A 48169-nucleotide genomic window follows, 5' to 3' on the forward strand; every position below is an offset into this window, starting at 1 on the left:
GTCCCGGGCCGCCGCCGCAGCCGCGGCCCGGCGCTCGCAGGCGGCCACCGCCCCGCTCCCCCGGCCCGAGGCCACACCGGTGACCCGCCCGCTGCGGGAGCGGCCGCACACCCCGCCCCCCGGCCGGCCCGGCACCCGCGACCGCGGGCACCCCCGGGACCGCCAGCACACCCCCGCCCCCGGCGGGCGGCCCGGCAACGCGCGGCAGCGGCTGTTGCGGCAACGGCTCGTGGTCTTCGTCACCGTGACGCTCGGCGTCGCACTGGCCATCGCGGCCGCCCAGGGGTGCGAGAACCGCAGCAAGCAGGGCCAGCGGCCGTCCGGCGGGTCCAGCGCCAGTGCGCCCGCCGCGGGCGGCGCGCAGGCCGTGCCGGGGACCTCGGTGGACGGGGCCGCCGCCGCAGCCCCCGGCACCCAACCCCCCGCCGCCCAGCCTCCGGCCACCCCGCCCGCCGCGGCTGCGGCCGCACACGGCGGCACGGGCGACAGCCCGTTGGCGCCCCCGTACGGATCGGGGCCGGTGGTGGACTGGCCCAACCGCAGCTACCCCGACGGGACCGGCGGGCCCGGCATCGCGCTCCGGGACGGCCGGTCGGTCGGGGCCGGCCCGCAGGTCGTGCTCAGCTCCGTGCTGCCCGCCCGGTACAAGGGCGCCCCGGCTGCGGTCGTCGTCCTTCGGCGGGCCGAGGGCTCGGTGCCGGTCGACCTCGTCCAGCTCTTCTCCTTCATCGGGGACACCCCGGTCGCCGCCACCTCCCGCACCTCGGCGGCCGACCCGCAGGCGACGGCCACCTGGCGGCTCGACGGCGGGACGGTCGTCCGCGAGGAGCGGGTCGCCGCGACCGGCGCGACCACCTCCACCCGCTACACCGTCCGTACCGACGGCACCCTGGACGAGTCCTGGCCCGGCGCCTCCGGCCCCGCCACCCAGCCCCCGGCCGCCGCCCCGGCTCCGCCCACCGCTGCGGCGGGCTGAGCACGGGAGGGCGCGGCACAGGAAGTCGGCCTGGCCGACTTCCTGCTTCCCGCTTTCTACGTGGGGGCTCCTCCGGCGTGAGAGGGGAGGCCGACGTCCCCGTCAGGCGGTGGGGGCGGTGACGGCGTAGAAGGAGACGGCGGCGGCGGCGCCGACGTTGAGGGAGTCGATGCCGTGGGCCATCGGGATGCGGACGGCGTGGTCGGCGGCGGCGAGGGCGGGTCCGGTCAGGCCGTCGCCTTCGGCCCCGAGCATCAGGGCCGCCTTGGGGAGGCGGTGCGGGGCGAGGCCGGCGAGGTCGACGGCGCCGTCGGCGGGGGTCAGGGCCAGCAGGGTGAACCCTGCGGTGCGGACGGTCTCCAGGGCGGCCGGCCAGGGGTCGAGCCGGGCGTAGGGCACCGCGAAGACGGCGCCCATGGAGACCTTCACGGCGCGCCGGTACAGCGGGTCGGCGCAGTCGGGCGAGAGCAGGACGGCGTCCATGCCGAGGGCGGCGGCGCTGCGGAAGATCGCGCCGAGGTTGGTGTGGTCGACCAGGCCTTCCAGGACGGCGACCCGGCGGGCCCCGGCGAGCAGCTCCGCGGCCTGCGGCAGCGGCTTGCGTTCCATCGAGGCGAGCGCGCCGCGGTGGACGTGGTAGCCGGTGACGGCTTCGGCGAGCCCCGGCTCGACGACGTGGACGGGGGCGTCCGCCTCGGCGATGACGTCGGCCATCACCTCCAGCCACTTGGAGGTCAGCAGCATCGACCGCATCCGGTAGCCGGCGGCGAGGGCGCGGCGGATGACCTTCTCCCCCTCCGCGATGAACAGGCCTTCGGCGGGTTCGCGCCGACGGCGCAGTTCGACGTCGGTGAGGCCGGTGTAGTCGCCGAGGCGGGGGTCGGCGGGGTCGGTGATGGTGCTGGGTTCGGACACCCTGCGATCTTGCCAAGGCGGGGCGGGGAAGGCCAAACGGCCCAAGCCGCGGGGCGGGCTGGCCTTGGCCCTGTGCCAGCCATGGTGCAAACATGGCCGTATGGCCCGTTTTCCGGGCCGATCCTGGGCTCCGTCGGCCTCTGGTGCTACTGGTTCCGCCGGCTCCTCCGGTGGGCGCCCAAACGGTCGGCTACAGCTGCCACGCGCGAAGCGGCCGTGGCCCGTACGGCACCGGTCGGTGGCCGGGCAGGTGTTCGCGCTGCAGGTCCTCGTCGTCCTGCTGCTGGTGGCGGCGGCCGCGGTGGCGCTGGTGGTGCAGTCGCGCACCGACGCCGACCACGAGGCCCGCAACCGGTCGGTGGCGGTCGCGCAGACCTTCGCCAACTCGCCGGGCATCGTCGACGCGCTGCGCTCCCCCGACCCGACCGCGGTCCTGCAGCCCAAGGCGGAGGCCGCGCGGATGTCGTCGGGCGTCGGCTTCATCGTCGTGCTGAACGACGACGGCGTCCGCTACACCCACCCCGACCCGGCCCTGATCGGCCACAAGTTCGTCGGCACCTACCTGCCCGCGGTGCACGGGCAGGTGGTGACCGAGCGCGTCACCGACTCGCTCGGCCCGCTGGTCCAGGCGGTGGTCCCGGTGTACGCGCCGGACGGCTCGGTGGCCGGGCTGGTCTCGGCGGGCGTCACGGTGCGCAGCGTCAGCAGCGCGAGCGAGCGGCAGCTGCCGGTGGTGCTGGGCGCCGCCGCGGGCGCGGTCGGGCTGGCCACCCTCGGCACGGCGCTGATCAGCCGGCGGCTGCGGCGCCAGACCCACGGGCTGGGCCCGGCGGAGATGACCCGGATGTACGAGCACCACGCGGCCGTGCTGCACGCGGTGCGCGAGGGCGTCATGATCGTCGGCGCGGACGGTCGGCTGCTGCTCTGCAACGACGAGGCGCGGCGGCTGCTGGACCTGCCGCCGGACGCCGAGGGCCGGCCGGTGACCGAGCTGGGCCTGGAACCCGCGCCCGAGGAGCTGCTGACCGCCCAGCGCCCGGTGACGGACGAGGTGGTGCTGGCCGGGGAGCGGCTGCTGGCGGTGAACGTCCGGCTCACCGACCAGGTGGGCGGCCCGCCGGGCTGCGTCGCCACGCTGCGTGACTCCACCGAGCTGCTGGCGCTGTCCGGCCGGGCCGAGGGCGCGCAGCGGCGGCTGCGGCTGCTGTACGACGCCGGGGTGACGGTGGGCAGCTCGCTGGACGTGACGCGGACGGCGGAGGAGCTGGCGCAGGTCGCGGTGCCCCGGTTCGCGGACTTCGTCACGGTGGACCTGGCGGACCAGGTGCTGACGGGCGAGGAGCCGCCGCCGGGCACCTCGCTGGGGCGGATGCGCCGCGTGGCGCTCGCCGGGATCCGGGACGACGCCCCGTTCTACCCGGTGGACACGGTGCTGGACGTGGTGCCGGCCACCCCGCTGGCCGGGGCGCTGCACAGCGGGGAGTCGGGGCTGGAGCCCTGGCTGGCCCAGGCCCCGAGGTGGCGGGAGCAGGATCCGGAGCGGTCGGCCCGGGTGCTGGCGTACGGGGTGCACTCGATGGTGCGGGTGCCGCTGCGGGCGCGCGGGGTGCTGCTGGGGGTGGCCCGGTTCTGGCGGGCGGACCGCTCGGAGGCGTTCGAGGCGGACGACCTGGTGCTGGCCGAGGAGCTGGTGGCGCACGCGGCGGTGTGCATCGACAACGCGCGCCGCTACACCCGGGAGCACGCGATGGCGGTGACGCTCCAGCACAGCCTGCTGCCGCGCAACCTGCCGCCGCAGAGCGCGCTGGACGTCGCGCACCGCTACCTGCCGGCCCAGGCCGGGGTGGGCGGCGACTGGTTCGACGTGATCCCACTGCCGGGCGCGCGGGTGGCCCTGGTCGTCGGGGACGTGGTGGGGCACGGCCTGCACGCGGCGGCGACGATGGGCCGGCTGCGGACGGCGATCCATAACTTCTCGACACTGGACCTGCCGCCGGACGAGCTGCTGGGGCACCTGGACGACCTGGTGAACCGGATCGACCAGGACGAGGCCGGGAGCGGCGAGGGCGCGGCCCTGACCGGGGCGACCTGCCTGTACGCGATCTACGACCCGGTGGCACGGCGGTGCACGCTGGCCAGCGCCGGGCATCCGCCGCCCGCCGTGGTGGGCCCGGACGGGCGGGTGGTGTTCCCGGAGCTGGCGACCGGGCCGCCGCTGGGGCTGGCGGTGCTGCCGTTCGAGAACGTCGAGCTGGACCTCGCGGAGGGCAGCCGTCTGGTGCTGTACACCGACGGGCTGGTGGAGGACCGCGAGCGCGACATCGGTGAGGGGCTCGAACTGCTGCGGGCGGCGCTGACCGGGCCGCCGCGCACACCGGAGCAGACCTGCGCGGACGTGCTCGGGGCGATGCTGCCGGAGCGTCCGCTGGACGACATCGCGCTGCTGGTGGCACGGACCAGGGTGCTGGCGCCGGACCAGGTCGCGGAATGGGAGGTGCCGCCCGAACCGGCGGCGGTGGGCGCCGTCCGGGCCGAGGTCGCGGAGCGGCTGGCGGCCTGGGGGCTGGACGAGGCGGCGTTCGTCACCGAGCTGATCCTGAGCGAGCTGGTGACCAACGCCATCCGGTACGGCACCGGGCCGATCCGGGTGCGGCTGCTGCGGGACCGGGCGCTGATCTGCGAGGTGTCGGACGGCAGCAGCACCTCGCCGCACCTGCGGTACGCGGCGACCACCGACGAGGGCGGGCGCGGGCTGTTCCTGGTCGCGCAGTTCGCGGACCGCTGGGGGACGCGCTACACGGCGACGGGGAAGGTGATCTGGACGGAGCAGCCGCTGGAGTAGCCGGTCGGAGTGGCCGAGTGGCCGACCAGAGGGGGAAGTCGGAGTGGGAAGTCGACGGGCCCGACTTCCCACTCCGGGCGCTCAGCGCTCGAAGGCGGCCGCCAGGACGTTGACCACGTCGCCGACGACGATCACGGCCGGCGGCTTGATCCGCTCGGCCTCGACGGTCGCGGCGACGGTGGCCAGGGTGGCGTCCACCCGGCGCTGGGCGGCGGTGGTGCCCTCCTGGACGATCGCGACCGGGGTGTCGCCCGGGCGGCCGTGCTCGACGAGCTTCGCGGCGATCGCGCCGATCTTGTCCACGGCCATCAGCAGCACCAGGGTGCCGCGCATCTTCGCGGCGGCCTCCCAGTTGGTGAGCGAGCGCTCGTCGTCCGGGCCGACGTGACCGGAGATCACGGTGAACTCGTGCGTCATGCCCCGGTGGGTGACCGGGACGCCGGCCGCCGCCGGGACGCTGATCGAGCTGGAGATGCCCGGGACGACAGTGACCGGCAGTCCGGCCTCGGCGCAGGCGAGCAGCTCCTCGCCGCCGCGCCCGAAGACGTACGGGTCGCCGCCCTTGAGCCGGACCACGAACTTGCCGGCCCTGGCGTGCTCGATCAGCGTCCGGTTGATCGCCTCCTGGGCCATGAACCGGCCGTAGGGGATCTTGGAAGCGTCGATCACCTCGACGTGCTCGGGCAGTTCGGCGAGCAGCTCGCGCGGGGCGAGGCGGTCGGCGACCACCACGTCGGCGTCGGCCAGCAGGCGGCGGCCGCGCACGGTGATCAGATCCGGGTCGCCCGGGCCGCCGCCGACCAGGGCGACACTCCCCTGGCCCGGCTGGCCCGAGGCGCCGCCGACGCCGTGCGCGCGGAACTGGCGGACGGCCAGCGAGCCGTCCCGCAGGCCGTCCACGATGGCGTCGCGCAGAGCGGCGGAGTGGCGCGGGTCACCGGTGAGGACCGCGACGGTGGCACCCGCGTCGCGGCCGCTGGCCGGGGTCCAGGCAGTGGCGGCGGCGGCGTCGTCGCTGCGGGCGCAGAACACCCGCTCGCGCTCGGCCTCGGCGCTGACGGCACCGTTGACCGCCGGGTCGTCGGTGGCGACCAGGGCGTACCAGGCGCCGGCCAGGTCGCCGTCCCGGTACGGGCGGGCGTGCCAGGTGAGCTCGCCCGCGTCGGCCATCGCCTGCACGGCCGGGGTGGTGGCCGGCGATATCAGGTGCAGCTCCGCACCGGTGGCGATCAGCGCGGGGAGCCGGCGCTGCGCGACCTGGCCGCCGCCGACCACGACCACGCGGCGGCCGGCGAGCAGCAGGCCGACCGGGTACGGGGTACGGCCTTCGGTGCTGGGGTGCGGGGTGGGCGCGGTCATCGGCGGTGCTCCTGATCGGGGGTGAGGGTCCGGGGTGCGGGTGCGGCGTGACGCCGCTCCGCGGACCGGCGCGCCCTCGGGCCGGTCCGCGGAGTGGTGACGGAGGACGTCAGCCCTTCTCGGTGACCCCGGCGGAGTCGAAGGTGGCTACATCGTGCATCGCCCGGGCCGCGCTCTGCACCAGCGGCAGGGCCAGCAGGGCACCGGTGCCCTCGCCGAGCCGCAGGTCCAGGTCGATCAGCGGACGCAGGCCCAGCTTCGCCAGCGCGGCCTGGTGGCCGGGCTCGGCGGAGCGGTGGCCGGCGATGCAGGCCGCCAGCACCTCGGGGGCGATCGCCTTGGCCGCCAGCGCGGCCGAACCCGCGATGACGCCGTCCAGGACCACCGGGGTGCGCAGCGAGGCCGCGCCCAGCAGGAAGCCGGCCAGGGCCGCGTGCTCCAGGCCGCCGACGGCGGCGAGGACGCCGATCGGGTCGGCCGGGTCGGGCCGGTGCAGGGCCAGTGCGGCCCGGATGACCTCGATCTTGCGGGCGTGCGTCTCGTCGTCGATGCCGGTGCCGCGGCCGGTGACCTCGGCCGGGTCGAGGCCGGTGAACACCGAGATCAGGGCGGCCGAGGCGGTGGTGTTGGCGATCCCCATGTCGCCGGTGACCAGCGCCTTGTTGCCCGCCGCGACGAGGTCGCGGGCGGTCTCGATGCCGACCTCGATGGCCTTGAGGGCCTCCTCGCGGGTCATCGCCGGGCCCTGGGTCATGTCGGCGGTGCCGGGCTTGACCTTGCGCGGCAGCAGGCCGGTGGTGCGGCCCTGCTGGATGGCCTCCGGCAGTTCGGCGGCGACACCGACGTCGACCACGCAGACCTCGGTGCCGATCTGCTTGGCGAAGGAGTTGATCACCGCTCCCCCGGCCAGGAAGTTGCCGACCATCTGGGCGGTCACCTCCTGCGGCCACGGGCTGACGCCCTGCGCGTGCACGCCGTGGTCACCCGCGAAGATCGCCACGCAGGCGGGCTCCGGGATCGGCGGCGGGCACTTGCGGGACAGGCCGCACAGCTGGGCGGAGATGATCTCCAGCATGCCGAGCGAGCCGGCCGGCTTCGTCATCCGCTTCTGCCGGTCCCAGGCCTCGCCGAGCGCCTTGGCGTCCAGCGGGCGGATGCCGCGCAGGGTCTCGGCGAGCAGGCTCTGCGGCTCCTCGCCGGGCAGCGCGCGGTTGCCGTACTGCTCCTCGTGGACCACCCAGGACAGCGGGCGCTTCTTGGCCCAGCCCTGCTGCTCCAGCTCGGGCTCGTCCGGGAAGGAGTCGACGAAGCCGACGCACAGGTAGGCGACGACCTCCAGGTGCTCGGGCAGGCCGAGCTCGCGGACCAGCTCCTCGTCGTCGAAGAAGCTCACCCAGCCGACGCCCAGGCCCTCGGCGCGGGCGGCCAGCCAGAGGTTCTCGACCGCCAGGGCGGCCGAGTACGGGGCCATCTGGGGCTGGGTGTGCCGGCCCAGCGTGTGCCGGCCGCCGCGGGTGCGGTCGGCGGTCACCACGATGTTGACCGGCGTCTCGAGGATGGCCTCGATCTTGATTTCCTTGAACTGCTTGGCCCGGCCCTTGGGCAGCGAGTCCGCGTACACCTCGCGCTGGCGCTCGGCCAGGGCGTGCATCCGCCGGCGGGTCTTGGCCGAGCGGATCACCACGAAGTCCCAGGGCTGGGAGTAGCCGACGCTGGGCGCGGTGTGGGCAGCCTCCAGAACGCGGATCAGCACCTCGTGCGGGATCGGGTCCGGGCGGAAGCCGTTGCGGATGTCGCGGCGCTCGCGGATCACCTGGTGGACGGCCTCGCGTTCGGCCTCGCCGAAGCCGGGCGCGGCCGGGCCGCGGGGCTCGGCCGGCTCCTCGGCCTGCTCCTCGGCGGGCTGCTCCGCCAGGTCCTCCGTCGGCGGCTCCGCCGGTTCCTCCGTCGATGCCTCCGTCTGCGGCTCGACGGCCTGCTCGGCAGGCTCGGCCGGCTGCGGCTCGGCGGCGGGGGCCTCGGCTGCCACGGACGCGTCAGCGGCCTGGTCGGCGGCGGGGGCCTCCGGTGCGGCGGCCTCCTCGGCGACGGACTCGGCGGCCACGGGCTCGACGGTGGGGGCCTCGGCGGTAAGGGCCTGTTCGGCGGACTCTGCGGCCGGCTCGGTGACGGGCTGGGCCTGGTCCTCCGGGGTGGCCGGGGCGGTCTCGGCGACCGGCTCGGCGGCGGTCTCGATGGTCTCCGCGGTTGCGGCAACGGGCTCGGTGGCGTCGGCAGCCTCGGTGACCGGGGTGGCGTCCGCGACCTGCTGCGGCGCGGTCTCCGCTGCGGCGGCCTCGGTCTCAGGCTCGACGACGGGCTCGACGACCGGCTCGACCGGGGCCTCGACGGCCTGGTCCACGACCGGCGCGGCCTCCTGCGGCTGCTCGCCCTCGGCGGGCTCGGAAGCCGCCTCGGCGGCGGACTCGGCAGCGACCTCGACGGGCTCGACGACGGCCTGGCCGGAGGGCATCTCGCCCGTACCGGCGGCGGTCTCGGCGACCGCCTCGACGACCGTTTCGACGACGGGCTCGACGACCGCCTCCGGCGCGGGCGCCACGGCCTCGGCGGTCTCGACCGCTCCAGCGGCCTCGACGGGCGGGGCGGCCTGGACCGGCTCCTCGGCCGGCTCCTCGGCCGCTATGGGAGCGGGCTGCTGCGGGGCGACCTCCTCGGCCACCGGGGCCTGCGCGGCCGCCGCGACCGGAGGCAGACCGGTGGGCGCGGCGAGGAATGCGGAGATGCGCCGCGGCGGGCCGGCCGGGGCGGGGGCCTCGGTCTGCTCCGCGGGCGCGGCCTGCGCGGCGGCCTCGACGCCAACCTCGGCGACGGGCTCGGCGACGATCTCGACCGGAGCCTCGGCGGGCGCCGTCACCACGGCCCCGGCGACCGGCGTGCCGCTCGGGTCGACGACCGGCTGGCCGGACTCCGCCGGGACCGGCTCGGCCACGGCGGCCGGCGCCGCGTCCACCACGGCCTCGGCCACGGCGGCCGGCGCCGCGTCCACCACGGCCTCGGCGACGACGACGGCCTCCGGCAGTTCGACGACCTCGATCACCTCGATCGCCCCGACCGTCTCGACGGCCAGCTGAGCCTCGACCGGGTACGAGGCCAGCGGCACCTGCTGGAACTCCTGGGTCTCCGCCGCGGGAACCGCCGGCGCCACCGAAGGCGCGGGCGCTGCCGGAACGGCCTGCGGCGCGGCGGCCGGCGCCGGGGCGACGGCCTCCGCCATCGGCGGCCGGCCGACCACCGGGATGCCGTGCGCGGGCGTGCCGCCCTGCGACGGGCCGCGGTCGGCGAGCGAGCGCACCGGGACCTGGCCGGTCATCAGCGACGGGTCCGGGATCGGCGGGCCTGCGTGCAGCGGGCGGCGCGGCGGCTGAGCGGCCGTCATCGCCTCCGTGGCCTGCGGGTGCGCCGGGGCGGCGTGGAACGGCTGCTGCGCCTGCTCGGCGCCGAGCGCCGGCGGCTCCAGCGGCGGCCACGAAGGCTCGACCGGCGTGCCGTCCTGCTGCGGGGCGAGCGGCGTCTGCTCGGTCGGGAGGGGCGCCAGCGGCTCGCCCCAGGAGCCCTGCGGACCGGGCATCAGCAGGACGTCGTCCTCGTCGTCCTGGTCGAGGAAGTGGAAGGCCGGACGCGGGGCGCCCGGGTCGATTCCCCAGCCCTCACCGGGCACACCGGGAGCCGGTGCGCCGGAAGCCGACAGGCCGGGGGCCGGTACGGCGAAGCCGGACGCGCCCAGCGGCTGGCCCTGCGGCGGGATGACACCCGCGCCGGGGGGCATCGCACCACCGGCCGGGCCGTGGCCCGGCGCCGTCGGGTTCGGGATCACACCGCCGTCCGTCGCGACGCCCTGGAGGGGTGCAACGCCCGCGACGCCCTCCGGTCCACCGAGCGTGTCCGGCCCGGCGTTCAGGTGCTCCGGCAGTCCCTCGCCCGGGACGTGGCCGCCATCGGTCATTGTCAAACGCTCCTTCCAGGCCGCTGCCGCGCCCTTGGCGACACGATCACCGACCGCAGCGCCCATCCGCACGGGCCGGGCCTGCACCGGCCCGTCCCTCAACCACACGCGGCCGCCGCGCCGAGGCGCTGCGGCCCAAGTCTTTCCGGCGCACTGCGGCACCCCGGCCTGCGCACCGCCCACACCGGGCGGCGCACCATCTGAAACAACGACAACCCGGAGCAACCGGCACGACCGCACCGGACCCTACGGCATTCTCCAGGTCCGGCACGCGGCCCGTCGAATTGCCCACACTCCGAGCAAAACCGGATTGCACCACGTCAAAAAGGCGACAAACCGACTGAATCGGGTGGGTCGCCGACCGCCGCAGCCGCCCAGGACGCCACACTACCGGCCCAGCACGGTCACCTCTCGAATCGGTGTCCGGATGCGACCTGGATCACCGCCCGGCCCCACCACGACCCCTCAGCAGCACAGCGCGGGAGCAGAATGCGCCCGGCGGATCAGGCCGAATCCACAGGACGCACCCCGGTCCTTCACGCGATCTGCTCACCCCAGAGCAGCAGCACGCCGGTTCCACCCGCCCCCAGAACCAGCCCGCCACCGGCGCCACCGGCGGCCGACAGCGGAGTGGACTGCAGCAGCACACCGTCCGCCCGGTAGCCGGCCTCGGTGATCGCCCGGTGGATCTGCTCCCCCTCCGCGAGGGTCCGGGGCACCGCGACGAACCGCTCAGGACGGCGGGCCAGCACCGCGCGCACCACGTCGAGGCCGCCGGACTCCACCACCGCCACGTCCGGCTCGGGCAGGCCGCCCAGCACCTCGGGGCCCTGCCCGTGCACGGTCTCCACCTCGACGCCGTACCGGCGCGCGTTCACCGCCAACCCGGCGCAGGCCGAGCGGGACGCCTCGACCGCGACCACGGCGGCGCCGAAGCGGGCCGCCTCCACCGCGAGGGCGCCGCTGCCCGCGCCGACCGACCAGACCAGGTCCCCCGGACGAGCACCCAGACGGGCCAGCACCAGGGCGCGCACGTGCGCGGGGAGCGCCTCCGATGCGCCGGGCTCGTCCCCCGCGCGCCCGGCGCCCGCGTAGGCGTCACCGGGGAGCGCCCAGCCGCGGTCCGCGCCGGGGAAGCCGACCGGGCGCCCTGCCAGCCAGCCGGCCTCCGTGTCGACCCCGCCGGCCTGGGGACCGCCGTGGCCGCCGATCACCAGCACCACGTTGGGGTCGCGCCACACGTGGTCGGCGATCCGGTCGGACGTGAGGACGGTGACGTCCTCGTCCGGGGTGCCGAGGGCCTCGCAGACCACGAAGGTCCGGTGCACCCCGCGCAGCATGAGGGCCAGTTCGCTCGGCCCCGCGCCGGGCGCGGTCAGCACCGCGACCTTGGGGTGGGCCCGGCAGATGTTGGCCGCGCGGCGCAGCCGTCCGCCGTGGGCGCTGACCACCTGGGCGTCCTCCCAGGGCATGCCGGCCCGGGCGAAGGCGGCGGCGACCGAGGAGACGGCGGGCAGGACCTCCAGTTCGAGGCCGTACTCGGGGCGGCGCAGCGCGCGCACGACGCCGAAGAAGCCCGGGTCGCCCTCGGCGACCACGACGGCGGCGCCGCGGTGCTCGGCGATCCGCCGGGCGGCCTGCCGGACGTTGCCGAGGGTGATCCGCTCGGCGGCGTCCGGCACCGGGAGGGCGTTCAGTTGGTAGGGGGCGCCGGCCACCAGGGTCGCTGCGGCGAGGGCCGCGCCGGCGGCCTCGGTCAGCGGCGTGCCGTCCCACCCGATGACCGTGATCCGGTCAGCCATCTGCGGCCGTTCTCCCTCGACTCGGTGCGCGGACCGGCCTGCGACCCGGGGTGTCCCTGTGGTGTCACCCGGTGTGCGACTCGGTGCGCCGACAAACCGCGCCGGTGTGCGGCGCCGGTGCAGAGGCTACCGGGTGTGATCCCCTCGGCGCCGACATCTCGCACACATGTCCGTGACGAGCCGCCGGCGGGTGAGCGGCACGAACGGCTCGGACGGTACAGGCGACTCGCGCGATCGGGGCGGCTCAGTCGCGCAGCACGTAGCGCTGGTCGCCGTGCCAGCCGCCCCGCTGCGGCTCGGGCTCGGGCGCGTCCAGGTCCTCCGGGAGCAGGCTCCACAGGATGAGGTCGCTGCGGCTCTCCACGACGACCTCGCCGGACCCGCCGGACTCGCCCCGGACTATCCAGGCGCTGCGCAGCACGCCCTCGCTGATGCCGCCGATCTTCTGGGCGACCTGCTGGGCCGCGGTGTTCCCGGCGGCGGTGCGCAGCTCCAGGCGCAGGAAGTCGCGGTCCTCGAACAGCCACTGGCTGACGCCGAGGACGGCCTCGGGCGCGTAGCCCTCGCCGCGGGCCCAGGAGGCGGTGACGTAGGAGATCTCGGTGCTGCGCAGGCGCCAGTCGGTGTTGCGCAGTTCGATCAGGCCGACCAGGCGCTGGGTGAGGTGCTCGGTGACGGCGAAGACGATGCCGCGGCCGGCGGCCCGGTGGGCGGGGGCGAGGGTGCGGGCGAGTTCGGTCGCGTACGCCTCGGTGAAGGGGTGCGGCAGATCGGTCCAGGCCAGGACGAGTTCGTCCGCCATCATCGCGGCCAGGCCGGGCGCGTCGTCCTCCGCAAGGGGCCGCAGCAGAAGCCGTTCGGTGCTGATGGCGGTCTCGGGGAAGCTCGCTGCCATGCCGTCTCTCCTCGCCGGGTCGTGAACACAACACCGTACGCCCCCGCCGTGCCCCGGGTGTCACGCGGTGCGCCGCCCGCACGACGGTACGTCAGAACGCCGCCGACCAGGGCGCCCCGGGTGCATCCTGCCCGACCGGGCCCCCGCCGAGGTGCGGCGGGGGCCCGGTCGGGGTCAGGGCGTGAATCGGACCGCGGCTCAGAAGGCCGGGATGACCGAGCCCTGGAAGGTGTCGTCGATGTACTTCTTGACCTCGTCGGAGTGCAGCAGCTCGGCCAGCTTCTTCACGCGCGGGTCGTTCTCCTTGCCCTTCTTCACGGCGAGGATGTTGGCGTACGGGTTGCCCTCGGCCTTCTCCAGCACCAGCGCGTCGGTGGCGGGCTTCAGGCCGGAGTCGAGCGCGTAGTTGCCGTTGATGACGGCGGCGTCGAGGTCGGCGATGGAGCGGGGCAGCTGGGCGGCCTCCAGCTCCTTCCACTTGAGGTTCTTCGGGTTGCCCGTCACGTCGGCCGGGGTGGCGGCGGTGGTGACGCCGTCCTTCAGCGTGATGAGCTTGTTGTCGGCGAGCAGCTTGAGCGCGCGGCCCTCGTTGGTGGCGTCGTTGGGCAGGCCGACGGTGGCGCCGTCCGGCAGGTCGGCGATCGACTTGACCTTCTTGGAGTAGACGCCGAGCGGCTCCAGGTGCACGGGCTCGACCGAGACGATGTCGGTGCCGTGCTTCTTGTTGAAGTCCTCCAGGTACGGGACGTGCTGGAAGTAGTTCGCGTCGGCCGAACCGTCCTGCACCGCCGTGTTGGGGGTCACGTAGTCGGTGACCTCCTTGATGTCGAGCTTGAGGCCCGCCTTGGCCGCGAGGTTGTCCTTGACGTACTTGAGGATCTGCCCGTGCGGGGTGGGGCTGGCGATGACCTTGAGCGGCGCGTTCGGGTCCGAGGAGGAGGACCCGGAGCTGCCGCACGCGGCCAGCGAGAGGGCGATGCCGGCGGTGGCGAGGATGCTGGTGAACTTCAGGGCGTTGCGCACGAAAAGTGCCTTTCTGCGTGATACGGGGAGCCGTGGTCCGGTGTCGGACCCGGGAGGTCTAGGGGGCGACGAGGTCCTCGTCGGGGGCGGCCGGCGCGCGGCCCAGCAGGCGGGTCCGGCCGCCGGTGCCGCCGCGGTTGGCGAGGCGCCGGACGGCGAAGTCGCCGATCAGCTGGACGGCGGTGACGAGGATCACCAGCTCGGCCACGATGACCCACATGAAGGCGGTCTCGAAGCGCTGGTAGCCGTAGTTGACGGCGAGCGTGCCGAGGCCGCCGCCGCCGACCGTGCCGGCCATCGCGGAGTAGCTGATCAGCGTGATGATCGTGGTGGTCACCGAGGCGGCGATGCCGGGCAGCGCCTCCGGGAGCAGCGTCTTGCGGACGATCGTCCAGGTGCTGCCGCCCATCGCCTGGACGGCCTCGACCAGGCCGCGGTCGACCTCGCGGACGGAGGTCTCGACCAGGCGGGCGAAGAACGGGATGGCGCCGATGGTGAGCGGCACGGTCGCCGCCTGCCAGCCGATGGAGGTGCCGACCAGCCAGCGGGTGAAGGAGATCAGCGCGATCATCAGGATGATGAACGGCACCGAGCGGGCGATGTTCACCACGAAGGCGATCGACTTGTTGACGGCCCGGTTCGCCAGCAGCCCGCCCTTGTCGGTCAGCACCAGCAGGATGCCCAGCGGCAGGCCGAGCAGCACGGTGACGGCCGTGGAGACGCCGACCATCTGGAAGGTCTCCTGCGTGGCGGGCCCCATCAGGGCCCACATCTGGTCCCAGGTCATGCCACCGCTCCGTCCGCCGCGCCCAGTACGTCCACCTGCAGGCCCTGCTCTCGCAGGTAGCCGATCGGCACCACGTTGTCCTGGTGGCCGCCGGAGAGCTCGACCCGCATCCGGCCGACCATCCGGCCGGCGATGGTCTCCACCGCGGCGCCGAGGATGTTGATGTCGATCTGGTAGGTGCGGGCCAACTGGGAGACGAAGGGCTGGGCCGAGGAGTCGCCCTGGAAGGTGATCTCCAGCACGGTCGAGCCGGGGTGGCCGGTGCCGAACTCGCTGAGCGGGAACAGCTCGCGGGCCAGCTCGGAGCCGGGCTCGGCCAGCAGGTCGGTCAGCCTGCCGGACTCGACCACCCGGCCGCCGCGCATCAGGGCCGCGGAGTCGCAGACGGACTTGATGACGTCCATCTCGTGGGTGATCAGCAGGACGGTGAGGCCGAGCTGCTGGTTGAGGTCGCGCAGCAGCTTGAGGATCGAACGGGTGGTCTCCGGGTCGAGCGCCGAGGTGGCCTCGTCGGAGAGCAGCACCTTGGGGTCGCCGGCCAGGGCCCGGGCGATGCCGACGCGCTGCTTCTGGCCGCCGGAGAGCTGGTTGGGGTAGCTGCGGGCCTTGTCGCCGAGGCCGACCAGGTCGAGCAGTTCGGCGGCCTTGCGGCGGCGCTGGGTGCGGTCCAGTCCGATGATCTCCAGCGGGAGCTCGACGTTCTGCTGGACGGTCCGCGAGGAGAGCAGGTTGAAGTGCTGGAAGACCATGCCGATCCGGCGCCGCGCCTCCCGCAGTTCCCGGCCGGCCCGGTTCTCGCCGCCGGACAGCGCGGTCAGCTCGACCCCGTCGACCGTGACGGTGCCGGAGGTCGGACGCTCCAGCATGTTCACGCAGCGGATGAGGGTGGACTTGCCGGCGCCGCTGGTGCCGACGACTCCGTAGACCTCGCCAGGGCGGACGTGCAGGTCGACGCCGGCGAGGGCGCTCACCTCGCGGCCTCGGGAGCGGTAGACCTTCGTGAGGTCCGTGGTGGTGATCACAGCTGCTTCCGTGGGTCGGGGGCGGGCGGCGGGCGGCCGCCCGACCGGGGTGCGGTCGGCGACGTGCACGGCGCTTCGCCAGGGGGATCCGGACCTGCCACCTCTTGATCGTGGCCGCTGCGCGGCCGGGCCGCGCGACGGCGTGGCCCTTACGAGTCATCGGGCGCGAGTCACGGGCACGAGTCGTCGTGGACGACCACCCGCCCATGGGTGGGCAGGCGGGGAGAAGGGGTGTGGCAGGCTGGGCGCGCTCGCACGGACGGGAACGACGCCGGGTCTCGCTTCGGGGCGCGAGGTGGGGGCACCCTCAACCGGGTGCCGGGGGCGGTGGCCCTCAGCGGTGACACATTCGACGGCACATGGCGCGCTCACCTGCCGGCAGGGTGCCGGTGGGGGTCCATTTCGTCGTCGCAGTCATGTGAGCCAGTAAATCAGATGGGTCGATTTGGACCCAATTACTTGGATGTGATGTCCGCAATGCGGACACCCGACGCCGCCACCAGCGACGATACGGCTCGGCGCCGCCACCGGAGTGTCCGGATGGTGGCGGCGCCGTGCGGGCCGGAACGGGCGGAGGGCTCAGGCGGTCGCGGCGAGCGACACCACGGCGGGCTTCTCCAGGTGCACCAGGCTGAGCCGGTCGGTGACCGGCTCGACCGCGGACTGCCGGTAGCCCAGGCGGGTGTACAGCCGCAGGTTGCCGAGGCTGCGGTGGCCGGTGAACAGGCGGTAGGAGGTCACCGGACGGCCGTCCTCGGCGAGGCGGCGCTCCAGCGCGTCCAGCAGCCGGCCGCCCAGGCCGTGCCGCTGCATCCTCGGGTGGACGACCAGGCGCCCTATCCGGCCGACGCCCTCGGCGTCGACGTGACCACGGACGGTGCCGACCACCTCGTCGCCCAGCCGGGCGACCAGGACGTACTGCCCGGACAGTTCGGCGCGCAGGCTCTCCAGGCTCTGCGTCAGGGGCTCGATCGCCCAGTCGCCGTACAGCTCCGCCTCGGGCTGGTAGCCGAGGTACTGGAGCTTGAGGATCTGCTCCGCGTCCTCGGCGTCCGCCGCCGAGATGATCACGCTCATGCCCATGTGCTGGGGCCTCCCCATCGTCGTGCCCGGCGCGCAAACGTGAGGGTGACGCACCGGATGCCCTGCCGGAGATGTCCCGGCCGGGGATCTGCCCTGACCGGGGGTGGCGCACGAACGTACCAGCCGCGCGGCCCGGAAGTGCCCGGGTCGACGGCGACGCGCTCACGCTCAGTATCCGAGCGATCGCGGCACCGTCAAGAGCTACGTTCGCCAGCGCTCTACCCGCGTGTCAGCTGCTCTCAACCTTCCGGGCGTTCGACGTGGCGAGGGTCACGCGGGGGCGGGGCGGGTGGTGGGGCGGCTGGTGGGCGCCGCGCGCGGGGCGTGGCCGGGGGCGGCGACGGTTCGACGTGGCGAGGGTCACCCGGGGGGCGGAGGTCGGTGGCGGCGGCCGGTGGCGGCGGCCGGGCGTGCGGAACGTCACCCGGGCGGAGTCGCCTCCGGGGTGATCCGCATGCGGAGCGTCACCAGCGGCTCACGGGTACCGCTCGGCATGGAGGAGGATCCGCAGGCAGGCGAGGCAGCGGGAGCGGGTCGGCCCGATCGAGCCGCGCGGCATGCCGAGGCGTTCGGAGAGCTCCCGGTAGGTCGGCGGCGGATCCTCGGCGAGGGCGGCGACCAGCTCGGGGCAGCGGCCCGGCAGGCCGGCCACGGTCTCGCGGACCACGCGGCGGCGGCGTTCGGCGAGGAAGACGTCCTCGGCGGAGGGGACGGGCGGGAGGGTAGTGCACACACCGTGCATGACGGGCCGGGGCGGGCCGGGTTACGCCCGACCGGGGGTGCGGACGCCGGAGGGGGGGGGGGGGGGGGGGGGGGGGCCCCCCCCCCCCCCCCCCCCTCCCCCGCAGACCGGCGGTCAGCCCTGGATCCACTCCTGCTGCCGCGCCAGGTCCGCCTTCACCTCGGCGAGCTGGACCGCCACCGCCGACGGCGCGGTGCCGCCGCGCCCGTTGCGCGAGGCGATGGCGCCGTGCACGCTGAGCACCGACCGGACCTCGGGCGTCAGGTGCACCGAGATCGCCGCGAACTGCTCGTCCGTCAGGTCGGACAGCTCGATGCCCTCGGCCTCGCAGACCTTGACGCAGGCGCCGGCCACCTCGTGCGCGACCCGGAACGGCACGCCCTGCCTGACCAGCCACTCGGCGATGTCGGTGGCGAGCGAGAAGCCGGCCGGGGCCAGCTCCTCCAGCCGCTCCCGGTGCACGGTGAGGGTGGCCATCATCCCGGTGAACGCGGGCAGCAGCACCTCCAGCGTGTCGCAGGAGTCGAACACCGGCTCCTTGTCCTCCTGGAGGTCCCGGTTGTAGGCGAGCGGCAGGGCCTTGAGGGTGGCCAGCAGGCCGGTCAGGTTGCCGATCAGCCGGCCGGACTTGCCCCGGGCGAGCTCGGCGATGTCCGGGTTCTTCTTCTGCGGCATGATCGAGGAACCGGTGGAGAAGGCGTCGTGCAGCGTGATGAAGCCGAACTCCTTGGTGTTCCAGATGATCACCTCCTCCGCGATCCGGGAGAGGTTGATGCCGATCATCGCGGTCACGAACGCGAACTCGGCGACGAAGTCGCGCGAGGCCGTGCCGTCGATGGAGTTGCCGACCGAGCCGCCCTCGAAGCCGAGGTCGGCGGCGACGGCCTGCGGGTCGAGGCCGAGCGAGGAGCCGGCCAGCGCCCCGGAGCCGTACGGGGAGACGGCGGTGCGGACGTCCCACTGGCGCAGCCGCTCGGCGTCCCGGCCGAGGGCCTGCACGTGCGCGAGGACGTGGTGGGCGAAGAGGACGGGCTGGGCGTGCTGGAGGTGGGTGCGGCCCGGCATCGCGGTGTCCGGGTGCGCCTCGGCGAGGCCGACCAGGGCGTGCTGGAGGTCGAGCACCAGGGCGCCGATGGTCTTCGCGTGGTCCCGCAGGTACATCCGGAACAGGGTGGCGATCTGGTCGTTGCGCGAGCGCCCGGCCCGCAGCTTGCCGCCGAGGTCGGCGCCGAGGCGCTCCAGCAGGCCTCGCTCCAGGGCGGTGTGCACGTCCTCGTCGGCGACGGTCCCGGTGAAGGTGCCCGCCTGGACGTCGGCGAGCAGCTGGTCGAGGCCGGCCAGCATCGCGGCGAGCTCGTCGTCGGAGAGCAGGCCGGCCTTGTGCAGGACCCGGGCGTGGGCCTTGGAGCCGGCGATGTCGTACGGCGCGAGGCGCCAGTCGAAGTGGACCGAGGCGGAGAGCCTGGCCAGCGCCTCGGACGGGCCGTCGGCGAAGCGCGCGCCCCAGAGGCGGACGTCGGCGGTCTGGTCGGCGTGCTGGTCGGCGGACATCGCGTGGGCTCCTGACGGGGAAGGGGGGTGGGGACGGGAGGGGATCAGGCGAGGTCGCGGCGGGCGGCGAGCTTCGAGGACATCCCGAAGATCTCGATGAAGCCCTTGGACATCGACTGGTCGAAGGTGTCACCGGTGTCGTAGGTGGCGAGGTTGAAGTCGTACAGCGACTGGTCGGACTTGCGGCCGTTGACCACGGCCCGGCCGCCGTGCAGGACCATCCGGATCTCGCCGGTGACGTGCTGGTTGGCCTCGTTCACGAAGCCGTCCAGCGCGCGCTTGAGCGGGGAGAACCAGAGGCCGTCGTAGACGAGTTCGGCCCAGCGCTGCTCCACCTGCCGCTTGTAGCGGGCGAGTTCGCGCTCGACGGTGACGTTCTCCAGGGCCTGGTGGGCGGTGATCAGGGCGATCGCGCCGGGGGCCTCGTAGATCTCCCGGGACTTGATGCCGACCAGCCGGTCCTCGACCATGTCCAGCCGGCCGATGCCCTGGGCGCCGGCCCGCTCGTTCAGCTCCTCGATGGCCTGGAGGACGGTCACCTTGCGGCCGTCGATCGCCACCGGGACGCCGGCGTCGAAGGTGATGACCACCTCGTCGGCCTCGCGCGGGGCGGCCGGGTCCTGGGTGTAGTCGTAGACGTCCTCGATCGGGGCGTTCCAGATGTCCTCCAGGAAGCCGGTCTCGACGGCCCGGCCGAAGACGTTCTGGTCGATCGAGTACGGGGACTTCTTGGTGGTGGCGATCGGCAGGCCCTTGGCCTCGGCGAAGGCGATCGCCTTGTCCCGGGTCATCGCGTAGTCGCGCACCGGGGCGATGCACTTCAGGCCGGGGGCCAGGGAGTTGATGCCGACCTCGAACCGGACCTGGTCGTTGCCCTTGCCGGTGCAGCCGTGCGCGACGGTGGTGGCGCCGTGCTTGCGGGCAGCGGCGGCCAGGTGCTTGACGATGACCGGCCGGGACAGCGCGGAGACCAGCGGGTACTGGCCCTGGTAGAGCGCGTTGGCCTTGATCGCCGGGAGGCAGTACTCGTCGGCGAACTCGTCGCGGGCGTCCGCGACCTCGGCCTCGACGGCGCCGCAGTCCAGCGCGCGCCGGCGGATCGCCTCCAGGTCCTCGCCGCCCTGGCCGACGTCGACGGCGACGGCGATGACCTCGGCGCCCGTCTCCTCGGCGATCCAGCCGATGCAGACGGAGGTGTCCAGTCCGCCCGAGTAGGCGAGTACGACGCGCTCGGCCACGGCTTTCTCCTTACAGCTCTACGTACAGGGTTTCCGTACAGGTTTACGGCGACAGGCATAAGTATGCACTACTCCGTATGAAACACAAAACCCCGGCCGGGGAAGTTCTCCACCGGTCGGGGTTTCGTGTCGTGGCGCGTCGTTGTGCGTCGTGACGCGTCGGGGTCTCGCGTCGTGGCGCGCTACTGCGCCTTCGCCTGGGCGAGTTGCATGAGGTGGTCGGCGAGCGCCTGGCCGCCCGCCGGGTCCCGGCTGATCAGCAGGACGGTGTCGTCACCGGCGATGGTGCCGATGATCTCGAACACCTCCGCCTGGTCGATCGCCGAGGCGAGGAACTGCGCGGCCCCCGGAGGGGTGCGCAGCACCACCAGGTTGCCGGAGGCCGTCGCGGAGACCATCAGCTCGCCGGCCAGCCGGGCCATCCGGCCCTCGCTGGCCGACTCGCCCATGGGCGCGCGCGGCGTGCGGTCGCCGCCCTCCGCCGGGACGGCGTAGATCAGCGCGCCGTCCCGGTTGCGGATCTTGACCGCGCCCAGCTCGTCCAGGTCCCGGGAGAGGGTCGCCTGGGTGACCACGAGTCCGTCGTCGGCGAGCAGCTTGGCGAGCTGGCTCTGCGAGCGCACGGGCTGGCGGGTGAGCAGGTCCACGATCCGCCGGTGCCGCGCGGTGCGGGTCTGCGGCACCTGCGGCGACGGGCCTGCGGCGGACGGGCCGGAGTGGGAAACGGTCATGTGGTTATTCTCCCGGACAACGGTCAGCTCGCATCGGCCGGGGCGCCCTCGCGCACCGCCCGCAGGACGCCCGGCAGAGCGGCGAGGAAGGCGTCCGCCTCCTGCTCGGTCAGCACCAGCGGCGGGGCCAGCCGGACGGCGTCCGGGACGGCCGCGTTGACCAGGAAGCCCGCCTCCTGCGCGGCGGCCTGCACCCGCACCGACACCGGCTCGGTGAGCACGATGCCGAGCAGCAGTCCGGCGCCGCGCACGTGCGAGACCAGCGGGTCGCCGATCGCCTCGACGCCCTGGCGCAGCCGCTCGCCGAGCTTGCGGACGTGCTCCAGCAGGCCCTCGGACTCGATGGTGTCCAGGACCGCGAGCCCGGCCGCCGCGGCCACCGGGTTCCCGCCGAAGGTGGTGCCGTGCTGGCCCGGGGTGAGCAGTTCGGCGGCCTCGCCGAAGGCCAGCACCGCGCCCATCGGCAGCCCGCCGCCGAGCGCCTTGGCGAGGGTGACGACGTCCGGCTCGACGCCCTCGACGGCCTGGTGGGCGTACCAGTACCCGGTGCGGCCGACGCCGGTCTGGATCTCGTCCAGGATCAGCAGGGTGCCCGTCGCCCGGGTGATCTCGCGGGCCGCCCTCAGGTAGCCCTCGGGCAGCGGGATGGCGCCGTTCTCGCCCTGGATCGGCTCCAGGAAGACCGCCGCGGTCTCGGTGGTGACGGCCGCGCGCAGCGCCTCGACGTCGCCGAACGGGACGTGCGTGACGTCGCCGGGCAGCGGGCGGAACGGCTCCTGCTTGGCCGGCTGGCCGGTGAGCGCGAGGGCGCCCATCGTCCGACCGTGGAAGGCGCCCTGGAGGGCGACCAGGTGGGTGCGGCCGGTCCGGCGGCTGATCTTGAACGCGGCCTCGTTGGCCTCGGCGCCGGAGTTGCAGAAGAACACCCGGCCGCCGTCCCGGCCGTCCAGCCGCAGCAGCCGCTCGGCGAGGGCGATGGTCGGCTCGGCCATGAAGAGGTTGGAGACGTGGCCCAGGGTGGCGATCTGCCGACTGACCGCCTCGACGACCGCCGGGTGGGCGGTGCCGAGGGCGTTGACGGCGATGCCGCCGAGCAGGTCGGTGTACTCCTTGCCGTCGGCGTCCCAGAGCTTGGCGCCCGCACCGCGCACCAGCGCGATCCGCGGGGTGCCGTAGTTGTCGGTGAAGGCATGCTGCCACCGGCCGGTCAGTTGCTCGTTCGCGGTCATGCCAGTCCCCCGGTCACGGTCTGTTCGTCGTCCGGCACGACCATCGTGCCGATGCCCTCGTCGGTGAAGATCTCCAGCAGCAGGCTGTGCTGCACCCGGCCGTCCAGGACGCGGGCGGTGCCCACCCCGGAGCGGACGGCGCGCAGGCAGCCCTCCATCTTGGGGAGCATGCCGCTGGCCAGGCTCGGCAGCAGCTCCTCCAGCTCGCTCGCGGCGAGTTGGCTGATCACGTCGTCGGAGTTCGGCCAGTCCGCGTAGAGGCCCTCGACGTCGGTCAGGACCACCAGCATCTCGGCGCCCAGCGAGACCGCCAGGGCGGCCGCGGCGGTGTCGGCGTTGATGTTGTAGACGTGGCCGTCGGCGCCGCGCGCGATCGAGGAGATGACCGGGATCCGGCCGTCGGCGATCAGCGCCTTCACCGCGCCGGCCTCGATGTTGACGATGTCGCCGACCAGGCCGATGTCGACCTGCTCGCCGTCCACCACCGCGTACCGCTTGACCGCCGTCATGGTGTGCGCGTCCTCGCCGGTCATGCCGACGGCGAACGGGCCGTGCTCGTTGAGCAGGCCGACCAGTTCGCGCTGCACCTGGCCGGCCAGCACCATCCGGACCACGTCCATGGTCTCGGGGGTGGTGACCCGCAGGCCGTTGGTGAAGCTGGACTCCAGGCCGAGCCGCTCCAGCTGGGCGCTGATCTGCGGGCCGCCGCCGTGCACCACGACGGGGTGCAGGCCGGCGTAGCGCAGGAAGACGACGTCCTGGGCGAAGGCCGACTTGAGGCTCTCGTCCACCATGGCGTTGCCGCCGAACTTGATCACGACGGTCTTGCCGTGGAAGCGCTCCAGCCACGGCAGCGCCTCGATCAGCGTCATCGCCTTGGGCAACGCGGTGTTGTTGCGGGCCTGTTCGCCCTTGGGTGCGATCTTCACGGGTGTCCCTCGTCCGAACGGGTGTCGCGCATCGGGTGTCGCGGATCAGGTGTCGCGCATCGGTGGCGCGCGTCACCTGTCGGGCATCAGGTCGAGTAGGCGCTGTTCTCGTGGACGTAGTCGGCGGTGAGGTCGTTGGTCCACAACGAGGCGCTCGCCGTACCGGCGTTGAGGTTCGCGGTGATGACGACCTCGCGGCCGGCCATGTCCACCAGGGTGCGGTCCTCGCCGACGCTGCCGTCCTTGCAGACCCAGACGCCGTTGATGGCCACGTCCAGCCGGTCCGGCTCGAAGGCGGCGTCGGTGGTGCCGATCGCGGCCAGCACCCGGCCCCAGTTGGGGTCCTCGCCGTGGATGGCGCACTTGAGCAGGTTGTTGCGGCTGATCGTCCGGGCGACGTCGACGGCCTCCTCCTCGGTGGCGGCGCCGGTGACGTCGATCCGGATGTCCTTGCTGGCGCCCTCGGCGTCGGCGATCAGCTGGCGGGCCAGGTCGGCGCTGACGGTGCGGACCGCCTCGGCGAACTCGGCCTCGTCCGGGACGACGCCGGAGGCGGCCGAGGCCAGCAGCAGCACGGTGTCGTTGGTGGACATGCAGCCGTCGGAGTCGATCCGGTCGAAGGTGGTGCGGGTGGCGCCGCGCAGCGCGGTGTCCAGGGCGGCGGAGTCCAGGTCGGCGTCGGTGGTGATCACGACCAGCATGGTGGCCAGGCTCGGGGCGAGCATGCCCGCGCCCTTGGCCATGCCGCCGACCGTCCAGCCCGCCGGGCTGGTGACCTGGGCGGTCTTGTGCACGGTGTCGGTGGTCTTGATGGCGATCGCGGCGGCCTCGCCGCCGGTCGCGCTCAGCTCCCGGGCGGCCAGCGCGACGCCGGGCAGCAGGACGTCCATCGGGAGGCGCTCGCCGATCAGGCCGGTGGAGGCGACGGCGACCTCGCCGGCGTTGAGCTCCAGCTCCTCGGCGACCTTCTCCGCGGTGGTGTGGGTGTCCTGGAAGCCGAGCGGGCCGGTGCAGGCGTTGGCGCCGCCGGAGTTGAGGACCACGGCGGACACCTGGCCGCCCTTGAGGACCTGCTCGGACCAGACGACCGGCGCGGCCTTGACCCGGTTGGCGGTGAAGACGCCGGCGGCGGCGAGCGCGGGGCCGTCGTTGACCACCAGGGCGAGGTCCGGGGTGCCGGAGGCCTTGATGCCGGCGGTCACGCCGGCGGCCCGGAAGCCCTTGGCGGCCGTCACGCCCACGTTCGTACTGTTGCTCACGGTGCGACTCCGTTCACGGGAAGGCCCAGCTCCTCGGGCAGGCCCAGGGCGATGTTCATGCTCTGCACCGCGCCGCCCGCGGTGCCCTTCACGAGGTTGTCGATCGCGCTGATCGCGATGATCCGCCCGGCGGTGGCGTCCAGCGCGACCTGGACGAGGGCGGTGTTGGCGCCGTAGACGCTGCTGGTCTGCGGCCACTGCCCCTCGGGCAGCAGGTGGACGAACGGCTCGTCCGCGAACGCCTCGGTGTAGGCGGCGCGCAGGCTCTCGGCGGTCACGCCGGGCCGCGCCTTGGCGGAGCAGGTGGCGAGGATGCCGCGCGGCATCGGGACGAGGGTCGGCGTGAAGGAGACGGTGACGGGCTCGCCCGCGACCGGGGTGAGGTTCTGCACCATCTCCGGGGTGTGCCGGTGCACGCCGCCGACGCCGTACGGGCTGACGTTGCCCATGACCTCGCTGCCCAGCAGGTGGGTCTTGGCGGCCTTGCCCGCACCGGAGGTGCCGGAGGCGGCGACCACGACGGCCTCCGGCTCGGCGAGGCCGGCCGCGTATGCCGGGAACAGCGCCAGGGACACGGCCGTCGGGTAGCAGCCGGGCACGGCGATCCGGTTGCTGCCCTTCAACGCGGCCCGGTGGCCGGGGAGTTCGGGCAGGCCGTAGGGCCAGGTGCCGGCGTGCGCGGAGCCGTAGAACTGCTCCCAGTCGGTGGCGGCGCGGAGCCGGAAGTCGGCGCCGCAGTCGACCACCAGGACGTTGTCGCCGAGCGCCTCGGCGACGGCGGCGGACTGGCCGTGCGGCAGCGCCAGGAAGACCGCGTCGTGGCCGGCCAGCACCTCGGGGGTGGTGGGTTCGAGGACGCGGTCGGCGAGCGGGATCAGGTGCGGCTGGAGCGCGCCCAGCCGGGTGCCCGCGTTCGAGCCGCCGGTCAGCGCCCCGATCTCCACCTCCGGGTGGCCGAGCAGCAGGCGCAGCACCTCGCCGCCCGCGTATCCGCTCGCGCCGGCGACGGCGACTCGCAATGCCATGGCGTTCCTCCTTTGTTGTGGCATGAATATACGCAGCACGGAACATTCATGCAAGGAGCTGCGGTCAGGACCCCGAAGAACGCCCGAAAACCGCCCTGCGTCCGCCCGGCCGGGCCGCCACCGGCCCACGACCGACCCTCCCCCGACCGGGCGGACGCCGGACTACCGCTTGACCGCGCGCAGCACCACGAACTTGGGGTTGCCCGCCACCAGCTGGCAGTTCCCGAAGAGACGCCGCAGCTTGACGTGGTAACCGAGATGGCGGTTGCCGACCACCCACAGCTCCCCGCCCGGCCGCAGCGCCCGCCGGGAACCGGTGAACATCCGCCAGGCGGTGGCGTCCGTGGTGGCCTGGTGCGAGTGGAACGGCGGATTGTTCAGGACGAGGTCCACCGAGCCCGCGGGCGCCACCTCCGGCGCCAGCGCGTCGGCCGTCAGGAACTCCGCCCGGGCGTCCGGGCCCAGATTGGCGCGGAAGGTCTCCTCCGCCGAGGCCACCGCCTGATGGGACTCGTCGACGAACACCAGCTCCGCACCCGGCCCGGCCAGCGCGGCGGCCGTGCCGACCACGCCGTTGCCGCAGCCCAGGTCGACCACCCGGGCCCCGGGCGCCGGGGTCGGCAGGTGTCCGAGGAAGAAGCGGGTGCCGATGTCGAGGCGCTCGGCGCAGAACGTGCCGGCGTGGTTGACCACCGTGCGCCCGGACACCGCTCCGACGTCCGGCGGCAGCGCGTAGCGGTGCGGCCACGGGCTGGGGCCGGGATCCAGCGCCGGATCCGGGGTGCAGAAGATCAACCGGGCCTTGCGGGCGGCGAGCGAGGTGCGGGTCGGGCCGAGGATCCGCTCGAAGAGCTGGAGCGTGGAGGTGTGGATCTCGGCGACCATGCCGGCGCCGACCACCACCGTGCCCGGGTGGACGGCGGGGGCCAGCCGGTACAGCTGGTCCTCCAGCAGGGCCAGGCTCTTGGGCACGCGCACCAGCAGGACGTCGATCCGCTCCGGCGGGGCGTCCCGGGTGGTCAGCAGCCGGGCCGGGTCGACGGTGGCGCCGGCCCGCGCCAGGTTGGCCAGGGTGGCCTGCCGGCCGAGGTGGGAGTCGACGATCTGCACCGGCTCGTGGGCGGCCAGCGCGGTGGTCAACGCGCCCCAGCGGTCGCCCAGGACGACGATCCGGCGGCCGGCCAGGTCGGTCACGGTGCCGGCGGCGCTGTCCGCCTCGCCCGCGAGGTGGCGCAGCAGGTAGTCGTCGGCCGCGTCCCAGGCCCGCAGCCGCTCACGCGGGTCCTCGGGGAAGCGGGTGAGGTCGAAGGCGCCCCACGGCGTGCTGAACAGGGTCGCCGCGGCGGGCGTGATCTCGGGATTCATCGTGTTCTCAGGCTATCCGACGGCCCGACGGGGAACCGTTTCGACGGATACTGGAAGAGCCCGGCCGAGAGGGGTGAGGGCGATGGACTGGAAGCTCGAAGTCGTGGTGGTCCCGGTGTCGGACGTGGACCGCGCGAAGCTGTTCTACGAGGAGCTGGTCGGCTTCACGGTCGACCACGACACCCGGTTGCGCGACGGGGTCCGGGTCGTCCAGCTGACTCCCCCGGGCTCCACGTGCTCCATCGTGGTGGGCACCGGGGTCATCGGGGCGCCGCCCGGATCCGTGAAGGGACTGCAGCTGGTGGTACCGAACATCGACAAGGCGCACGCCGAACTCGCGGCCCGCGGCGTCGAGGTCAGCCCGGTCCAGCACTTCGAGGCGGGCAGCCGGGTGGACGGGCACGGCGAGGCGTGGAACTCCTTCGTGTTCTTCAACGACCCGGACGGCAACGGCTGGGCGGTCCAGGAGGCTCCGCAGGCGGCCCGGATGGTGCCGGAGGCGGCGTAGCAGGCGCCGCGGGCGCGGGCTCAGGGCTCGGGCTCGGGCTCGGGCTCGGGCTCGGGCTCGGGCTCAGGCTCGGGCTCAGGCTCAGGCTCGGGCTCAGGCGGCTTGGGTAGGCTCCAGGGATGGCTGAACACGAGGGAAGCGTGCGGGTGGACAGCTGGATCTGGTCGGTCCGGCTCACCAAGACGCGGGCGCTGGCCGCCGCCGCCTGCCGGGCCGGACACGTGCGGGTGAACGGCGAGCGGGTCAAGCCGGCCCAGGCGCTGCGCCCCGGGGACGAGGTGCGGGTCCGCGAGGAGGGCTACGAGCGGGTCGTCGTGGTGCAGAAGCTCATCCGCAAGCGGGTCGGCGCGACGGTGGCGGCGGACTGCCTGATCGACAACAGCCCGCCGCGGCCGCCGCGCGAACTCGTCGCGACGGCCGGCGAGCGGGACCGGGGCGCCGGTCGCCCGACCAAGCGGGAGCGGCGCGACCTCGACCAGCTGCGCGGGCACTGATCCCCTCATCGCGCGGTGTCGGCGCGTCCCGTCAGCGCGCGGTGTCGGCGAGCACCTTGGCGAGGAACGCGTCCAGGTTGCCCACCGTCCGGTCGATCTGCCGCTCCAGCGGCAGCGACTCGTCGGGCCTGGTCACCAGGGCGGACTTCTTCAGCCCGCGCACGTACAGCGAGCAGGCGAGGTCGGCGCAGATGTACGTGCCGACGGTGTTGCCCTCCCGCCCGGCCGCCCCGGCCCGGCGGGCGGCGAGCAGCGCGACGCCGGAGCCGGCGTGCGCGGTGATGCACAGCGAGCAGACGTTGGTCTTGGTGAGGCTGCGGCGGATCGTCGGCACCCGCAGCGTCACGCCGACCGGCTCGCCGCCGTACGACGCCACCAGGTAGGCCCGGTCGGGCGCGCCCTGGTCCCGCCAGCCGAGGAAGTCCAGGTTCTCCCAGGGCAGTTCCGCCAGGCCCCGGGGGAGGTTGAGCCGACTGGCCTCGCCCTTGGAGCAGTTGACGAAGGACGCGCGGATCTCGTTCTCGTTCAGGGGTTCCATGCCGCGGAAGCTAACACCGGCCCGCCCGCGCTGTCGTGCCAATTTCTCCCGGTACGCACCGGGGAGGGTGACGGGCTGTCAGTGGCCGAGCCTAGGGTGTTCGCGAGGCCGGTCCCGGCGTAGGAGGGAGGCGCCGGGGCCGCCTCGTGAACCGGGGCTACTGCTTGAACGCGACGCCCGCGTAGGCGGAGACGTCCTGCCAGCCTTCGGGGAGTTCGGTGGTGGGGACGTGGCCGGGGGTGGGGCGCCAGAGCGGGAGTTGGACCAGGCCGGGGCCGGCGAACTCGAAGTCGCCGAAGAAGGGTTCGACGCCGGCGCGCGGGCGCAGCACCAGGGGGGCGCTGGCGCTGCGGTAGATGCGGGTGCCTTCGGCGGCGCTCTCCCGGGAGGCGAAGTCGGGGCTGCCGTGGGAGAGGATCAGCGCGCTGCCGGGGGCGAGCGCGTCGCGCAGGGTGCGGACGATCTGCTGGGCGCCGTCCTCGTCGCGGATGAAGTGCAGCACGGCGACGAGCATCAGCGCGACCGGCCGGGACAGGTCGACGGCGGCGAGCAGGCCCGGGTGGTCGAGGATGGCGGCCGGGTCGCGCAGGTCGGCCTCGATGACCGAGGTGTGTCCGGCGGGGTGGCCGGCCAGCAGGGCGCGGGCGTGGGTGGCGACGATCGGGTCGTTGTCGACGTACACCACCCGGGCGTCCGGGGCGACCCGCTGGGCGACCTCGCTGGTGGAGCCGACGGCCGGGATGCCGGTGCCGATGTCGACGAACTGGCGGATGCCCCGGCCGGCGGCGAACTCCACCGCGTCGCCGAGGAACTGCCGGTTGGTGCGGGCCAGCAGCGGCAGCGCGGGGTAGGCGGCTATGGCGGCCTGGGCGGCCTTGCGGTCGGCCTCGAAGTTGTCCTTGCCGCCCAGGTAGTAGTCGTACATCCGGGCGGTGTGCGGGATGCCGGTGTCGAGCTCGCTCGGCGGCTGCCAGTCGTCCGCTCTGGCCCAGTCCCAGTCGGTGCCGGTGGCCTCGCCGACGGCTGCGCTGTCCTCGTGCATCCTGTTCCGCCCCCCTCTGCCGTGCTCACTGCCGGAAATGGCACCGCCGCGGCGGTCGGCGGGCCCGCCCGGTACGACGGGGGTGACCCGCGTCCGGCCCGGCCACCCTCCCGTGGCGTGCGGTGCGCCGTGATCGTATCCGACGACACGCCGGTGAAACAGCGGGAGTTCAGGTTTACGCAACACCCGGGCAGTGGAGTGTGTGCACGTCAATGGCGGTACCGGGACGCTCCTCGGATCGCCGTGGGTGGCCACCGTCCCTATGCTGACTGCCGATGACTGCCGACCGCCGCACCGTACTGCGCACCGCCGTCCAGCTGGCCGCCCTGACCGCCGCCAGCGGGTTCCTCAGCGCGTGTGCCTCCGGCACCCCGCGCCGGGCCGACGCCGGGGGGCTCGCCGTGCACCCGGGCACCCTCGACCCGCAGCACACCACCGACCCGGCCTGGAACGGCGGCGAGGGCCCGGCCTCCCCCGTGCCGTCCGCCCCGCCGGAGCCGCAGCCCACCGGGGCCGACCCGACCGCGGGTACCGACCCGGCCACCGGCGCGGAGCCGGCCGCCGGGGTCGCGACGCCGCCGACGCCCCCACCCACGCCTCCGACGCCGCCGGTGCTGCCGCCGCTCGCCGCCGGCACCCCGGTCGAGGTCGTGAACGGGCCGCGCACCAGCAAGTTCGTGGCGCTGACCTGCCACGGCAGCGGCGATCCGAAGCAGGCCACCGCGCTGCTGGAGGCCGCCGAGCAGCGCGGCATCAAGCTGACCGTGATGGTCGTCGGCAGCTGGCTCGACCAGCAGCCGCAGATGGCCCGCCGGATCCTGGACGCCGGCCACGAACTGGGCAACCACACCCAGAACCACCTCGACCTGTCGACGATGACGGCCGCCCAGGTGCACGACGAGATCGCCCAGTGCGCCGAACGGCTCCAGCGGCTCACCGGCTCGATCGGCCGCTGGTTCCGCCCGTCCGCCGCGCAGTACGCCACCCGGACGGTGCGCGAGCAGGCGAAGGCGGTCGGCTACGAGCACGTGCTGTCCTTCGACGTCGACCCGCGCGACTACAACGACCCGTCGGCCGCCGAGTTGCAACGCCGGGTGCTGAAGTCGGTGCGCGGCGGGTCGGTGGTCGCCCTGCACATGGGCCACCAGTGCACGGTGGACGCGCTGCCGGGCATCCTGGACGGCCTCGCCAAGGCGGGGCTGAAGCCGGTGACCGCCAGTCAGCTGTGCGCCTGACCGCTCTTCGCAGCGCGCCGGCCGAGGGGCCCGTTCAGCCCATCGGGTCGTCCGCCTTGTACGGGCGCATCCGCAGCGTCCGGGCGTCCGCCGCGCGGATCTCCGCGGCCCGGTTGACCAGTTCCTCCAGGTCGTCCCGCCCGGCGTGGATGAACCGGCCGTGCAGGCCGTCGAAGCGGCCGCGGGCGGCGTCCACGGTGACCGCGACCATGTACGGGATGGAGCCCCAGGTCTGCGTGTCCTTGAACATCGGCATGGCGGCGGTCATGTCGGTTTCGACCGCGCCGGGGCTGATGTCGAGGATGACGATGCCGTGGCGGGCCAGCGAGTCCGCCATGTTGTCGGAGAGCTGGAGCAGCGCGCCCTTGGAGGTCGCGTACGCGGTGTAGTGGCCGTCCGGGCGCAGGGCGAAGCCGGAGTTGAGGTTGACCACCCGGCCGCGCCGCCGGGACACCATGCCGGGCAGGACGCAGCGCAGCAGGTTGTAGGGGCCGCGCAGGTTGGTCTCGATCACCTGCCACCACTGGTTGGCGTCGGTCTCCCAGAGCGGCACCTCGGCGCGGTCGACCAGGCCGGCGTTGTTGATCAGCAGGTCGATCGGGCCGAGGTCGCGTTCGACGACCCGGACGGCCTCGCGGACGGCGCCGGCGCGGGTGACGTCGGCGGTGACGGCGACGCCGCGGGAGCCGCGCCGGGCGCACTCCTTGAGGGTGTCGGTCAGCGTCCCGTGGGTGCGGCCGACCAGGCCGACGGCCATGCCCTCGGCGGCCAGGCCGATGGCGATCTCCCGGCCGATTCCCCGGCCCGCGCCGGTGATCAGGGCGACCTGCCCTGTGAGCGATCCCGTCGGCACCGTGTGCTCCCTTCCCGTCCCCGGCCCCCGTCCGCGGCATTCTTCCGGCCGCCGCACGGGCGCGGCCCCGGGCGCACGGGCGGCGGGCCCGGCCTCACCCGTTCGGACGACGGCTCGCACTGGCACCCGGCCGGGGAGGGGGTGACCTACTGGCCGGTACGGAGTAGTAACGTCGTCGGGACGGTGACCGGTGCACCCATTCCGGCACACCGGCCCGTTGACCAGCAGCTCGCTGGGTCACCAGTCGCTGGGCGATCCCCAGCACCACCGAAGGGCAACTGAGTGAGTGACATCGCGCGCGTCGGAGTGATCGGCTGCGGCCTGATGGGGTCGGGCATCGCGGAGGTCTTCGCCCGGGCCGGGCTGGACGTCCTGGTGGCGGAGGCCAGCGGCGAGGCGCTGGAGTTCGGCCGTACCCGGCTGACCAACTCCCTGGACACGGCGGTCAAGCGCGGCAAGCTGAGCCCGGAGGATCGGGACGCGGCGCTGGCCCGACTGGCCTTCACCGTGGACCTGGCCGACTTCGCCGACCGCGACCTGGTGGTCGAGGCGGTCGCCGAGCGCGAGGACATCAAGGTCAAGATCTTCCAGACCCTGGACCAGGTGGTCGAGCGCCGTGACGCGATCCTGGCCTCCAACACCTCGTCGATCCCGATCGTGAAGCTGGCCGCCGCCACCTCCCGCCCCGAGCAGGTGATCGGCCTGCACTTCTTCAACCCGGCGCCGGTGCAGAAGCTGGTCGAGGTCATCCCGACGCTGACCACCTCGGCGGTGACCACCGAGCGGGTCGAGGCCTTCGCCTCCCAGGAGCTCGGCAAGGAGCCGATCCGCGCCCGCGACCGGGCCGGCTTCGTGGTCAACGCGCTGCTGGTGCCCTACCTGCTGTCCGCGGTGCGGATGTTCGAGTCGGGCGTGGCCACGGCCTCCGACATCGACAAGGGCATGGAGGCCGGCTGCGCCCACCCGATGGGCCCGCTGCGGCTGTGCGACCTGATCGGTCTGGACACCATCGTCTCGATCGCCGAGTCGATGTACGACGAGTACAAGGAGCCGCTGTACGCGGCTCCCCCGTTGCTGTCCCGGATGGTCGACGCGGGCCTGCTGGGCCGCAAGTCCGGCCGCGGCTTCTACGACTACACCGCGAGCGCCTGAGCACCGGCCGGTGGACGGCGGCGGGGCCCGGGAGCGAGGTGCTGCTCCCGGGCCCCGCTCGGCGTTGCGTCAGCTGTTGATGGCGTAACTGTCGCCGTAGACCTTCCACTTGAGCGGCGGGTTGAGGTCGAAGTTCTTCGCGTTGAGGAAGACCGACTGCTCGGTGTCGACCCGGCTGGTGTCGGAGTGGGCCTGCTCCTTCTTCATGACCACCTTGCGGGCGTCCAGGAAGGCCTTGAGGTAGGTGGCCTCGTCGCCGCCCTGGGCGGGGGTCTTGGCCTTCTTCAGGGCGGCGGCGCGGATGCCGCCGAAGCTGTCCGAGCTGTTGCCGGGGCCGTGCATGACGATGGCGTCGTAGTAGGCGAACTGGCCGAGCGCGCGCAGGCCGTCGGACTTGGCCTGGTTGACGGCGGGGTTGAAGTACACCCGGTCGCGCTCGTCGTTCTGGGCCTGCAGGAAGACCGTGTCCTTGGCGGCGGCGGCCCAGTCGTTGACGAAGGGGGTGCCGAGGCCGGCGTGCGAGGCGCTGCCGTTGACCTTCTTCAGGGCCGGCAGGTACTTGGCGAGGACGTTGCCCGGCTTGAGGTCGGTGTAGTGCTGGACGAGGTCCAGCATGTCGCCGGTGCCGGAGCAGAAGCCGATGATGCCGGCGGTGTAGCCGCGCCCGTCGCCGATGTCCTCGATGTACTTGTACTGGGCCTTCCAGTCCAGCGAGGAGTTCTCCGCGCTGGACACCAGCTGCATCGCGATGTCCTTCTTGTGCGGGTCGTCCAGCCCGACTCCCTTGAGCTGGACGGACGTCGCGGACGTCGGCGCGGCGGTGGCGGCGCCGGCGGCCGCGACCGTGAGGGGCGCGGCCACCAGGGCGGCGGCGAGGGCGATGCGGAGGGCACGGTTGTGCTGGGGACGCATACGATGCTCCGTTTCCTCGGGGGGTTAGGAAACTTTCCTAACGAGAATTAAGAGCCCTCCTTCCCCGTCCCCGCAAGGGTTTTGACAAAGTCTCTTCAAGGCTCTTCAAAGACGCAGGTCAGACCGCCCGCCTGCGCACCCACCAGACCGCCGCCGCGCACAGCAGCACCGCCAGGGCCGCCATCCAGCCGAGCTCGATGAACTGGAACGACCAGTAGCGACTGCCCGGTTGGTAGATCTCGTGCGCCGAGTAGCCGCCCTCGCTCACCAGCTTCTGGGCGCCGTAGTAGTCGTTCCCCGCGTCGTAGAGCCGCCCGATGCTCATCCGGTTCCCGGCCGGGTCGGTGATCCACGTGCTCCCCTCCCAGCGGTGGTCGACCGAGGCCTGCGCCAGCGTGTGCAAGGTGTCCTGGAGCGGGGCGCGGTAGTCGAACCGCAGGGACTGGGCGACCAGCGTGGACACGACCGAGGCCGCCACCCCGATCCCCACCGCCACCACCGTCCGCCGCAGCACCGCGCCCGCGAGCGCGGACAGCGCGAAGACCAGCAGGACCCGGCCGACCAGGGCGGGCGCGGCGGCCGTGAACAGCAGCGGCGTGAAGCGGCCCGACTGCCTCGCCATCGGCTCCAGCCACCAGTTGGTCACCACGCCCGCCAGCACCGTCGCGACGGCCAGCACGCCGCCCACGACGGCCAGCACGCCCACCGTCCACCTGGTCCGTCCGGCCCCCTGGGTCCAGGCGAAGCGGACCGTGCCGTGCTCGAACTCCCGTGCCAGCAAAGGGCCGCCGGCGAAGGCGCCGAGGGCGCCGCCGAGGAAGTAGACGATGTTCGCGCCGACCATCAGCTCGGTGCCGTACTCGCGCAGGAACCCCTTCCAGTGTTCGTTGCAGGCACGCGTCGCCATGTCGCAGTCACCCGCGCCGGACCGGTCGAACCCGGCGTGCAGGAAGTACCCGGTGACGGCCAGCAGCAGGACGAGCCCGGCCAGGACGCCCAGCAGCACCCGCAGCGCGGGCCGGTGCCGCAGCCACGCCGCCCGCACCACCCCGGCCCGGGGCAGTGCGGCGGGAACGGCGGTGACGGCACTCATGACAGCATCGCTTTCTCGGACGTACGGACGGACGCGCGGACGGCCCCGCGCGGGCCGGGCAGGGCGGAGGCGGTCGGCTCGCGCAGGTAGGCGAGCACCAACTCCTCCAGGCCGACGCGCTGTTGGCGCCAGCCGGCGGAGACCGGGGCGTCCACGCCGCCGGTCCGCACCAGCAGGTGCGACTGCGCCCCGGCCCTGCGGTCGCGGACCACCGGCAGCCGGGCGGCGACCTCGTCCGCCCCGGCGGTCGGGCCGGTCAGCATCCGGTGGCCGGCCACCAGGTCGTCCGCCTCGCCCGCCACCTGGACCCGGCCGCCACCGAGCACCACCAGGTGGTCGCAGCTCTGCTCCAGCTCGTTGACGGCGTGCGAGGAGAACACCACGGACAGGCCGTCCTCGGCCACGGCGGTCAGCAGCACCGCCATGAAGTCGTGCCGGGCCAGCGGGTCCAGGGCGGCCAACGGCTCGTCCAGCAGCAGCAGTTCGGGGCGCTTGGCGAGCGCCAGGGCGAGCGAGACCTGGGCCTGCTGGCCGCCGGAGAGGCGGCCGTACCTGCGGTCCAGCGGGATGCCGAGGCCCTCCAGGTGGGCGTGCGCCCGGGCGTCGTCCCAGCGGCGGTTCAGGTACCGGCCCATCCGGAGCAGGTCGCGCACGGGCACTCCGGGGTAGAGCGCGGCGTTCTGGGCGACGAACCCGATCCGGTCCAACGCCGCCGGTGAGCCCGGCAGTTGGTCGCCGAGAACGGTCATGGCACCCTCGCTCGGCCGGGTCAGCCCGGCGGCCAGGCCCAGCAGTGTGGTCTTGCCGGCGCCGTTCGGCCCGACCAGCGCCACCACGCGCCCGGCGGGGACGGCCAGATGGCAGTCCCGCAGCGCCCAGGAACGGCGGTAGCGCTTGCCGATCCCGCCGCAGTCGATCACGGTGTCCGCCGTCATGACGCCACCTCTCCGTTCCGCAGGTCGCGCAGCGTGTCCTCGAACACCGCGACCATCCCTTCCTCGTCCAGCCCGGTGGCCCGCGCCGCGCACATCCAGTCCAGCAATCCCCGTCGCAGCGCGGCCCGTTCGCGCAACGGCACCACCCCGGCGGGCAGTCCGCGCACGAACGTGCCCTGGCCGCGCCGGCCGACGGCCAGGCCGCGGTGCTCCAGCTCGCGGTACGCCTTGAGCACGGTGTTCGGGTTGATCGCCAGCCCCGCCACCACCTCGCGCACCCGGGGAAGCCGGTCCCCCTCCGTCAACCAGCCCATCCGCAGCGCCTGTTCGACCTGCTGCACGAGTTGCAGATAGGTCGGGACACCGGAGGCCGGGTCCAGGCGGAACTCGATCGGAGGGGGCGGGTCGGCATCTTTATCTAGTTCCATAGTTAATGAGTTAAGTGGATATGGTGACGTTCCGTCAAGCCAAGGAAAGGCGAGGGAAGGCGAGGGAAGGCAGGAAAAGTCGAGGAACGGCAAAGGGCCCCGCCCGGACCGAGGTCCGAACGGGGCCCTGGGGCCTGACGGGATCAGGCGCCGCGCAGCACCGCACCGGTGCGGGCGACGGCCTCGGCGACGGCCGCCTCGCGGGCGGCGGTCGCCTCGTCGGCGGTCAGCGTGCGGTCCGCGGCGCGGAAGCGCAGCGCGTACGCCAGCGACTTGCGGCCCTCGCCGACCTGCTCGCCGGTGAAGACGTCGAACAGCCGGATGGCCTCCAGCAGTTCGCCCGCGCCGGAGCGCAGCGCGGCCTCCACGTCGGCGGCCGGAACGGCGGCGTCGACGATCAGTGCGACGTCCTGGGTGGCCACCGGGAAGCCGGAGACCGCAGGGCCGTTGACCTTCTCGGCGCCGTCCGCGGTGAGCAGGTCGACGTCGATCTCCATCGCGCTGGTGCGGGCCGGCAGGCCGAGCGCCTTGACGACGCGCGGGTGCAGCTCACCGGCGTGGCCGACCACCCGGTCGGTGCCGGTGACGACCAGCTCGGCGCAGCGGCCCGGGTGCCACGGTGCCCGCTGCCCCTGCCGCACGGTCAGCTCGACGCCGGCCGCGCGGGCCACCGTACGGGCCGCCTGGACGGCGTCCGCCCAGGACGCCCCGGCGCCCTGGCCCCACCAGCCGGACGGCAGCCGCTCGCCCGCGAGGGCGACGGCGACCCGGCGCGGCTGGTCCGGCAGCGCGGCGTCCAGCGCGGCCAGCTCATCGGCGCTGGGCCGGCGGTCGACGGCCGGGCGCGGGGCCACGGACAGCTCGTCCTTGGGCAGGAAGACGGTGCCGGTCTCGTAGATCGCCAGGTCGGTGTTGCCGCGGCCGATGTTGCGCCGCAGCGAGCCGAGCAGGCCCGGCAGCAGCGTGGTGCGCAGCGCCGGCTCCTCGTCGTTGAGCGGGTTGACCAGCTTGACGGTGCGCCGGCGCCGGTCGTCCGGCTCCAGGCCGAGCGCCTCGAAGGCACTCTCGCCGAGGAACGGGTAGTTGTTGACCTCGACGTAGCCGGCCCCGGCCAGCGCGACGCCGATCCGGCGGTGGACGCGCTGGGCCTCGGTCAGGCCCTTGCCCGGGGGCACGTTGGGCATCCGGGCGGGGACGTTGTCGTAGCCCTCCAGCCGGATGACCTCCTCCGCGAGGTCGTACGGGTCGGTGAGGTCGGGGCGCCAGGTCGGCGGGGTGACCTCCAGGACGTCGGCGCCGGCGACCGAGCAGCCGATCTCCTGCAGGCGCCGGGTCACGGTCTCGCGGCCGTACGCGGTGCCGGCGACCCGGTCGGGCAGGTCGGCGGAGATGGTGATGGTGCGCACCGGGTGCGGGGCGGCGATGTCGGTGACCCCGGCCTCGGCGGTGCCGCCGGCGATCAGGACCAGCAGGTCGACGGCGCGCTGGGCGGCGGCGCGGGCGGCCTCCGGGTCGACGCCGCGCTCGAAGCGCTTGGACGCCTCGGAGGGCAGCTTGTGCCGCTTGGCGGCGCGGGCGATGGCGACCGGCTCGAAGTGCGCCGCCTCGATGATCACCTCGGTGGTGCCCGGGCCGGCGGCCGGGTCGAGGATCTCGGTGGAGGCGCCGCCCATGACACCGGCCAGGCCGATCGGGCCGCTGTTGTCGCAGATCAGCAGGTCCTCGGCGGAGAGCTTGCGCTGCACGCCGTCGAGGGTGGTCAGGCTCTCGCCCTGCTCCGCCCGGCGGACCGTGATCGGGCCGCTCACGCGCTGCTTGTCGTAGGCGTGCAGCGGCTGGCCGACCTCCAGCATCACGTAGTTGGTGATGTCGACGGTCAGCGAGATCGGGCGGATGCCGGCCTTCTGGAGGCGGCGCTGCAGCCAGATCGGGGACTTGGCGGTCGGGTCGATGCCGACGACCGTGCGGGCCACGAAGCGGTCGCAGCCGCCCGGGTCGTTGACCTTGACCAGGTAGCCGAAGGAGTTGGCCGGCGGCACGTCGAGCAGTGCCGGGTCGGCCAGCGGCAGCCCGTACGCGGCGGCGGCCTCGCGGGCGACGCCGCGCAGGGACAGGCAGTAGCCGCGGTCCGGGGTGACGGCGATGTCCAGCACCTCGTCGACCAGCTGGAGCAGCTCGATCGCGTCGGTGCCGGGCTCGAACTCCGGCGGGAGCACGATGATGCCGTCGTGGTCGTCGCCCATGCCGAGCTCGCGGGCCGAGCAGATCATGCCGGCCGAGGTGCGGCCGTAGGTCTGGCGGGCCGCGATCGGGAAGGGACCGGGCAGCACGGCGCCCGGGAGCACCACGACGACCTTGTCGCCGACGGCGAAGTTGGTGGCGCCGCAGACGATCTCCTGCGGCTCGCCGGTGCCGTTGGCGTCGCCGACGTTGACGAGGCAGTGCCGGATCGGCTTCTTGAAGCCGGTCAGCTGCTCGATGGAGAGCACCTCGCCGACCACCAGCGGGCCCTTGAGGTCGCCGCCGAGCTGCTCGACGGTCTCGACCTCCAGGCCGGCCCGGACCAGGCGCTCCGCCACGTCACGGCCGGTCTCGCCGGCCGGCAGGTCGACGTACTCACGCAGCCAGGAAAGCGGGACGCGCATCAGATCTCCATCCCGAACGGGAGGGTGAAGCGCACGTCACCCTCGACCATGTCGCGCATGTCGGCGACGTTGTGACGATTCATCAGGATCCGCTCCAGGCCCAGGCCGAAGGCGAACCCGCTGTAGCGGTTGGGGTCGACGCCGCAGGAGACCAGCACGCGCGGGTTGACCACGCCGCAGCCGCCGAGCTCGATCCAGCCCTCGGAGGAGCAGGTCCGGCAGGGGCGGTCCGGGTTGCCGACGCTCTCGCCGCGGCACACGAAGCACTGCAGGTCGATCTCGGCGCTCGGCTCGGTGAACGGGAAGTACGAGGGGCGCCAGCGCAGCTCCAGGCCGCCGCCGATCAGCTTCTCGACCAGCACCTCGATGGTGCCCTTGAGGTCGGCGAAGGTGATGCCCTCGTCCACCGCGAGGCCCTCGACCTGGCGGAACACCGGGGTGTGCGTGGCGTCCAGCTCGTCGGTGCGGTAGACGCGGCCGGGGCAGACCACGTAGACCGGGGGCTCGCGGTCGAGCAGGGTGCGGGCCTGGACCGGGGAGGTCTGGGTGCGCATCACCACGCCGGAGTCGGCGGAGCCGTCCGGGGCCTGCACGAAGAAGGTGTCCTGCATCGAGCGGGCCGGGTGGTCCGGGCCCAGGTTGAGGGCGTCGAAGTTCAGCCACTCGGCCTCGGCCTCGGGGCCCTCGGCGACCTGGTAGCCCATCGCGACGAAGGTGTCCTCGATGCGCTCGGCCAGGGTGGTCAGCGGGTGCCGGGCGCCGCGCGGGGCGCGGTCGTACGGCAGCGTGACGTCCACCGCCTCCTCGACCAGCACGCGGGCGTCGCGCTCCGCCTCCAGCTCGGCCTGCCGCTTGGCGAGGGCCTTGTTGACGGCGCCGCGGGCCTGGCCGATCAGCTTGCCGGCGGCGGCCTTGGCGTGCGGGGGCAGGGCGCCGATCTCGCGGTTGGCGAGGGAGAGCGCGGAACGGTCGCCGGTGTGGGCGACCTTGGCCTCCTTCAGCTCGTCGAGCGTGCTGGCGGCGGCGAAGGCGGCGACGGCCTCGTCCCGCGCCTGCTCCACCACCTCGGGCTTGAGGGCCTCGACCTCGACCGGGTCGTACGACTTGTTGGGTGCCGACATCTCTATCTTCCCGTGCTCCTGCTCGTCCGTGCTCAGGTAAGGGTGGCTGCCTCTGCGGTACGCCCGGTGTGGCCGGGGCACGGGCAGCCGTTCTCCGTACGACGGGGAAGAGGGATGTCCGCGGCTCAGCCGCACAGGGCGTACCACAACGCCAAAGGTCGAGTGTAGTCGCAGCGCGTAGCGCGGCTGCCTGGAAGCCCGTCCAGCGGGACCTCGGAGCATGCGTTCATGCTCCTTCAGAGCATGCTCTGCTTGTCGTTCATCTCTTTCAGAGCATGCTCTGCTTGTCGTTCATGCTCCTTCAGAGCATGAAGTCCGGAACGCTGGCGGGCAGGACAAATCGGAACCGGGCGCCGCCGCAGGGGGCCCGGTCGACCCGGATCGAGCCGCCGTGGGCCTCCACGATGCCCTTGACGATGTACAGGCCCAGGCCGGTGCCGCCGCGCTTGGAACCGCGCCAGAAGCGGGTGAAGACGCGCGGCATCGACTCCTCGGGGATGCCGCTTCCTTCGTCGCTCACGGTGACCGCGGTTCCTTCCACGATGCGGGGAGGGGTGCCCGAGCGCTCCCAGAGGGGCGCCTCGACGACCTCCTTGGCCGGTGCCACCTCGATCGTGACAGTTCCCTCGCCGTGGCGCACCGCGTTTTCCAGCAGGTTGGCCAGCACCTGGTCGACCTTGTCCGGGTCGGCCCACAGGACGGTCAGCGACTCGCTGATCCGGACGTCGAAGCGCTCCTCGGGGATGCCGGTGGCGACCTTGCGCTCGACGTGCCGGCGCACCGCGGCGGCCAGGTCGACCACCTGCTTGCGCAGCTCCAGCCGGCCGGCGTCGATCCGGGAGATGTCCAGCAGCTCGGCGATCAGCCGGGTGACCCGGTCGGCGTCGGCGTCCACCGTCTCCAGCATCAGCCGCTTCTGCCCGTCGGTGAACCGCTCCCACTTGGCCAGCAGCGTCGCCGTGAAGCCCTTGACGCTGGTGAGCGGCGAGCGCAGCTCGTGGGCGACGGTGGCGATCAGCTCGGCGTGGCTGCGCTCGGTGCGGCGCCGGGCCTCGGTGCCGCGCAGCGCGACCACCACCCGCTGCGGCGGCCCCAGCGGCACGTCCCGGACGTACCGGGCGGAGACCAGCACCTCGCGGCCGCCGGGCAGCAGCAGGTTGCGCTCCGGCTGGCCGGTGCGGGTGGCCAGGCCGCCGTACGGGTCGGTCAGCTGCCACCAGCGGCGGCCGTCCAGGTCCTCCAGCGGGAGGACGTCCTCCAGCCCGCTACCGAGCGCGGCCTCCGGGGGCAGGCCGGTGAGCCGGGCCGCGGCCCGGTTGAAGCAGACCACCCGGCCCAGCGCATCGGCGACCACCAGGCCGTCCGGTAGGTCGTCCGGGTCGAGCTCTGGCCCGCTGCCGACCATGGGTGTCCTCCCCGATTACCCACCGTGCCGTTCCCCCCACAGAGGCAGACCCTAGCGCCTCGCAGCCCCCTGTAGTAGGCCCTCGGCCGGTGGCGGCTGGAGCGTGCGGGTCAGGCGTTCGAGCGGCAGCCGCCGGGCGAGCGCTGCGCCCGGGCCGAGGCGTACAGGCAGACGGCCGCGGCGGTGGCCAGGTTGAGGCTCTCGGCGTGCCCGTGGATCGGGACGCGCACGACCTCGTCGGCCAGCGCGCGGGTCTCCTCCGGGAGCCCCCAGGCCTCGTTGCCGAACACCCACGCGCCGGGCGCGCCCAGGGTGCCCTCGTCGAGCTCCTGGTCCAGGTCGCGCTCCCCCGCGCCGTCCGCGGCGAGCACCCGGACCCCGGCCGCGCGCAGCTGCGCGACCGCCTCCTCGACCGGCACGCCGACCGCCACCGGCAGGTGGAACAGGCTGCCGACGGAGGCCCGGACGGCCTTCGGGTTGTACAGGTCCACCGAGGCGTCGGTGAGCACCACGGCGTCCGCGCCGGCCGCGTCGGCGGTGCGCAGCACGGTGCCGGCGTTGCCGGGGTCGCGGACGTGGGCGAGGACCGCGACGAGCTTGGGGCGGGCCTTGAGCACCTCGGCGAACGGCGTGTCGATGAAGCGGCAGAGCGCCACGATGCCCTGCGGGGTCACCGTGTCGCAGATGTCGGCGATCACCTCGTCGGTGGCGGTCAGCACCGGCAGCCCCTCGGCCAGCGTCGCCTCGACGAGGGCGGCGTGCCGCTCGGCGGCCTCCGGGGTCACGTACACCTCGACCACGGCGTGCTCGGCCGAGTCCGGCAGCTGGCCGAAGGCGACGGCCTCCCGGACGGCCTGCGGGCCCTCGACCAGGAAGCGGCGTTCCTTGGTGCGCTGGTTCCGCTTGGCGAGCCGGCGGGCGGCGACGACGCGCGGCGAGCGCAGGGAGGTGAGCAGGGGGGTGTCGGTGCTCGGCATGGTCTCGTTCTCTGTGGCGGGCGGCGCTGAAGATCCGGGGAAACGCAGAACCGGACCCGCAGGGAGCCTGCGGGTCCGGTCAGAGCTCAACTGATCTCGGAAGATCAGGCGGCGTCGGCGGCAGCCTTGGGGGCGTTCACGTCGGCCGGCAGCGCCTTCTGGGCGACCTCGACCAGCGACGCGAACGCGCCCGGGTCGTTGACGGCCAGGTCGGCCAGCATCTTGCGGTCGATCTCGACGCTGGCGGCCTTCAGGCCCTGCACGAAGCGGTTGTAGGTGATGCCGTTGGCACGGGCCGCAGCGTTGATGCGCTGGATCCACAGCTGACGGAAGTCGCCCTTGCGCTTCTTGCGGTCGTTGAAGTTGTAGACCAGCGAGTGGGTGACCTGCTCCTTGGCCTTGCGGTACAGGCGCGAGCGCTGGCCACGGTAGCCGCTGGCGCGCTCCAGGATGACCCGGCGCTTCTTGTGGGCGTTGACTGCCCGCTTGACGCGTGCCACTTGATTACTCCTTGGGTTGGACCACGGACTACTTCACGTGGTCCGTCATTCGAATGGGTCGGGAAGGATCAGCTGCCCCGCTCACGGCTCGCGCCGGGCGGGAGGGCGATCACTTGCCGAGAAGCTTCTTGATCTTCTTGGCGTCAGCGGGGGCCAGCTCGACGGTCCCGGCCAGCTTGCGGGTCAGCGTCGAGGGCTTGTGCTCCAGGAGGTGGCGGCGGCCGGCGCGCTCGCGGAGCACCTTGCCAGAGCCACTGATCTTGAAGCGCTTGCTGGCGCCACTGTGCGTCTTCTGCTTCGGCATTTCGCCGTATCTCCTCGTCGGTCCCGTCCGCGCCCGCGCGGCCTGCGCCACGCGGGCGTGAACTGGATGGATCTGTGTGACCGGGCGGGGCGCCCCGTCACCTTGGGGCCGGTCTCCCGGGCCGCCCTGGCCGGTGAAGGCTCAGGCGCCCTGGGAGGCGGCCGGCTGCTCGACCGGAGCGTCGGCCTCGACGGCCGGCGCCTCGGCCGGGGCGTCCTGTGCCTCGGCCGCCTCGGTCGCCTCGTCGTCGGCGACCTCGTCATCGGCGACCTCGTCGTCGACCAGCAGGTCGTCGTCCAGCAGGTCGTCGTCCGCAGCGGCGTCGGAGCCGGGGGTACGGCCCTGACGCTCGGCCTTGCGGGCGTCGGCGAGGGCGCGGGCCTCGGCCATCGCCTCGGTCTTCTTCTTGTGCGGGCCAAGAACCATGATCATGTTTCGGCCGTCCTGCTTCGGCGACGACTCGATGAAGCCCAGGTCCTGGACGTCGTCGGCGAGCCGCTGCAGCAGGCGGAAGCCCAGCTCGGGGCGGGACTGCTCACGACCACGGAACATGATCGTGATCTTGACCTTGTCGCCCTGCTTGAGGAACCGGACGACGTGACCCTTCTTGGTGTCATAGTCGTGCGGGTCGATCTTCGGCCGGAGCTTCATCTCCTTGATGACCGTGTGCGCCTGGTTCTTGCGCGCCTCACGGGCCTTCATGGCCGACTCGTACTTGAACTTGCCGTAGTCCATGAGCTTGCACACCGGCGGCCGGGCGGTCGCCGCGACCTCGACCAGGTCAAGGTCGTACTCCTGCGCGAGCTCCAGCGCCTTGGCAAGCGGCACGATGCCGACCTGCTCGCCGCTGGGACCGACGAGTCGCACCTCCGGGACGCGAATCCGGTCGTTGATGCGGGGCTCGGTGCTGATGGGGCCTCCTCGGTTGCACCTTCTGCGATGCGGCCGTCGGACGGCGGACGCACGTAGTGGACTCGACCACTGGGCGGGGCTTCATTCGTGCTGCGCTGCCCGGCACCTGTTCGGCACCGTGTGCACCGCGACACGAAAAAAGCCCCGCTCGGTACAAGCGGGGCTCCACACAATCCGGGGGCAACACCCTGGTGAGGAGCGCTGCTGCGACTCGGCGCCGTGGCGCCCGTCGCGGACCGGGACCCGTCGACCCTGAGGTCGACCAGGTGGGAGACTTTCGCGGTTGCCCTCTCGGGCCTCCTGGGTGGAGCCTCCTCTTGCTGGCCAGGTGCCCATACGGGATCCCGGCCGGTCAGTCTCGAAGCATACAGCGCTGCGGAGTCGAACGCTATTCCGCCCCACCTCACCACCTTTGTCCGCCTCCGGAAGGGCCCTTGTACGCTCCAGGGGTACTGACACCGGCACGACGGAACGAGCCCCCCTTGAGCAGCGAGCCCACCAAGACCCCCGGCGCGGACGACGACGCGATCGGCTTCGACGACCTCACCCGGGACATCGCCGAGGTCCCGGCCGTCGAGGTGATCACCACCGTCGCGGTGCACCTGATGAGCGCCGCCGCGGTCAAGTGCGGCCTGGCCGAGGGCGGGGAGAAGGACAAGGACCTCGACGAGGCCCGCAAGCTGATCACCGCGCTGGCCGGGCTCGTCACCGCCGGCGCCCCGGAGATCAGCAACTTCCACGCGGCGCCGCTGCGGGACGGCCTGCGCTCGCTGCAGCTGGCCTTCCGCGAGGCCTCCATCGTCCCGGACGCGCCGGGCACGGGCCCGGGCGAGAAGTTCACCGGGCCGGTCTACTCCTGACCCGGACGCGACTCGGGGGCGGTACGTCACGCGACGCACCGCCCCCGACGCACTTCCTACGGCTCCCCACCGCTTCCTACCGCTGGTAGAGCGGCTCCCCCGGCAGCTCCGCGCTCGCCGGCAGCACCGCGAGGTCCAGCCCCCGGTCCAGCCGCACCCGCAGCACCGGGTCGGCGGCCACCGCCCGCCCGACCCGCTGCACGGCCGCCTGCAGCCCGTCCTGGTCCAGCGCCGGGTCGAACACCACCGCGAGCACCCCGTCCGAGCCCTCCGAGGCCGCCAGCAGCCCGGTGAGCACCTGCGGCTCGGCCGCCAGCAGCCCGCGGACCGCCTCGCGCACCTCCGGGTCCCGGGCCGGCGGCAGGAACGGGCGGTTCTCCGCGAGCGCCCGCAGCCGGGCACCGCTCAGCTGGAACGGCACCGGCCCGGCCGGGTCGACCAGCAGGGTGTCGGCGCGCTCGGAGAAGGCGACCATCGCGGCCTGCGGGGCCGCCGTCGGCGCCGGGCGGGCGTCGGCACGCCAGCGGGCGAGCGAGTCGAGCGAGGTGAAGGCCGGCAGCGCGCGGCGCCCGTCCGGGGCCTCCAGCACCGGGACGGCCATGTCGCTGGTCTTCTCGTGCTTGTGCCCGTGCGCGTCCACCTCGACCTCGCCGAGGATCGCGACGATCGGGACCATCAGCCGGGTGGGGGTCAGCGCCGCCAGCACCTCCGGCTCGGCCGCGCGGTCCTGCGACCAGCGGGCGAGGGCCTCGGCGAGCGCCGGGTCGGCGGTGCCGTCGTCGTCGGAGAAGCCGGGGTTCGGGATGCCCTTGCCGACGAACGCCGGGTTGGAGAAGTCTTTGCGGTCCACCCGCCCGACCCTATGCCACCGCGCGCGAGCCGCCCCATTTCCCTGCACGCGGGGCCTACCCACCGGTAGTGCGGTGTGGCACCCTGCGCCCATGGTGATCCTCGACGCACCCGCGACCGCCCCCACCCCGGTCTCCGACCGCCTCCGGTACGACCGGGCCACCGCGCACCTGGACGGGCCGGTGGCCGTCGTCGACCTCGCCGCCTTCGACGCCAACGCCGCCGACCTGGTGCGCCGGGCCGCCGGCAAGCCGGTCCGGGTGGCCAGCAAGTCGGTGCGCTGCCGGGCGCTGCTGGACCGCGCGCTGGCCGTGGACGGCTTCGCCGGGGTGATGAGCTACACCCTCGACGAGTCGCTCTGGCTGGCCCGCACCGGCGTGCGCGACGTCCTGCTCGCCTACCCCTCCGCCGACCGGTCCGGGTACACCGAGCTGACCGCCGATCCGGCGCTCGCCAACGAGGTCACCGTCGTCCTCGACGACCCCGCCCAGCTGGACCTGATCGACAAGGCCCGCGGCGGCGACGCCGAGGTGCGGGTCTGCCTGGAGCTGGACACCGCGCTGCACCTGCTCGGCGGGCGGGTCCGGGTGGGCGCCCGGCGCTCCCCGCTGCGCACCCCCGAGGACCTCGGCGCCTTCGCCGAACTCGTCCAGCACCGCCGGGGCTTCCGGGTGGTCGGCCTGATGGCCTACGAGGGGCACGTCGCCGGGGTGGGCGACCAGGTGCCCGGCCGGCCGCTGCGTTCGCAGCTGATCCGGCTGATGCAGGCCAGGGCCAGGACCGAACTGGCCGAGCGGCGGGCGGCCGTGGTCCGGCGGCTGCGGCGGGTGGCCGAGTTGGAGTTCGTCAACGGCGGCGGCACCGGCAGCGTGGAGTCCACCGTGGCCGAGCGCGCGGTCACCGAGGTCGCGGCGGGCTCCGGGCTCTACCTGCCCCGGCTGTTCGACAACTACCGCTCGTTCCAAGGCCGTCCGGCCGCGCTGTTCGGCCAGCCGGTGGTGCGCCGCCCCGGCGTCGGCGTGGTGACGGTGCTCGGCGGCGGCTACCCCGCCTCCGGCGCGGCCGGCCCGGACCGCTCGCCGGTGCCGTACCTGCCGCAGGGGCTGCGCTACGACCCGATGGAGGGCGCCGGGGAGGTGCAGACCCCGCTGCTCGGCGCGGCCGCGGACGACCTGCTGATCGGCGACCGGGTCTGGTTCCGGCACGCCAAGGCGGGCGAACTGTGCGAGCGCTTCGCCGAACTGCACCTGATCGAGGGCGACCGGATCGTCCGGACCGTCCCGACGTACCGGGGCGAGGGGAAGGCGTTCCTGTGACCGGCCTGCGGCCGACGGCGGCCTGACCGCCCGAACGGCCGTCCGACGACCTTTCCGGAGCCTTAAGCGGGCCCGATGGAACGCCTAACCCGGCCGTTCCGTCGGGCCTTTGCCCTGTTCGGGGGCCTACAGTCCGTCAGGAAGCGTGGCACGCACGACTATTGCCAGCTGGTCCAGACCAATCATACGCTCTGGCCAGGGGTCCGCGGTCCGGGCCGGCGGCCCCCGAACGGGCAGGCGTGTCCGCTCCCCCCACACCCGCCCGGAACGACGGTCAAGGAGTCCCCACCCCATGTCCATCAAGCGAAGTGCCCTGTCCGTCGGCGCGGTCGGCGCCGCGGCCCTCGCGGTGGCCGTTTCCACCGCAGGCACCGCCAGCGCCCACGGCACCATGACCAACCCGGTCAGCCGGGTCGCCGCCTGCTACGCCGAGGGCCCCGAGCACCCGGTGTCCCAGATCTGCAAGGACCTCGTCGCCGCGAGCGGCACCCAGCCGCTGTACGACTGGAACGAGGTCAACATCGCCAACGCGGCCGGCAACCACCAGGCCCTGATCCCGGACGGCAAGCTCTGCTCGGCCAACCGCGACAAGTACCAGGCCCTGGACTGGCCGCGCACCGACTGGCCGGCCACCGCGGTCAAGGCGGGCGCCTTCACCTTCCAGTTCCGCACCACCGCGCCCCACGTGGGCACCCAGACCGTCTACATCACCAAGCCGGGCTACGACCCCACCAAGCCGCTGAAGTGGTCGGACCTCGACCCGACGCCGGTCGCCCAGGTACAGGTCGACCGCACCGCCACCAACGGCTTCTACACCTACGCCGGCACCCTGCCGCAGCGCACCGGCCGCCAGCTGCTGTACACGGTCTGGCAGCGCAGCGACAGCCCGGAGGCGTTCTACAGCTGCTCCGACGTCGACTTCGGCGCGGCCACCGCGGCCGGCGCCCCGGCCGTCTCGGCGCTCGCCGCGCAGGCCCCGGCCGCGCCCAGCGACGCGCAGATCGCGGCCGACGCACCCAAGTCCACGGTCGCCCACCACGGCCACGGCGGCGACCCCAACTCCCCGGCCGGCGCCGTGATCCCGACCGCCGCCGCGGCCGTCGGCACGTCGGCCACCGGCCCGCTGCTGCTGGCCGGCGCCGCCGCGATCAGCGTGGGCTGGGCCGGCATGGTGCTCCGGCGCCGTCGCGTCGAGGCTGTTCGACGCGACTCCTGACGCCGGACGCGGGGCCGGGGCGGCCAAACCCCCGTCCGGCCCGGTTCCGCGGCTCCACACCGTCCGGAACGAACGGCGGCGGCCCACCCGGAGAGTGC

At 73.7% G+C, this 48169-nt stretch carries 41 protein-coding genes and 1 pseudogene; 9 read left to right on the forward strand and 33 right to left on the reverse strand.

Translation table 11 applies throughout. The features are described 5' to 3' along the window. Positions 1–976: pseudogene (locus tag ACFVX9_RS33815) on the forward strand (hypothetical protein); the annotation flags it as partial. Between the two features lie 102 nt (positions 977–1078). On the opposite strand, the gene ACFVX9_RS33820 reads toward ACFVX9_RS33815, so the two are convergent. Continuing rightward, positions 1079–1891, reverse strand: coding sequence for a TrmH family RNA methyltransferase (locus ACFVX9_RS33820; protein ID WP_380486480.1), 813 nt, complete (start codon positions 1889–1891; stop codon positions 1079–1081). 238 nt (positions 1892–2129) lie between these two features. Here ACFVX9_RS33820 and ACFVX9_RS33825 point away from each other — a divergent pair, with 238 nt between their 5' ends. Beyond that, the gene (locus ACFVX9_RS33825; protein WP_380486478.1) at positions 2130–4733 is read left to right on the forward strand and encodes a SpoIIE family protein phosphatase; all 2604 of its coding nucleotides are present in this window, start codon (positions 2130–2132) and stop codon (positions 4731–4733) included. Positions 4734–4814: 81 nt separating this feature from the next. Here ACFVX9_RS33825 and cobA read toward each other — a convergent pair whose 3' ends face one another. The 17 genes from cobA to ACFVX9_RS33910 form a co-directional block, all read right to left on the reverse strand. Beyond that, a complete protein-coding gene (gene cobA, locus ACFVX9_RS33830; protein WP_380486476.1) occupies positions 4815–6092 on the reverse strand; it encodes a uroporphyrinogen-III C-methyltransferase in 1278 nt (425 codons plus the stop codon). Positions 6093–6201: 109 nt separating this feature from the next. Then, positions 6202–10095 carry a nicotinate-nucleotide--dimethylbenzimidazole phosphoribosyltransferase gene (gene cobT / locus ACFVX9_RS33835; protein ID WP_387985463.1) on the reverse strand — a complete coding sequence of 1298 codons (3894 nt, stop codon included), beginning with the start codon at positions 10093–10095 and terminating at the stop codon, positions 6202–6204. 536 nt (positions 10096–10631) lie between these two features. Then, entirely contained in the window at positions 10632–11897 is a 1266-nt protein-coding gene (gene cbiE / locus ACFVX9_RS33840; RefSeq protein WP_387985466.1) for a precorrin-6y C5,15-methyltransferase (decarboxylating) subunit CbiE, read from the reverse strand. 244 nt (positions 11898–12141) lie between these two features. After that, positions 12142–12792 (reverse strand): GNAT family N-acetyltransferase, encoded by a 651-nt coding sequence (locus ACFVX9_RS33845; RefSeq protein ID WP_387985469.1) that lies wholly within the window; start codon positions 12790–12792, stop codon positions 12142–12144. A 198-nt stretch (positions 12793–12990) separates the two neighbouring features. Further along, positions 12991–13815, reverse strand: a complete 825-nt coding sequence (locus ACFVX9_RS33850) for a MetQ/NlpA family ABC transporter substrate-binding protein (protein WP_063346836.1) — start codon at positions 13813–13815, stop codon at positions 12991–12993. A 58-nt stretch (positions 13816–13873) separates the two neighbouring features. Then, positions 13874–14602 carry a methionine ABC transporter permease gene (locus ACFVX9_RS33855; RefSeq protein ID WP_380425061.1) on the reverse strand — a complete coding sequence of 243 codons (729 nt, stop codon included), beginning with the start codon at positions 14600–14602 and terminating at the stop codon, positions 13874–13876. Beyond that, complete coding sequence (locus ACFVX9_RS33860) at positions 14599–15624, reverse strand: methionine ABC transporter ATP-binding protein (RefSeq protein WP_063346838.1); 1026 nt, start codon at positions 15622–15624, stop codon at positions 14599–14601. Before ACFVX9_RS33860 ends, ACFVX9_RS33855 begins: the two co-directional genes overlap by 4 nt. 579 nt (positions 15625–16203) lie before the next feature. Beyond that, a complete protein-coding gene (locus tag ACFVX9_RS33865) occupies positions 16204–16707 on the reverse strand; it encodes a GNAT family N-acetyltransferase (protein WP_063346839.1) in 504 nt (167 codons plus the stop codon). A gap of 475 nt (positions 16708–17182) precedes the next feature. After that, positions 17183–17440, reverse strand: a complete 258-nt coding sequence (locus ACFVX9_RS33870) for a hypothetical protein (RefSeq protein WP_159398377.1) — start codon at positions 17438–17440, stop codon at positions 17183–17185. Between the two features lie 123 nt (positions 17441–17563). Continuing rightward, entirely contained in the window at positions 17564–19000 is a 1437-nt protein-coding gene (gene argH, locus ACFVX9_RS33875; RefSeq protein WP_363372855.1) for an argininosuccinate lyase, read from the reverse strand. A 44-nt stretch (positions 19001–19044) separates the two neighbouring features. Then, positions 19045–20238, reverse strand: coding sequence for an argininosuccinate synthase (locus ACFVX9_RS33880; RefSeq protein ID WP_380486467.1), 1194 nt, complete (start codon positions 20236–20238; stop codon positions 19045–19047). Between the two features lie 182 nt (positions 20239–20420). Next, positions 20421–20969, reverse strand: a complete 549-nt coding sequence (locus ACFVX9_RS33885; RefSeq protein ID WP_063346843.1) for an arginine repressor — start codon at positions 20967–20969, stop codon at positions 20421–20423. Positions 20970–20992: 23 nt separating this feature from the next. Beyond that, a complete protein-coding gene (locus tag ACFVX9_RS33890; RefSeq protein WP_380562509.1) occupies positions 20993–22198 on the reverse strand; it encodes an acetylornithine transaminase in 1206 nt (401 codons plus the stop codon). Next, a complete protein-coding gene (gene argB / locus ACFVX9_RS33895) occupies positions 22195–23070 on the reverse strand; it encodes an acetylglutamate kinase (protein WP_063350977.1) in 876 nt (291 codons plus the stop codon). Before argB ends, ACFVX9_RS33890 begins: the two co-directional genes overlap by 4 nt. Positions 23071–23213: 143 nt before the next feature. Beyond that, on the reverse strand, positions 23214–24368 hold the full coding sequence (gene argJ / locus ACFVX9_RS33900) for a bifunctional glutamate N-acetyltransferase/amino-acid acetyltransferase ArgJ (protein ID WP_387985503.1): 1155 nt from the start codon (positions 24366–24368) through the stop codon (positions 23214–23216). A gap of 14 nt (positions 24369–24382) precedes the next feature. Next, the gene (gene argC / locus ACFVX9_RS33905) at positions 24383–25411 is read right to left on the reverse strand and encodes an N-acetyl-gamma-glutamyl-phosphate reductase (RefSeq protein WP_387985475.1); all 1029 of its coding nucleotides are present in this window, start codon (positions 25409–25411) and stop codon (positions 24383–24385) included. A gap of 162 nt (positions 25412–25573) precedes the next feature. Continuing rightward, the gene (locus ACFVX9_RS33910; protein ID WP_387985478.1) at positions 25574–26776 is read right to left on the reverse strand and encodes a methyltransferase; all 1203 of its coding nucleotides are present in this window, start codon (positions 26774–26776) and stop codon (positions 25574–25576) included. Between the two features lie 82 nt (positions 26777–26858). Between ACFVX9_RS33910 and ACFVX9_RS33915 the strand changes: the two genes are divergently transcribed. Both ACFVX9_RS33915 and ACFVX9_RS33920 read left to right on the forward strand, forming a co-directional pair. Beyond that, on the forward strand, positions 26859–27284 hold the full coding sequence (locus ACFVX9_RS33915) for a VOC family protein (protein WP_063346847.1): 426 nt from the start codon (positions 26859–26861) through the stop codon (positions 27282–27284). Positions 27285–27403: 119 nt separating this feature from the next. Beyond that, a complete protein-coding gene (locus ACFVX9_RS33920) occupies positions 27404–27778 on the forward strand; it encodes an RNA-binding S4 domain-containing protein (protein WP_063346848.1) in 375 nt (124 codons plus the stop codon). Between the two features lie 31 nt (positions 27779–27809). Here ACFVX9_RS33920 and ACFVX9_RS33925 read toward each other — a convergent pair whose 3' ends face one another. Together ACFVX9_RS33925 and ACFVX9_RS33930 are read right to left on the reverse strand one after the other, a co-directional pair. Beyond that, positions 27810–28316 carry an FBP domain-containing protein gene (locus ACFVX9_RS33925; RefSeq protein WP_063346849.1) on the reverse strand — a complete coding sequence of 169 codons (507 nt, stop codon included), beginning with the start codon at positions 28314–28316 and terminating at the stop codon, positions 27810–27812. 157 nt (positions 28317–28473) lie between these two features. Then, complete coding sequence (locus ACFVX9_RS33930; protein WP_380378646.1) at positions 28474–29358, reverse strand: SAM-dependent methyltransferase; 885 nt, start codon at positions 29356–29358, stop codon at positions 28474–28476. 275 nt (positions 29359–29633) lie between these two features. Here ACFVX9_RS33930 and ACFVX9_RS33935 point away from each other — a divergent pair, with 275 nt between their 5' ends. Next, positions 29634–30593 carry a polysaccharide deacetylase family protein gene (locus ACFVX9_RS33935; RefSeq protein WP_387985483.1) on the forward strand — a complete coding sequence of 320 codons (960 nt, stop codon included), beginning with the start codon at positions 29634–29636 and terminating at the stop codon, positions 30591–30593. Between the two features lie 34 nt (positions 30594–30627). On the opposite strand, the gene ACFVX9_RS33940 is transcribed toward ACFVX9_RS33935, so the two are convergent. Beyond that, the gene (locus ACFVX9_RS33940; protein ID WP_063346850.1) at positions 30628–31446 is read right to left on the reverse strand and encodes an SDR family NAD(P)-dependent oxidoreductase; all 819 of its coding nucleotides are present in this window, start codon (positions 31444–31446) and stop codon (positions 30628–30630) included. Positions 31447–31728: 282 nt separating this feature from the next. Between ACFVX9_RS33940 and ACFVX9_RS33945 the strand changes: the two genes are divergently transcribed. Then, positions 31729–32598, forward strand: coding sequence for a 3-hydroxybutyryl-CoA dehydrogenase (locus ACFVX9_RS33945; RefSeq protein WP_380378644.1), 870 nt, complete (start codon positions 31729–31731; stop codon positions 32596–32598). A 69-nt stretch (positions 32599–32667) separates the two neighbouring features. Here the strand turns inward: ACFVX9_RS33945 and ACFVX9_RS33950 are convergent, their stop codons facing one another. The 11 genes from ACFVX9_RS33950 to infC form a co-directional block, all read right to left on the reverse strand. After that, positions 32668–33510: a chitosanase gene (locus tag ACFVX9_RS33950; protein ID WP_380378643.1), complete on the reverse strand. Its 843-nt coding sequence runs from the start codon at positions 33508–33510 to the stop codon at positions 32668–32670. A 118-nt stretch (positions 33511–33628) separates the two neighbouring features. After that, positions 33629–34603, reverse strand: a complete 975-nt coding sequence (locus ACFVX9_RS33955) for an ABC transporter permease subunit (RefSeq protein WP_387985488.1) — start codon at positions 34601–34603, stop codon at positions 33629–33631. Continuing rightward, a complete protein-coding gene (locus ACFVX9_RS33960) occupies positions 34600–35538 on the reverse strand; it encodes an ATP-binding cassette domain-containing protein (RefSeq protein ID WP_063346854.1) in 939 nt (312 codons plus the stop codon). The genes ACFVX9_RS33955 and ACFVX9_RS33960 overlap by 4 nt, the downstream gene beginning before the upstream one ends. After that, positions 35535–35966 (reverse strand): GntR family transcriptional regulator, encoded by a 432-nt coding sequence (locus tag ACFVX9_RS33965; protein WP_387985491.1) that lies wholly within the window; start codon positions 35964–35966, stop codon positions 35535–35537. Before ACFVX9_RS33965 ends, ACFVX9_RS33960 begins: the two co-directional genes overlap by 4 nt. A 143-nt stretch (positions 35967–36109) precedes the next feature. Further along, complete coding sequence (gene pheT, locus ACFVX9_RS33970) at positions 36110–38611, reverse strand: phenylalanine--tRNA ligase subunit beta (protein WP_387985494.1); 2502 nt, start codon at positions 38609–38611, stop codon at positions 36110–36112. Then, entirely contained in the window at positions 38611–39732 is a 1122-nt protein-coding gene (gene pheS / locus ACFVX9_RS33975; protein ID WP_380378635.1) for a phenylalanine--tRNA ligase subunit alpha, read from the reverse strand. Before pheS ends, pheT begins: the two co-directional genes overlap by 1 nt. Positions 39733–40033: 301 nt before the next feature. After that, entirely contained in the window at positions 40034–41137 is a 1104-nt protein-coding gene (locus tag ACFVX9_RS33980; protein ID WP_380378634.1) for an ATP-binding protein, read from the reverse strand. Positions 41138–41247: 110 nt separating this feature from the next. Further along, positions 41248–42114 carry a TrmH family RNA methyltransferase gene (locus ACFVX9_RS33985; RefSeq protein ID WP_380346224.1) on the reverse strand — a complete coding sequence of 289 codons (867 nt, stop codon included), beginning with the start codon at positions 42112–42114 and terminating at the stop codon, positions 41248–41250. A 104-nt stretch (positions 42115–42218) separates the two neighbouring features. Then, positions 42219–42614 (reverse strand): 50S ribosomal protein L20, encoded by a 396-nt coding sequence (rplT, locus tag ACFVX9_RS33990; RefSeq protein WP_030055649.1) that lies wholly within the window; start codon positions 42612–42614, stop codon positions 42219–42221. A gap of 109 nt (positions 42615–42723) precedes the next feature. Beyond that, a complete protein-coding gene (rpmI, locus tag ACFVX9_RS33995) occupies positions 42724–42918 on the reverse strand; it encodes a 50S ribosomal protein L35 (RefSeq protein WP_030055648.1) in 195 nt (64 codons plus the stop codon). A 141-nt stretch (positions 42919–43059) separates the two neighbouring features. Next, positions 43060–43830: a translation initiation factor IF-3 gene (gene infC, locus ACFVX9_RS34000; RefSeq protein WP_380346233.1), complete on the reverse strand. Its 771-nt coding sequence runs from the start codon at positions 43828–43830 to the stop codon at positions 43060–43062. A gap of 482 nt (positions 43831–44312) precedes the next feature. On the opposite strand from infC, the gene ACFVX9_RS34005 reads away from it, so the two are divergent. Beyond that, a complete protein-coding gene (locus tag ACFVX9_RS34005) occupies positions 44313–44690 on the forward strand; it encodes a DUF1844 domain-containing protein (RefSeq protein WP_063346861.1) in 378 nt (125 codons plus the stop codon). Positions 44691–44766: 76 nt separating this feature from the next. Here ACFVX9_RS34005 and ACFVX9_RS34010 read toward each other — a convergent pair whose 3' ends face one another. Beyond that, positions 44767–45540 (reverse strand): SseB family protein, encoded by a 774-nt coding sequence (locus ACFVX9_RS34010; RefSeq protein WP_380486448.1) that lies wholly within the window; start codon positions 45538–45540, stop codon positions 44767–44769. A 91-nt stretch (positions 45541–45631) separates the two neighbouring features. Here ACFVX9_RS34010 and ACFVX9_RS34015 point away from each other — a divergent pair, with 91 nt between their 5' ends. Together ACFVX9_RS34015 and ACFVX9_RS34020 are read left to right on the forward strand one after the other, a co-directional pair. Further along, positions 45632–46855, forward strand: coding sequence for an alanine racemase (locus tag ACFVX9_RS34015; protein WP_387985500.1), 1224 nt, complete (start codon positions 45632–45634; stop codon positions 46853–46855). 292 nt (positions 46856–47147) lie between these two features. Continuing rightward, a complete protein-coding gene (locus tag ACFVX9_RS34020) occupies positions 47148–48071 on the forward strand; it encodes a lytic polysaccharide monooxygenase (protein WP_380558194.1) in 924 nt (307 codons plus the stop codon). Positions 48072–48169 lie beyond the last annotated feature (98 nt).

Source organism: Kitasatospora sp. NPDC058243 (assembly GCF_042882025.1).
GTDB lineage: Bacteria > Actinomycetota > Actinomycetes > Streptomycetales > Streptomycetaceae > Kitasatospora.

Coding starts and splice junctions, on each gene's coding strand:
- cobA (WP_380486476.1), bottom strand. CDS start 6,092: ATGACCGCGCCCACCCCGCACCCCAGCACCGAAGGCCGTACCCCGTAC.
- cobT (WP_387985463.1), bottom strand. CDS start 10,095: ATGACCGATGGCGGCCACGTCCCGGGCGAGGGACTGCCGGAGCACCTG.
- cbiE (WP_387985466.1), bottom strand. CDS start 11,897: ATGGCTGACCGGATCACGGTCATCGGGTGGGACGGCACGCCGCTGACC.
- ACFVX9_RS33845 (WP_387985469.1), bottom strand. CDS start 12,792: ATGGCAGCGAGCTTCCCCGAGACCGCCATCAGCACCGAACGGCTTCTG.
- ACFVX9_RS33855 (WP_380425061.1), bottom strand. CDS start 14,602: ATGACCTGGGACCAGATGTGGGCCCTGATGGGGCCCGCCACGCAGGAG.
- ACFVX9_RS33865 (WP_063346839.1), bottom strand. CDS start 16,707: ATGGGCATGAGCGTGATCATCTCGGCGGCGGACGCCGAGGACGCGGAG.
- argH (WP_363372855.1), bottom strand. CDS start 19,000: ATGTCCGCCGACCAGCACGCCGACCAGACCGCCGACGTCCGCCTCTGG.
- ACFVX9_RS33885 (WP_063346843.1), bottom strand. CDS start 20,969: ATGACCGTTTCCCACTCCGGCCCGTCCGCCGCAGGCCCGTCGCCGCAG.
- ACFVX9_RS33890 (WP_380562509.1), bottom strand. CDS start 22,198: ATGACCGCGAACGAGCAACTGACCGGCCGGTGGCAGCATGCCTTCACC.
- argB (WP_063350977.1), bottom strand. CDS start 23,070: ATGACGCTGATCGAGGCGCTGCCGTGGCTGGAGCGCTTCCACGGCAAG.
- argC (WP_387985475.1), bottom strand. CDS start 25,411: ATGGCATTGCGAGTCGCCGTCGCCGGCGCGAGCGGATACGCGGGCGGC.
- ACFVX9_RS33910 (WP_387985478.1), bottom strand. CDS start 26,776: ATGAATCCCGAGATCACGCCCGCCGCGGCGACCCTGTTCAGCACGCCG.
- ACFVX9_RS33915 (WP_063346847.1), top strand. CDS start 26,859: ATGGACTGGAAGCTCGAAGTCGTGGTGGTCCCGGTGTCGGACGTGGAC.
- ACFVX9_RS33920 (WP_063346848.1), top strand. CDS start 27,404: ATGGCTGAACACGAGGGAAGCGTGCGGGTGGACAGCTGGATCTGGTCG.
- ACFVX9_RS33925 (WP_063346849.1), bottom strand. CDS start 28,316: ATGGAACCCCTGAACGAGAACGAGATCCGCGCGTCCTTCGTCAACTGC.
- ACFVX9_RS33930 (WP_380378646.1), bottom strand. CDS start 29,358: ATGCACGAGGACAGCGCAGCCGTCGGCGAGGCCACCGGCACCGACTGG.
- ACFVX9_RS33935 (WP_387985483.1), top strand. CDS start 29,634: ATGACTGCCGACCGCCGCACCGTACTGCGCACCGCCGTCCAGCTGGCC.
- ACFVX9_RS33950 (WP_380378643.1), bottom strand. CDS start 33,510: ATGCGTCCCCAGCACAACCGTGCCCTCCGCATCGCCCTCGCCGCCGCC.
- ACFVX9_RS33955 (WP_387985488.1), bottom strand. CDS start 34,603: ATGAGTGCCGTCACCGCCGTTCCCGCCGCACTGCCCCGGGCCGGGGTG.
- ACFVX9_RS33960 (WP_063346854.1), bottom strand. CDS start 35,538: ATGACGGCGGACACCGTGATCGACTGCGGCGGGATCGGCAAGCGCTAC.
- ACFVX9_RS33965 (WP_387985491.1), bottom strand. CDS start 35,966: ATGGAACTAGATAAAGATGCCGACCCGCCCCCTCCGATCGAGTTCCGC.
- pheT (WP_387985494.1), bottom strand. CDS start 38,611: ATGCGCGTCCCGCTTTCCTGGCTGCGTGAGTACGTCGACCTGCCGGCC.
- pheS (WP_380378635.1), bottom strand. CDS start 39,732: ATGTCGGCACCCAACAAGTCGTACGACCCGGTCGAGGTCGAGGCCCTC.
- ACFVX9_RS33980 (WP_380378634.1), bottom strand. CDS start 41,137: ATGGTCGGCAGCGGGCCAGAGCTCGACCCGGACGACCTACCGGACGGC.
- ACFVX9_RS33985 (WP_380346224.1), bottom strand. CDS start 42,114: ATGCCGAGCACCGACACCCCCCTGCTCACCTCCCTGCGCTCGCCGCGC.
- rpmI (WP_030055648.1), bottom strand. CDS start 42,918: ATGCCGAAGCAGAAGACGCACAGTGGCGCCAGCAAGCGCTTCAAGATC.
- ACFVX9_RS34015 (WP_387985500.1), top strand. CDS start 45,632: ATGGTGATCCTCGACGCACCCGCGACCGCCCCCACCCCGGTCTCCGAC.
- ACFVX9_RS34020 (WP_380558194.1), top strand. CDS start 47,148: ATGTCCATCAAGCGAAGTGCCCTGTCCGTCGGCGCGGTCGGCGCCGCG.